Origin of the sequence: Cellulomonas avistercoris (assembly GCF_014836445.1) — a bacterium.
Classification (GTDB): Bacteria; Actinomycetota; Actinomycetes; order Actinomycetales; family Cellulomonadaceae; genus Cellulomonas; species Cellulomonas avistercoris.
Genome location: NZ_JACSQV010000013.1, coordinates 92042 through 149497 on the forward strand (window position 1 = coordinate 92042; position 57456 = coordinate 149497).

At 74.3% G+C, this 57456-nt stretch carries 54 protein-coding genes and 1 tRNA gene (1 of these 55 running past the window's edge); 36 read left to right on the forward strand and 19 right to left on the reverse strand.

Features of this window, described 5'->3' with window-relative positions:
* Both H9657_RS14750 and H9657_RS14755 read right to left on the reverse strand, forming a co-directional pair.
* Positions 1–1292, reverse strand: partial view of a phospho-sugar mutase gene (locus H9657_RS14750; RefSeq protein WP_225215395.1) — the 5' portion only. 430 nt of this gene lie to the left of the window's left edge; the window shows 1292 of its 1722 coding nt (coding positions 1–1292); it begins with the start codon at positions 1290–1292; its stop codon lies off the left edge, out of view.
* 256 nt (positions 1293–1548) lie between these two features.
* Positions 1549–2424 (reverse strand): purine-nucleoside phosphorylase, encoded by an 876-nt coding sequence (locus H9657_RS14755; protein ID WP_191784174.1) that lies wholly within the window; start codon positions 2422–2424, stop codon positions 1549–1551.
* A 42-nt stretch (positions 2425–2466) separates the two neighbouring features.
* Here H9657_RS14755 and H9657_RS14760 point away from each other — a divergent pair, with 42 nt between their 5' ends.
* Complete coding sequence (locus H9657_RS14760) at positions 2467–3993, forward strand: NAD(P)H-quinone dehydrogenase (protein WP_318241528.1); 1527 nt, start codon at positions 2467–2469, stop codon at positions 3991–3993.
* A gap of 132 nt (positions 3994–4125) precedes the next feature.
* Here H9657_RS14760 and H9657_RS14765 read toward each other — a convergent pair whose 3' ends face one another.
* The 3 genes from H9657_RS14765 to H9657_RS14775 all read right to left on the reverse strand — a co-directional run bounded on the left by H9657_RS14765 (position 4126) and on the right by H9657_RS14775 (position 7227).
* Positions 4126–4608 carry an NUDIX hydrolase gene (locus tag H9657_RS14765; protein WP_191784176.1) on the reverse strand — a complete coding sequence of 161 codons (483 nt, stop codon included), beginning with the start codon at positions 4606–4608 and terminating at the stop codon, positions 4126–4128.
* 13 nt (positions 4609–4621) lie between these two features.
* Positions 4622–6424: an ATP-binding protein gene (locus H9657_RS14770; protein ID WP_191784177.1), complete on the reverse strand. Its 1803-nt coding sequence runs from the start codon at positions 6422–6424 to the stop codon at positions 4622–4624.
* Between the two features lie 140 nt (positions 6425–6564).
* On the reverse strand, positions 6565–7227 hold the full coding sequence (locus H9657_RS14775; protein WP_191784178.1) for a Maf family protein: 663 nt from the start codon (positions 7225–7227) through the stop codon (positions 6565–6567).
* A 136-nt stretch (positions 7228–7363) separates the two neighbouring features.
* On the opposite strand from H9657_RS14775, the gene H9657_RS14780 reads away from it, so the two are divergent.
* On the forward strand, positions 7364–8089 hold the full coding sequence (locus H9657_RS14780) for a vitamin K epoxide reductase family protein (RefSeq protein ID WP_318241529.1): 726 nt from the start codon (positions 7364–7366) through the stop codon (positions 8087–8089).
* A 6-nt stretch (positions 8090–8095) separates the two neighbouring features.
* Here H9657_RS14780 and H9657_RS14785 read toward each other — a convergent pair whose 3' ends face one another.
* The 4 genes from H9657_RS14785 to H9657_RS14800 are packed head-to-tail and all read right to left on the reverse strand — an operon-like array spanning position 8096 to position 12276.
* A complete protein-coding gene (locus H9657_RS14785) occupies positions 8096–9799 on the reverse strand; it encodes a DUF885 domain-containing protein (RefSeq protein ID WP_191784180.1) in 1704 nt (567 codons plus the stop codon).
* A gap of 17 nt (positions 9800–9816) precedes the next feature.
* A complete protein-coding gene (locus H9657_RS14790; RefSeq protein WP_191784181.1) occupies positions 9817–10071 on the reverse strand; it encodes an acyl-CoA carboxylase subunit epsilon in 255 nt (84 codons plus the stop codon).
* A complete protein-coding gene (locus H9657_RS14795) occupies positions 10068–10649 on the reverse strand; it encodes a hypothetical protein (RefSeq protein ID WP_191784182.1) in 582 nt (193 codons plus the stop codon). Before H9657_RS14795 ends, H9657_RS14790 begins: the two co-directional genes overlap by 4 nt.
* Positions 10650–10659: 10 nt before the next feature.
* Positions 10660–12276 carry an acyl-CoA carboxylase subunit beta gene (locus H9657_RS14800; protein ID WP_191784183.1) on the reverse strand — a complete coding sequence of 539 codons (1617 nt, stop codon included), beginning with the start codon at positions 12274–12276 and terminating at the stop codon, positions 10660–10662.
* A gap of 142 nt (positions 12277–12418) precedes the next feature.
* Between H9657_RS14800 and H9657_RS14805 the strand changes: the two genes are divergently transcribed.
* The 3 genes from H9657_RS14805 to H9657_RS14815 all read left to right on the forward strand — a co-directional run bounded on the left by H9657_RS14805 (position 12419) and on the right by H9657_RS14815 (position 15531).
* Positions 12419–13288 (forward strand): biotin--[acetyl-CoA-carboxylase] ligase, encoded by an 870-nt coding sequence (locus tag H9657_RS14805; RefSeq protein WP_191784184.1) that lies wholly within the window; start codon positions 12419–12421, stop codon positions 13286–13288.
* 15 nt (positions 13289–13303) lie between these two features.
* Positions 13304–14419, forward strand: coding sequence for an adenylate/guanylate cyclase domain-containing protein (locus tag H9657_RS14810; protein WP_191784185.1), 1116 nt, complete (start codon positions 13304–13306; stop codon positions 14417–14419).
* Between the two features lie 137 nt (positions 14420–14556).
* Positions 14557–15531 (forward strand): type IV toxin-antitoxin system AbiEi family antitoxin domain-containing protein, encoded by a 975-nt coding sequence (locus H9657_RS14815; RefSeq protein WP_225215370.1) that lies wholly within the window; start codon positions 14557–14559, stop codon positions 15529–15531.
* 70 nt (positions 15532–15601) lie between these two features.
* Here the strand turns inward: H9657_RS14815 and H9657_RS14820 are convergent, their stop codons facing one another.
* A complete protein-coding gene (locus H9657_RS14820) occupies positions 15602–16357 on the reverse strand; it encodes an SOS response-associated peptidase (RefSeq protein WP_191784186.1) in 756 nt (251 codons plus the stop codon).
* Between the two features lie 125 nt (positions 16358–16482).
* Here H9657_RS14820 and H9657_RS14825 point away from each other — a divergent pair, with 125 nt between their 5' ends.
* Positions 16483–17829 carry a multidrug effflux MFS transporter gene (locus tag H9657_RS14825; protein ID WP_191784187.1) on the forward strand — a complete coding sequence of 449 codons (1347 nt, stop codon included), beginning with the start codon at positions 16483–16485 and terminating at the stop codon, positions 17827–17829.
* A 15-nt stretch (positions 17830–17844) separates the two neighbouring features.
* Here H9657_RS14825 and H9657_RS14830 read toward each other — a convergent pair whose 3' ends face one another.
* From H9657_RS14830 to H9657_RS14865, 8 genes are all read right to left on the reverse strand, one after another.
* Positions 17845–19053 (reverse strand): pyridoxal phosphate-dependent aminotransferase, encoded by a 1209-nt coding sequence (locus tag H9657_RS14830; protein WP_191784188.1) that lies wholly within the window; start codon positions 19051–19053, stop codon positions 17845–17847.
* A gap of 48 nt (positions 19054–19101) precedes the next feature.
* Complete coding sequence (locus tag H9657_RS14835) at positions 19102–19227, reverse strand: molybdopterin oxidoreductase (protein ID WP_191784189.1); 126 nt, start codon at positions 19225–19227, stop codon at positions 19102–19104.
* A gap of 97 nt (positions 19228–19324) precedes the next feature.
* The gene (locus H9657_RS14840) at positions 19325–19888 is read right to left on the reverse strand and encodes a hypothetical protein (protein ID WP_191784190.1); all 564 of its coding nucleotides are present in this window, start codon (positions 19886–19888) and stop codon (positions 19325–19327) included.
* 206 nt (positions 19889–20094) lie between these two features.
* Complete coding sequence (adhE, locus tag H9657_RS14845; protein WP_191784191.1) at positions 20095–22860, reverse strand: bifunctional acetaldehyde-CoA/alcohol dehydrogenase; 2766 nt, start codon at positions 22858–22860, stop codon at positions 20095–20097.
* A 197-nt stretch (positions 22861–23057) separates the two neighbouring features.
* A complete protein-coding gene (locus H9657_RS14850) occupies positions 23058–24296 on the reverse strand; it encodes an SMI1/KNR4 family protein (RefSeq protein ID WP_191784192.1) in 1239 nt (412 codons plus the stop codon).
* A 152-nt stretch (positions 24297–24448) separates the two neighbouring features.
* Positions 24449–24524, reverse strand: a tRNA-Arg gene (locus H9657_RS14855).
* Positions 24525–24587: 63 nt separating this feature from the next.
* Positions 24588–25241 carry a FadR/GntR family transcriptional regulator gene (locus tag H9657_RS14860; protein WP_191784193.1) on the reverse strand — a complete coding sequence of 218 codons (654 nt, stop codon included), beginning with the start codon at positions 25239–25241 and terminating at the stop codon, positions 24588–24590.
* A 150-nt stretch (positions 25242–25391) separates the two neighbouring features.
* Entirely contained in the window at positions 25392–26009 is a 618-nt protein-coding gene (locus H9657_RS14865) for a 4'-phosphopantetheinyl transferase family protein (RefSeq protein ID WP_191784194.1), read from the reverse strand.
* 71 nt (positions 26010–26080) lie between these two features.
* On the opposite strand from H9657_RS14865, the gene argS reads away from it, so the two are divergent.
* The 7 genes from argS to H9657_RS14900 all read left to right on the forward strand — a co-directional run bounded on the left by argS (position 26081) and on the right by H9657_RS14900 (position 35720).
* Positions 26081–27763 carry an arginine--tRNA ligase gene (argS, locus tag H9657_RS14870; RefSeq protein WP_191784195.1) on the forward strand — a complete coding sequence of 561 codons (1683 nt, stop codon included), beginning with the start codon at positions 26081–26083 and terminating at the stop codon, positions 27761–27763.
* Complete coding sequence (gene lysA, locus H9657_RS14875) at positions 27760–29139, forward strand: diaminopimelate decarboxylase (RefSeq protein WP_191784196.1); 1380 nt, start codon at positions 27760–27762, stop codon at positions 29137–29139. The genes argS and lysA overlap by 4 nt, the downstream gene beginning before the upstream one ends.
* A 162-nt stretch (positions 29140–29301) precedes the next feature.
* On the forward strand, positions 29302–30390 hold the full coding sequence (locus tag H9657_RS14880; RefSeq protein ID WP_318241530.1) for a heme/hemin ABC transporter substrate-binding protein: 1089 nt from the start codon (positions 29302–29304) through the stop codon (positions 30388–30390).
* Entirely contained in the window at positions 30387–31463 is a 1077-nt protein-coding gene (locus tag H9657_RS14885; protein ID WP_191784197.1) for a FecCD family ABC transporter permease, read from the forward strand. The genes H9657_RS14880 and H9657_RS14885 overlap by 4 nt, the downstream gene beginning before the upstream one ends.
* Positions 31460–32287: a heme ABC transporter ATP-binding protein gene (locus tag H9657_RS14890; protein WP_191784198.1), complete on the forward strand. Its 828-nt coding sequence runs from the start codon at positions 31460–31462 to the stop codon at positions 32285–32287. The genes H9657_RS14885 and H9657_RS14890 overlap by 4 nt, the downstream gene beginning before the upstream one ends.
* Entirely contained in the window at positions 32284–33087 is an 804-nt protein-coding gene (locus tag H9657_RS14895; protein WP_191784199.1) for a hypothetical protein, read from the forward strand. Before H9657_RS14890 ends, H9657_RS14895 begins: the two co-directional genes overlap by 4 nt.
* An 80-nt stretch (positions 33088–33167) precedes the next feature.
* Complete coding sequence (locus tag H9657_RS14900) at positions 33168–35720, forward strand: HtaA domain-containing protein (protein WP_191784200.1); 2553 nt, start codon at positions 33168–33170, stop codon at positions 35718–35720.
* Between the two features lie 113 nt (positions 35721–35833).
* On the opposite strand, the gene H9657_RS14905 is transcribed toward H9657_RS14900, so the two are convergent.
* On the reverse strand, positions 35834–36508 hold the full coding sequence (locus tag H9657_RS14905) for a biliverdin-producing heme oxygenase (RefSeq protein ID WP_191784201.1): 675 nt from the start codon (positions 36506–36508) through the stop codon (positions 35834–35836).
* Positions 36509–36767: 259 nt separating this feature from the next.
* On the opposite strand from H9657_RS14905, the gene H9657_RS14910 reads away from it, so the two are divergent.
* From H9657_RS14910 to H9657_RS15020, 23 genes are all read left to right on the forward strand, one after another.
* Positions 36768–38084, forward strand: coding sequence for a homoserine dehydrogenase (locus tag H9657_RS14910; RefSeq protein WP_191784202.1), 1317 nt, complete (start codon positions 36768–36770; stop codon positions 38082–38084).
* A gap of 31 nt (positions 38085–38115) precedes the next feature.
* Complete coding sequence (gene thrC / locus H9657_RS14915; RefSeq protein WP_191784203.1) at positions 38116–39207, forward strand: threonine synthase; 1092 nt, start codon at positions 38116–38118, stop codon at positions 39205–39207.
* Positions 39208–39213: 6 nt separating this feature from the next.
* Entirely contained in the window at positions 39214–40176 is a 963-nt protein-coding gene (gene thrB, locus H9657_RS14920) for a homoserine kinase (RefSeq protein WP_191784204.1), read from the forward strand.
* A gap of 344 nt (positions 40177–40520) precedes the next feature.
* Positions 40521–42539 carry a transcription termination factor Rho gene (rho, locus tag H9657_RS14925; protein WP_191784205.1) on the forward strand — a complete coding sequence of 673 codons (2019 nt, stop codon included), beginning with the start codon at positions 40521–40523 and terminating at the stop codon, positions 42537–42539.
* Positions 42540–42780: 241 nt separating this feature from the next.
* Positions 42781–42996, forward strand: coding sequence for a 50S ribosomal protein L31 (gene rpmE / locus H9657_RS14930; protein WP_191784206.1), 216 nt, complete (start codon positions 42781–42783; stop codon positions 42994–42996).
* A 153-nt stretch (positions 42997–43149) separates the two neighbouring features.
* Entirely contained in the window at positions 43150–44214 is a 1065-nt protein-coding gene (gene prfA / locus H9657_RS14935; protein ID WP_404813169.1) for a peptide chain release factor 1, read from the forward strand.
* Positions 44211–45137 (forward strand): peptide chain release factor N(5)-glutamine methyltransferase, encoded by a 927-nt coding sequence (gene prmC / locus H9657_RS14940; RefSeq protein WP_191784208.1) that lies wholly within the window; start codon positions 44211–44213, stop codon positions 45135–45137. Before prfA ends, prmC begins: the two co-directional genes overlap by 4 nt.
* Entirely contained in the window at positions 45134–45814 is a 681-nt protein-coding gene (locus H9657_RS14945) for an L-threonylcarbamoyladenylate synthase (RefSeq protein ID WP_191784209.1), read from the forward strand. The genes prmC and H9657_RS14945 overlap by 4 nt, the downstream gene beginning before the upstream one ends.
* On the forward strand, positions 45811–46920 hold the full coding sequence (locus tag H9657_RS14950; protein WP_191784210.1) for an MraY family glycosyltransferase: 1110 nt from the start codon (positions 45811–45813) through the stop codon (positions 46918–46920). Before H9657_RS14945 ends, H9657_RS14950 begins: the two co-directional genes overlap by 4 nt.
* A complete protein-coding gene (locus tag H9657_RS14955) occupies positions 46917–47363 on the forward strand; it encodes a hypothetical protein (RefSeq protein WP_191784211.1) in 447 nt (148 codons plus the stop codon). The genes H9657_RS14950 and H9657_RS14955 overlap by 4 nt, the downstream gene beginning before the upstream one ends.
* A 93-nt stretch (positions 47364–47456) precedes the next feature.
* Positions 47457–48311 carry a F0F1 ATP synthase subunit A gene (gene atpB, locus H9657_RS14960; RefSeq protein ID WP_404813167.1) on the forward strand — a complete coding sequence of 285 codons (855 nt, stop codon included), beginning with the start codon at positions 47457–47459 and terminating at the stop codon, positions 48309–48311.
* A 102-nt stretch (positions 48312–48413) separates the two neighbouring features.
* A complete protein-coding gene (gene atpE / locus H9657_RS14965; RefSeq protein WP_089803054.1) occupies positions 48414–48644 on the forward strand; it encodes an ATP synthase F0 subunit C in 231 nt (76 codons plus the stop codon).
* A complete protein-coding gene (locus tag H9657_RS14970) occupies positions 48641–49222 on the forward strand; it encodes a F0F1 ATP synthase subunit B (protein WP_191784212.1) in 582 nt (193 codons plus the stop codon). Before atpE ends, H9657_RS14970 begins: the two co-directional genes overlap by 4 nt.
* On the forward strand, positions 49222–50034 hold the full coding sequence (locus H9657_RS14975) for a F0F1 ATP synthase subunit delta (RefSeq protein ID WP_191784213.1): 813 nt from the start codon (positions 49222–49224) through the stop codon (positions 50032–50034). The genes H9657_RS14970 and H9657_RS14975 overlap by 1 nt, the downstream gene beginning before the upstream one ends.
* A 69-nt stretch (positions 50035–50103) precedes the next feature.
* A complete protein-coding gene (gene atpA / locus H9657_RS14980; protein ID WP_191784214.1) occupies positions 50104–51732 on the forward strand; it encodes a F0F1 ATP synthase subunit alpha in 1629 nt (542 codons plus the stop codon).
* A 2-nt stretch (positions 51733–51734) separates the two neighbouring features.
* Positions 51735–52631 carry a F0F1 ATP synthase subunit gamma gene (locus H9657_RS14985; RefSeq protein ID WP_191784215.1) on the forward strand — a complete coding sequence of 299 codons (897 nt, stop codon included), beginning with the start codon at positions 51735–51737 and terminating at the stop codon, positions 52629–52631.
* 71 nt (positions 52632–52702) lie between these two features.
* Positions 52703–54190: a F0F1 ATP synthase subunit beta gene (gene atpD, locus H9657_RS14990; protein WP_191784216.1), complete on the forward strand. Its 1488-nt coding sequence runs from the start codon at positions 52703–52705 to the stop codon at positions 54188–54190.
* 47 nt (positions 54191–54237) lie between these two features.
* Complete coding sequence (locus H9657_RS14995) at positions 54238–54525, forward strand: F0F1 ATP synthase subunit epsilon (RefSeq protein WP_191784217.1); 288 nt, start codon at positions 54238–54240, stop codon at positions 54523–54525.
* A 30-nt stretch (positions 54526–54555) separates the two neighbouring features.
* Positions 54556–55005, forward strand: coding sequence for a DUF2550 family protein (locus H9657_RS15000; protein WP_191784218.1), 450 nt, complete (start codon positions 54556–54558; stop codon positions 55003–55005).
* Positions 55006–55032: 27 nt separating this feature from the next.
* On the forward strand, positions 55033–55728 hold the full coding sequence (nucS, locus tag H9657_RS15005) for an endonuclease NucS (RefSeq protein WP_191784219.1): 696 nt from the start codon (positions 55033–55035) through the stop codon (positions 55726–55728).
* Positions 55729–55799: 71 nt separating this feature from the next.
* Positions 55800–56330 (forward strand): hypothetical protein, encoded by a 531-nt coding sequence (locus tag H9657_RS15010; RefSeq protein ID WP_191784220.1) that lies wholly within the window; start codon positions 55800–55802, stop codon positions 56328–56330.
* Complete coding sequence (locus H9657_RS15015; protein ID WP_191784221.1) at positions 56327–56989, forward strand: TetR/AcrR family transcriptional regulator; 663 nt, start codon at positions 56327–56329, stop codon at positions 56987–56989. The genes H9657_RS15010 and H9657_RS15015 overlap by 4 nt, the downstream gene beginning before the upstream one ends.
* A complete protein-coding gene (locus H9657_RS15020) occupies positions 56986–57429 on the forward strand; it encodes a hypothetical protein (protein ID WP_191784222.1) in 444 nt (147 codons plus the stop codon). The genes H9657_RS15015 and H9657_RS15020 overlap by 4 nt, the downstream gene beginning before the upstream one ends.
* Positions 57430–57456 lie beyond the last annotated feature (27 nt).

The window sequence follows — 57456 nt, forward strand, 5'->3', positions numbered from 1 at the left end:
CCGTCCGCCGCGAGCCGCGCCGCGAGGTCGCACACCCGCACCGCGGCGGAGATGCCGTCCTTGTCGCGCACGTGGGCCGGGTCGACGCAGTACCCGAGCGCCTCCTCGTACCCGAACACGAGCTCGTCGACGCGGGCGATCCACTTGAAGCCCGTCAGGGTCGACGCGAACCGCAGGCCCGCGTCGGCGGCGACCGCCGCGAGCAGGCGGGACGACACGATCGAGCACGCGAGCGTGGGCGTCGCGCCCGGGGCGGCGCCCTCGGCGCGCACCCGGGCCGCGGCGTCGGACCCGAGCAGCGCCCCGACCTCGTCACCGGTCAGCATGCGCCAGCCGTCGGCCTGGGGCGTCTCCGGGCCGCGTGCCGGGACGTGCGCCCGCGGGTCGAGGACGGCGACGGCGCAGCGGTCCGCGTCGGGGTCGACGGCCACGACGAGGTCGGCGCGCAGCGACGCCGCGAGCGCGATCGCGAGGTCCGTGGCACCCGGCTCCTCGGGGTTCGGGAAGGCGACCGTCGGGAAGTCGGGGTCGGGCTCGGCCTGCTCCGCCACGAGCGTGACGTCGCCGAACCCGGCCTTCGCCAGCACGTCCTTCGTCAGGGCGCCGCCGACGCCGTGCAGCGGGGTCAGGACGACCTTGAGGCGGGCGCGCGCGTCGGCGTCGCCGCCCGGTGCCACGGCCGCGGCGGTGCGGGCGTACTCCTCGACGACGTCCTCGCCGAGCGTCGTCCACCCCGACGGCGCGCGCGGCACGGACGCGACCGAGGGCACGCGGGCGATCTCGGCGGCGATGGCCGTGTCCGCGGGCGGCACGATCTGCGCGCCCTGCCCGGCGTCGGTGACGATCCGCCCGCCGAGGTAGACCTTGTAGCCGTTGTCACGGGGAGGGTTGTGCGAGGCGGTCACCATGACGCCCGCGTCGGCGTCGAACCGCAGGACCGCGGACGCGAGGACCGGGGTCGGCAGCGGGCGCGGCAGCAGCAGCACCTCGATGCCGACGGCGGTCATGACCGCCGCGGTGTCGAGCGCGAAGCGGTGCGAGTTGTGCCGCGCGTCGTAGCCCACGACGACCCGGGGTGCGGGCGTCGCACCCTCGAGCTCGCCCAGCAGGTAGTCCGCGAGCCCCGACGCGGCGCGGATGACGACCGCCCGGTTCATGCGGTGCGGCCCGCCGCCCAGCGCGCCGCGCAGCCCCGCGGTGCCGAACTGCAGGAGCCCGGAGAACCGGTCCTCGAGGTCCGCACGCGCGGCGTCCGCGTCCCGGCGCAGGAGGTCCGCGGCGGGCTCCGTCATGCCCGGCTCGGGGGTGTCGCGCGCCGTCCGCAGCAGCGTCGACAGCTCGTCCGCCGTGGTCGGGTCCGGGTCGTCCGCGATCCAGGCCTCGACCTGCGCGACCAGGTGCGCCCAGCCGTCGTGGTCGGTGCCGGGGTGCTCGGGCGTCACGTCCGCCGACGGGGCGTCCCCGCGGAGCACGTCGTCGTGGTCGCTGGTGGTCACGGACCCAACCTAGCGGCGGGCACCCCACCGGGCACGGTCACGTGTGTGCGCCTCACAACCGGCGGACGACCTCCGCGAGCAGCGCGCTGATGCGGGGGCCTGCAGCGCGCCCGGCCTCCAGGACCTCGGCGTGGTCCAGGGGCTCGGTGCCGATGCCGGCCGCGAGGTTGGTGACCAGCGAGATGCCCAGCACCTCCAGCCCCGCGTGCCGCGCGGCGATCGCCTCGAGCGTCGTCGACATGCCGACCAGGTCGCCGCCGAGGCGTCCCGCCATCGCCACCTCGGCGGGAGTCTCGTAGTGCGGCCCGGGGAACTGCACGTACACGCCCTCGTCGAGCGACGCGTCGACCTCGCGGGCCAGCGCGCGCAGGCGCGACGAGTACAGGTCGGTGAGGTCGACGAACGTCGCTCCCTCGAGGGGCGACGTCGCCGTCAGGTTGAGGTGGTCGCGGATGAGGACCGGCGTGCCCGGCCCCCAGGTCGGGTTGAGCCCGCCGCAGCCGTTGGTCAGCACGACCGTCGACGCGCCCGCGGCGGCCGCCGTCCGGACGCCGTGCACGACGCGCCGCACGCCGCGGGCCTCGTACAGGTGGGTGCGCGAGCCGAGGACGAGCGCGTAGCGGTCCGGCCGGTCGCCGTCGCCCGCGATCCGCACCGAGCGCAGCGTGCCGACGTGCCCCGCGACGGCCGGGCGCGAGAAGCCGGGCACGTCGTGGCTGTCGACCTCCGCGACCGTCTCGCCCAGCAGGTCGGCGGCGCCGCTCCACCCCGAGCCGAGGACGAGCGCGACGTCGTGCTTCTCGACCCCCGTGCGGCGGGCGATCACCTCCGCCGCGATGCGCGCGACCTCGAACGGGTCGGTCGTCGGGTGGTCGAGGCTGGGCACGGAGCCGCCGGTCAGGTCACGGGCGGGGGAGACGTCGCTCATGGCAACAGGCTAACCATGCCCGAGCCGGGGCAGGATGGGACCGTGAGCAGCCAGCAGACCGCAGCGACCGCTGACCAGAACCACGTGGCGGCATCGACCGCCGCCTCCACCGTCCGTGAGGCGCCCGACCACCCCGCCGGCGGGCGCGTCGTCGTCGTCGGCGGCGGACCGGGCGGGTACGAGGCGGCGCTCGTCGCACGCCGGCTCGGTGCGCACGTCACGGTGGTCGAGCGCTCCGGCCTGGGCGGTTCGGCCGTCCTCACGGACGTGGTGCCGTCCAAGACCCTCATCGCGACGGCGGAGTGGATGACCATCGCCGACCGGGCCCCCGAGCTGGGCATCCGGCTCGACGCGCTCGCGGACGGCGACGCCGTCGCCGGGGACGCGCCCGCCGCGGCGGTGCTGCGCCACCGCATCGACGTGCCGGCGGTGAACGCGCGCGTCAAGGCGCTCGTGTCGGCGCAGTCCGCGGACATCCGGGGCCGGCTCGAGCGCGAGGGTGTCGACGTCGTCACCGGCACGGGGCGCCTCGTCGACGCCGAGCACGTGGCGGTCACGGAGGCCGACGGCCGCGAGCGCGTCCTGGACGCCGACGTCGTCCTGGTCGCGACCGGTGCGACGCCGCGCGTGCTGCCCGACGCGCGCCCCGACGGCGAGCGCATCCTCACGTGGACCCAGATGTACAACCTCACCGAGCTGCCGCAGCGCCTGATCGTCGTCGGGTCGGGTGTCACCGGTGCCGAGTTCGCGGGCGCGTACACGTCGCTCGGCGCGGACGTCGTGCTGGTCTCCAGCCGGGACCGCGTGCTGCCCGGCGAGGACGCGGACGCGGCCGAGCTCATCGAGCGGATCTTCCGGCAGCGCGGCATGACGGTCATGTCGCGCTCGCGCGCGTCCGCCGCGCGGCGCACCGCCGACGGCGTGGTCGTGACCCTGGAGGACGGCCGCACGGTCGAGGGGTCCCACGTGCTGTTCGCGGTCGGGTCCGTGCCGACCACGCGCGACCTGGGCCTCGAGGAGGCGGGCGTGCGGCTGACGCCGTCCGGGCACGTCGAGGTGGACAAGGTCTCGCGCACCAACGTGCGCGGCGTGTACGCCGCGGGGGACTGCACGGGGGTGCTGCCGCTCGCGTCGGTGGCCGCGACGCAGGGCCGCATCGCCATGTCCCACGCGCTCGGCGACGCCGTGCGGCCGCTGTCGCTGCGTGGCATCTCGGCGAACATCTTCACGGCGCCCGAGATCGCGACCGTCGGCCTGTCCGAGACGCGGCTGCAGCAGATGGACGCGCACTACCGCACGAGCATGCTGCCGCTGTCGCGCAACCCGCGCGCCAAGATGCTCGGCGTCCGGGACGGGTTCATCAAGATCTTCGCGCACTCCGGCACGGGCACCGTGCTGGGGGCGGTCGTCGTGGGCCCGCGGGCCAGCGAGTCGATCTTCCCGCTCACGCTCGCGGTCACGCACCGGCTCACGGCCGACGAGGTCGCCGAGGCGTCGACGGTGTACCCGTCGATGTCCGGGACGATCGGCGAGGTCGCGCGCATGCTCCACCAGCGCAGCGAGGACTGACGCTCCCTCTGCCAACGGCCGTGACCCGTGCCCCGTGCCCCGTGACCCGTGACCCGTGACCCGATGCTCGCGGGCGGGGTTCGGGACGTCAGGTGACCCGGACCCCGCCCACCAGCCGTCCGGGTGGGCGGGTCACGTGTCCAGGCGCGCGCGCAGGGCGGGCCACGCGTCGGCGAACGCCGGGAGCAGGGGCAGCTGCGGGACCTCGTCGAGCGCGACCCAGGCCACCTCGATGCTCTCGGCGTCGGTCGCGGCGGGTGCGAACGGCACCACGGCGTCCGCGAGGACGGTCGTGTACGACCAGTCGGGGTGGGTCAGCACGTGCTCGCCGCGCACGGCGAGGGCCGCGGCGTCGACGCCCGCCTCCTCGTGAGCCTCCCGCAACGCGGCCTGCACCGCGGTCTCGTCGGGCTCGCGCGCCCCGCCCGGCAGGCCCCACGTGCCGCCGTGGTCGCTCCACGTCGCGCGGTGCTGCAGCACGACGTCCGTCGCGCGGCCGGCGGCGTCGCGACGCACGAGCAGCAGCCCGGCGGCCCCGTGCAGCCCCCAGTGCCGCTGACCGCAGGCGCACGGGACCCAGCCGTCCCCGGGACGGCGCTGCGCTCCGCTGGTCACGGCCGGCCCGCGGTCAGCCGACGATGTCGCAGATCGCGCCGCCCGCGGTGACGCTCGACCCGACGGCCGCCGTGAGCGACTGCACGGTGCCGGCGCGGTGCGCGACGAGCGGCTGCTCCATCTTCATGGCCTCCAGCACGACCACCAGGTCGCCCTCGGCGACGACGGCGCCCTCGGCGACCGCGACCTTGACGATCGTGCCCTGCATGGGCGACGACAGGACCGTGCCGTTCGAGCCGCCCGTGCGTGCGGCGCGGGCGCGCGGTGCACGACGGGGTGCCGCACCCTGACGTCCGCCCCCGAGGCGCCCCGCTCCCGCCGACCCGCGCCCCAGTCCGAGCGCGGCGGGCAGCACGACCTCGAGGCGCTTGCCGCCCACCTCGACGACGACCCGCTCGAGCGCGCCGTCGGGCAGCTGCTCCTCGTCGTGCGACGGTCCCGGCGTGCCGCCGAGGCCCGCGACGGTCTCGGCGAACTCGGTCTCGATCCACCGGGTGTGGACCGTGAACGGCTGCGCGTCGTCGGCCGGGACGAACGCCTCGGCGTCGAGCACCGCACGGTGGAACGGCACGACGGTCGGGATGCCCACGACCTCGAGCTCGGCCAGCGCGCGGCGTGCGCGCTCGACGGCCTGCCGGCGCGTCGCGCCCGTGACGATGACCTTCGCGATCATCGAGTCGAACATGCCGGACACCGTGTCGCCCTCGACGACGCCCGAGTCGACGCGGACGCCCGGCCCGGACGGGAAGCGCAGGCGGCTGATGCGGCCCGGCGCGGGCAGGAAGCCCGCGGCCGGGTCCTCGCCGTTGATGCGGAACTCGATCGAGTGCCCGCGCGTGGCGACCTCGGTGTATCCCAGGGGCTCGCCCGCGGCGATGCGCAGCTGCTCGCGCACGAGGTCGATGCCGCTGATCTCCTCGGAGACCGGGTGCTCGACCTGCAGGCGCGTGTTGACCTCGAGGAACGAGACCGTGCCGTCCTGCCCGACGAGGAACTCGCAGGTCCCGGCGCCGACGTAGCCGGCCTCCCGCAGGATCGCCTGCGACGCGGTGACCAGGGCGGCGTTCTGCTCGTCGCTCAGGTACGGCGCGGGCGCCTCCTCGACGAGCTTCTGGTGACGGCGCTGCAGCGAGCAGTCGCGGGTCGAGACGACGACGACCGTGCCGTGCGCGTCGGCCAGGCACTGCGTCTCGACGTGGCGCGGACGGTCGAGGTACCGCTCGACGAAGCACTCGCCGCGCCCGAACGCCGCGACGGCCTCGCGGACGGCGGACTCGTACATCTCGTCGATCTCGTCGGCCTCGCGGGCGACCTTCAGCCCACGGCCGCCACCGCCGAACGCGGCCTTGATGGCGATGGGGAGCCCGTGCTCGGCGGCGAAGGCGTGGATCTCGGCCACGTCGGTGACGGGGTCCGGGGTGCCGGCGACCAGCGGGGCGCCGGCACGCTGCGCGATGTGCCGCGCGCTGACCTTGTCGCCCAGCGCCTCGATCGCCGCGGGCGGCGGCCCGACCCACACGAGGCCCGCGTCGATGACGGCCTGCGCGAACTGCGCGTTCTCGGCGAGAAAGCCGTAGCCCGGGTGCACCGCGTCGGCTCCCGAGCGGCGCGCGACGTCGAGGAGCTTGGGGATGTCGAGGTACGTCTCGGCGGCACGGGCGCCGTCGAGCGCGTACGCCTCGTCCGCGACGTGCACGTGCAGGGCGTCCCGGTCGGTGTCCGAGTACACGGCGACGGACGCGACTCCGGCGTCGCGGCAGGCACGGGCGATGCGGACGGCGATCTCACCGCGGTTCGCGACAAGGACCTTGGTCATGGGAGGCACGGCTCACCGTAGCGCGCGAGCGTCGCGCGCCCGCGCTGCGACCCTGGCGTCGCCGCAAGACTGAGGCATTCCTCAACCGGCCGCCGTCGCCTCTTGTAGGAATCCACCAGAGCGGGCGTGCGCCCCACGCGTCAGCGACGCCAGAGGTCCGGGACCGTCAGGTCGATGTCCGCCAGCAGGTGGCGCAGCAGCGGCAGGCTGACGCCGACGACGTTGTGGTGGTCGCCCTCGATGCGCTCGACGAACGGGCCGCCCAGCCCGTCGATCGTGAACGCGCCCGCCACCGCGAGCGGCTCGCGCGTGGCGACGTACGCGGCGACCTCGTCGTCGGACAGGTCCGCGAAGTGCACGACCGTCGACGCGGTCGCACCGAGCGTCGCGCGCGTCCCGCCGTCGGACGGGTCCCGCTCGTCGACCAGCCAGTGGCCGGTGTGCAGGACGCCTGAGCGTCCCCGCATGGCGCGCCACCGGGCCAGCGCGTCGTCGGCGTCGCTCGGCTTGCCGAGCACCTCGCCGTCGAGCTCGAGCATCGAGTCGCAGCCGAGGACCACGACGTCGTCGTCGTCCCAGCCCTCGACCTCGACGTCGTCGAGGCGGCGAGCGACGTCCTCCGCCTTGGCCTGTGCCAGCACGAGGACCGCGTCGGCCGGCTCGAGGGCGCCGAAGCGCTCGCGCGCGGCCGCGAGGACGGCGTCCTCGTCGACGGCCGAGACGGCCACGAGGGGCGCGAGCCCGGCGGCGGTGAGCGTCGCGCGGCGGGCGGGGGAGGCGGAGGCGAGCAGGAGCCGGGTCACGCGCCGACCCTAGTCGTCCTGCGCGCCCGGGTCGTGACCAGGGGCGGGCCGCGGGTCACGGGACGTCGGACCTGCCGCACTCACAGCGGGACAGGGCACAATGGCGCGTCCGAGGAGCAGGGGCGAGGAGGCCGCGGTGAACGAGACCACCCAGGACGTGGGCGACGGCGAGCTGGTCGGCGTCGCCGACGAGCACGACGACGCGCTCGTCGCACTGCCGGGCGACCTCGACGACGACCCCGACCTGCTGGGGCCGGCGCCGCTGCCGTGGCGCCGGCGGACCGCGATCGAGATGGTCGTCTCGGGTCTCATCGGGCTGTACACGTCGTTCGTGCTGTCGATCGAGGCGATCCACGTCGCGGTGGCGAACGCCACCAACACGACCGCGTCGGCGAGCTGCGACCTCAACGCGTTCATCTCCTGCAGCGCCGTCGCGGACACCTGGCAGGCGCAGCTGCTGGGGTTCCCCAACGCCTTCCTCGGCATCGCGGCGGAGGCCATCGTCATCACGGTCGCGATCGCGATGCTCGGCGGCGTGGTCTTCCCTCGCTGGTTCATGCTCAGCGCCCAGGCGGTCTACACCGCGGGCCTGGTGTTCGCCTGGTGGCTGTTCCAGCAGTCGTTCTTCGAGATCGGCGCGCTGTGCCCGTGGTGCCTGCTCATCACGGTGACGACGACGCTCGTCTGGGCGGGTCTGACCCGCATCAACGTGCGCGACGGGCACCTGCGGCTGCCCGGGCGCTGGGGGCCGTGGGCGCGGCGGTTCGTCGCGTCCGGCAACGACTGGTTCGTCACCGTCGCGGTGCTCGTGCTCTTCGCGGCGGTCGTCTTCGCCAAGTACGGCTGGACGCTGCTGGTCTGACGGCGCTCAGCCGGCGAGCGCGTCCGGCAGCACCGCGAGCGGGACGGAACCGAGCGCGAGCGCGCGGGCGTGGAAGTCGCGCAGGTCGAAGAGCTGGCCGCGGTCCGCCGCGGCGGTGCGCGCCGCGTCCCGCGCCTGCTCCCAGAGGCGCTGCCCGACCTTGTACGACGGCGCCTGCCCCGGCCAGCCGAGGTAGCGCGTGAACTCGAAGCGCACGAACGCGTCCGACATGTTGACGTTGGCCCGCAGGAAGTCCCACCCGGACTCGGGCGTCCACGCCCCGCCGACCTCGGCCGGGGCGGGCAGGCCCAGGTGCATGCCCAGGTCGAACACCACGCGCGCGGCGCGCAGCCGCTGCCCGTCGAGCATGCCGAGGCGGTCGCCCGGGTCGTCGAGGAAGCCCAGGTCGGCCATGAGCCGCTCGGCGTACAGCGCCCAGCCCTCGCCGTGGCCCGACGTCCACGCCGCGAGGCGACGCCACGAGTTGAGCGTCGCGCGCTCGAACACCGCCTGGGCGATCTGCAGGTGGTGACCGGGGACGCCCTCGTGGTAGACGGTCGTGCGCTCGCGCCACGTCGAGAAGGACGTGACGCCCTCGGGCACCGACCACCACATCCGGCCCGGGCGGCTGAAGTCGTCGCTCGGGCCCGTGTAGTAGATCGCGCCCGTGTGGGACGGTGCGATGCGGCACTCGAGGGTCCGTACCGGTGCCGGGATGTCGAAGTGCGTGCCGTCGAGCGCCTCGATCGCGGCGTCCGACGTCGCCTGCATCCACGCCCGCAGCGACTCGGTGTCGGGCAGCTGCCGTGCCGGGTCGTCGTCGAGCAGCGCGACCGCCTGCTCGACGGTCGCACCCGGCCCGGCCACCTGCGCCGCGACCTGCGCCTGCTCCGCCTGCACGCGGGCCAGCTCCTCGAGGCCCCACGCGTACGTCTCGTCGAGGTCCAGGACCGCGCCGACGTGGTGCCTGGACCACAGCGCGTAGCGCTCGCGCCCGACCGCGTCGGCCTGCGGCGCCTGCGGCGCGAGCTCGTCGGCCAGGACGCGTGCCAGGTCCGCGTAGGCCTCGCGCGCCACACCCGCGGCGCGCTCGAGGTCGACACGCAGCGGGTGGTCGTCGCCCAGCACGCGGCGCGCGTCGGCGCCCTGGACGAGGCGCGTGAACGCGGACCGCTGCGGGTCGGCGACCTCCCGGGCCTGCTCGACCACGGCGGCCACCTGCCGGACGGCGGCGACGTCACCGCGCGCGGCGGCCGACCGGAGCGACGCGACGTACGACGACATGGCGGCGGGCACGGCCGCGAGCCGCGCGGCGATGTCGTCCCACGCCTGCTCGGTGTCGGTGGCCATGAGGTCGAACGTCTCGACGACCTGCTGCGAGGGCGAGGAGATGTTGTTGAGCAGGCGCGCGGTCTCGCCGGCGTCGTGCAGGTCGATCTCGGTCCCGAGCGCGTACCGCATCGACGCGGCCGTCACCTCGTCGACCGCGTCCGCCGGCGCGAGCCCCTCGATCGCGAGCAGCGCGGAGCGTGCGGCCGCAGCCCGCTCCGCCGCCGCGTCGGGGGAGAAGTCCGTCATCTCGCGCTCGTGGCCGACGACGCCCAGGTAGGTCGCACCCACGGGGTGCAGCCGGGCGAGCGTGGTCACGTACGCGTCCGCGACGGCGTCGACGGGGCTGACGGGACGGGGGGATGCCGAGGAGGACGTCACCCCCCGCACCCTATGCGTCAGACGCGCAGGCTCCACCGCCACGCGTCGGGTCCGTGCGCCGGCACGGCCGCGCCGCGCAGGCGCCCGGGTGCCATCCACCGGGCCCGCGCGGCCCGCGCGGGCACGTCGGCGTCCTCGTCCTGCGGGTCGTGGCCCGCCGCGGTCGCGACGAGCCCGGCGACCAGCGCGGCGAGCTCGTCGTCGTCCGGGGCCCCCCGCACGACGTGGACGTGGGCCTCGGCCCGTGCGACGTCCTGCGGCTCGGCGGTCACAGGTCCTCCTCGTCGCCCTCGTCGTCCTCGTCGTCGAGCAGCACCGGGGCACCGCGGCCCGCGCCCCACTCGCCGACGACGTACCCGCGCTCCGTGAGCGTGTGCGCGATCTGCGCGCCGCCGTCGTCGACGAGGTCGATGACCGCGTCGAGGGTGAGGTCGCTGACCGTGGGGGGCAGCTCGACGACGAACCCGAGGTGGAACGTGTCGTGGTCGCCCGGCTCGACGGGGACGTCGACGTCCGTGTCGCCGTCGTCCCACGTCATGCCCGTGAGGTCCGCGTGCAGACCGAGGCGCGCGTGCAGCAGGTCGTACAGCTGCGCGTTCAGCGTGCCGACCCGCCCCTCGAGCGCCAGCACCCGCGGGTCCTCGTCGGCCTCGCGCGCGCCGAACTCCGCACGCACGCCCACCGCCGTCTCGACGTACGCGTGCAGCGCCGCCGCCAGCTCGTCGACCGTGCGGTGCAGCTCGCCCGCGTCGACGCCGCTGAGCGGCTCGCGCCCGTGCGACGCGGGGTCGTGCTCGTCGGGGTGGCCGTGACCGTGGCCCTCGTGCTCGTCGTGGCCGCCGTCGTTCATGACTGACTCCTCACAGCGGGATGTTCCCGTGCTTCTTGGGTGGCAGGCTCGCACGCTTGCTGCGCAGCAGGCGCAGCGCGCGGACGATCTGCGCGCGGGTCTCGGACGGCTCGATGACGTCGTCGACGTAGCCGCGCTCGGCAGCGTCCCACGGGTTGACGATCGCGTCCTCGTACTCGGACGTCAGGCGGCGGCGCTCGGACTCGACGTCGCCACCCGCGTCGGCGACCGTCCGCAGCGCGCCGCGCTGCAGGATGTTGACGGCGCCACCGGCACCCATCACGGCGATCTGCGCGGTCGGCCAGGCGAGGTTGACGTCGGCACCGAGCTGCTTGGAGCCCATGACGATGTACGCGCCCCCGTAGGCCTTGCGCGTGATGACCGTGACGAGCGGGACCGTGGCCTCCGCGTAGGCGTAGATGAGCTTGGCGCCGCGCCGGATGATGCCGTTCCACTCCTGGTCCGTGCCGGGCAGGAAGCCGGGCACGTCGACGAACGTCAGCACCGGGATGCCGAACGCGTCGCACGTGCGCACGAACCGCGCGGCCTTCTCCGCGGCGTTGATGTCCAGCGTCCCCGCCATCTGCATCGGCTGGTTGGCGACGATGCCGACCGGGTGCCCCTCGACGTGCCCGAAGCCGATCACGACGTTCTGGGCGTACAGCGACTGCACCTCGAGGAAGCTGCCGTCGTCCAGGACGGTCTCGAGCACCGTGTGCATGTCGTACGGCTGGTTGTCGGAGTCGGGCACGAGCGTGTCGAGCACGCGGTCGTCGTCCGTCACCTCGAGGTCCGCCTCGTGCCCGTACGCGGGCGGGTCGGCGAGGTTGTTGGTCGGCAGGTACGCCAGCAGCGTGCGGACCCAGTCGATCGCGTCGTCCTCGTCGGACGCCATGTAGTGCGCGACGCCCGAGCGCGTCGAGTGCGTCGTCGCGCCGCCCAGCTCCTCGAAGCCGACGTCCTCGCCCGTCACCGCGCGGATCACGTCGGGGCCCGTGATGAACATGTTGGACGTGCCGTCGGCCATGACGATGAAGTCCGTCAGGGCGGGGGAGTAGACCGCACCGCCCGCCGACGGGCCCAGGATGAGGCTGATCTGCGGGATCACGCCCGAGGCGGCGACGTTGCGCCGGAAGATCTCCGCGAACTGCGTGAGGCCCGCGACCCCCTCCTGGATGCGCGCGCCGCCGCCGTCGCTGATGCCGACCAGCGGCACCCCGGTGCGCAGCGCGAGGTCCATCACCTTGGTGATCTTCTGGCCGTGCACCTCGCCCAGCGACCCGCCGAAGACGGTGAAGTCCTGCGAGTACACGCACACCGGGCGGCCGTCGACCGTGCCGTGCCCGACGACCACGCCGTCGCCCGCGATGCGCTTCTTCTCGAGGCCGAAGTTGGTCGAGCGGTGCCGCACGAACGCGTCGAGCTCGACGAACGAGCCCGGGTCGAGCAGCGCCTCGATGCGCTCACGGGCCGTCTTCTTGCCGCGCGCGTGCTGCTTGACGAGGGCGTTCTCCTCCGCGACGTCGACGGCCGCGGCTCGCCGCGCCCGCAGGTCCTCGAGGAGCCCGGCGGTCGTGCGGGCGGGTGCGGTCGGGACGCTGAGCGCGCCGGGGTCGTCCTGGGTCACCCGACGAAGGCTAGTTGTGCCCGTCCACCCGCAGCGTGCACCCCGCCGACCGTGTTGCCCGGGAGCGGCTGTGGAGACCCGACAAGAACGGTCCGGGGCGTTGGTGCCGCACCGCCGACCGGTGCTGCGCGATGATGGCCCGATGACCGTGCGCCCGCCCCTCGAGGTCGACACGCTGCGCGAGCTGCTGCTCGCACCCGCGGGACCGCTCGCACGGCTCGACGTGGTCGAGGAGACCGCGTCGACCAACGACGTCGTCCTCGCCGGCCTGCGGGTCGCGCCTGACACGTGGCCCCACGCCAGCCTCCTCGTCGCCGAGCACCAGACCGCGGGGCACGGTCGCGCGGGACGCACGTGGACCACGCCGTCCCGGTCGTCGCTGACGTGCACCTTCGTCGCCCGCCCGCGGTCGGGGCCGGCGACGTACGCGTGGCTCCCGCTGCTGGCCGGGCTGGGCGCCGTGCGCGCCCTGCGCGCCACCGCGGGCGTCCCGGCCGTCCTCAAGTGGCCCAACGACGTGCTCGTCGACCTGGGCGACGAGGTCGAGCACCTCGACGGGTGGGGGACCGCCCGCAAGGTCGCGGGCATCCTCGCCCAGGTGGTGCCGGAGGTGCCGGCCGTCGCGGTCGGCATCGGCGTCAACGTCGACCAGCGGCCCGACGAGCTGCCGGTGCCGTGGGCGACGTCGCTCGCGATCGCCGGTGCCCGGGCGGCGGACCGTGCGAACGTCCTCGTCGCGCTGGTCCGGGCGCTCGACGAGGTCGCGCAGCGCTGGACCGAGCACCAGGGCGACGCGGTCGCTGCAGGGCTGCTCGACGAGGTGGCGTCGGTGTGCGCGACCCTCGGGAAGCGGGTGAGCGTCGAGCTGCCGGGCGGCGCCGCGCTGGTCGGGACCGCGACGGAGCTGGGAGCCGACGGCGCGCTCGTCGTGCGGTCCGACGACGGCGCGACGCACCGCGTGCTGGCCGGCGACGTCACGCACGTGCGGGTGACCGGCGGCACAGCCTCGTGAACTAGGCTGATTCCCGTGCCGGAAGGTCGGGGACAGGACACGGGGACGGCGGGCGCCGACCCCGTCCCGGCGCCCCCGGAGGCACCGGCCGGCGGCTCCACGGACGCCCTCGACGAGCTGCTGCTCGGCGGCCCCCGGACGCTCAGCGCGCGGGACCTGGCGGACCGTACGGGGTTGGACCTCGACACCGTGCGCGACTTCTGGCGGACCCTCGGCCTGCCGAGCCTCGGCGACGACGAGGTCATGTTCACCGAGCGTGACGCGCGCGCCCTGGCGATGGCGCAGGAGCTCGTCGTCGTGCACGGCCTGGCGCTGAGCACGGTCGTCACGGTGATCCGCGCGCTCGGGCACACGTCGGACCGGCTCGCGCTGTGGCAGGTCGAGGCCCTCGTCGAGGACATGGCGACGCGGTACGAGCTCGACGACACCTCCGCGCGGCTGCTGGTCCTCGACCGTCTGCGTGACCTCGCGCCCCTGCTCGAGCAGCAGCTCCTGCACTCCTACCGGCGCCAGCTCGCGGCCGTCGCCGACCGCTACGCCGCCGAGTTCGGCCACCTGCGCGACGTCGCGGTGGACGGCAGCATGCTGCCGCTCGCGCGTGCCGTCGGGTTCGCCGACATGGTGTCGTTCACGCGTCGCACGGCCGGCCTGGGGTCGACGGACCTGTCGCTGTTCGTCCAGCGGTTCGAGACCGCGGCACGGGACGTGGTCGTCAACGCGGGTGGACGCGTCGTCAAGACCATCGGCGACGCGGTGCTGTTCATCGCGGACTCCCCGGGCGCGGGCGCGGCCATCGCGATCGGGCTCGCCGACGCGTTCGGGACGTCGCTCGACGTCGAGGCGGCGCGCGGCGCCGGAGGGCTCGCCGAGGGCGCCCGCGGCGTGACACCCGTGCGGGTCGGACTCGTCTGGGGTCGCGTGCTGTCCCGGTTCGGCGACGTCTTCGGCCCGAGCGTCAACCTGGCCGCGCGCCTCACCGACGTCGCGGACCCCAGCACGGTCCTGGTCGACGCGGTCACCGCCCAGGTGCTGTCCGGCGACCCCCGCTTCCGGCTGACCGCGCAGCCGCCGCGCGACCTGGCCGGCGTCGGCGAGGTCCTGCCGTACCGCCTGGAGTCGGCCGCCCGCTGACCGTCACCGCGCTCGCGGGCGGGCACGGGGTCGCCCGGTGTCCCCGACCCCGCCCGCGAGCGGGTTCCGGACAAGGGTTCTCCACAGGTCGGGCGGGGCCGGCCCGGTGGGTGCGAGTGCGTGGCACGCTCGCCGGCATGGTCCGACCGCCCGCGCCGCGCCCGGTGCTGCTCGCCGACGTCGTCGCGCTGCCCGAGCCTGTGCGCTCCGTGGTGCTGCGGCAGGAGGGCGTCGCGAGCGTCGCGCAGCTGCAGAGCGCGGGGACGCCGCGGCGGACGGTGGCACGCCGCGTGGCGGACGGGCGCTGGCAGCGGGCGTACCGAGGGGTCGTCGTGCTGCAGTCCGGCACGGTCGCGTGGCGCCAGCAGGCGCACGCCGCGGTCCTCGCGGCGGGTCGCGGCGCCGCGCTGTCGCACGCGTCGGCGGGCTACCTGCACGGGCTGCTCCGCGACCCCGGGCCTGACCTCGTCGTGAGCGTGCCGCGGCCGCGCACGGTCGACCCGCAGACCGGTCTCGTCGTGCACCGACGTCGGACCATGCCGCACGCCGCCGGCCGGCTGCGTACGGTCGACATGGCCGAGACGGTGCTCGACCTGCTCGGCGAGGCCGCGGACGACGACGCCGCGGTCGCCGTGGTCACGGAGGCGGTGCGTGCGGGTGCGAGCTCGGCGAGGGTCCTCCTGCGGGCGGCCGAGCGCCGTGCCCTGCCTCACCGCGAGCTGCTGCGCGCGGTGCTCGCGGACCCGACGCTCGGCATCGAGTCACCGCTCGAGCACCGCTACGTGCGTGACGTCGAGCGCGCGCACCGGCTGCCGCGCACGGTCGGTCAGGTCCGGCAGCGCGTGGCGGGCGGGTGGATCCGCGCCGACCGCGTGCACCCGGGGATGCGTGTGCGCGTCGAGCTCGACGGGCGGCTCGCGCACCCCGGGGGGACGACCGACCGGGACGTGTGGCGGGACAACGCGGTGCTGCTCGAGCACGACGACCTCACGCTGCGCTACCGCTGGTCCCACGTGGCCGGTGGTCCGTGCCATGTCGCGGTCCAGGTCGCGCAGGCCCTGACGCGTGCCGGCCACCCCACCACCGCGGACCGCTGCCCGCGCTGCGCGTGACCGCCGCCACGGAAGGCGTGGCGGGCGGGGTCCGGGTCGCCCTGCGTCCCCGACCCCACCCGCGACGGGCTCACGTCGTGAGGTCGGGGCCTGTCGGGGTGATGAGGGACGGGCCGTTGTTGGCCACCGCGTTGACGCCGGTCGACACCGGTGTCGCCCGCAGGGGCGGGGGAGGCACGTCGAGGAGCTCGCGGGCGCCGTCGACCCCGACCGCCGGGTCCAGCCAGGCGGACCACGCGTCGGGCGGCAGGACGAGCGGCTGCCGGTCGTGGATCGCGGCCATCGCCTCGGTGGCCGGGCGCGTCACGATCGTCACCGAGACCAGCCACCGGTCGGGGTCGTCGTCGGCCCTCGTCGGGTCGCGCCAGAACTCGTACAGGCCGGCGAGAGCGGCGACCGAGCCGTCCTGCGGGTGGATCCAGAACGGCTGCTTGGGCGCCTTGCGGCCGCGCGGCGAGCCGGCGGGCGGCTCGGGACCGGCCTGCCACTCGTAGTAGCCGTCCGCCGGGAGGAGCGCGCGGCGCGCCGCCAGCGGCTTGGCGAACGCCGGCTTGTCGGCCAGCGTCTCGACGCGGGCGTTGATCATGCGGCTGCCGATCGACGGGTCCTTGGCCCACGAGGGCACCAGGCCCCACCGGGCGACGCGCAGCTGGCGCGTGATCTCGCCCGTCGCACGGTCCGCGCGCTCGACGACCATCCGGACGCCGTCCGTCGGCGCGACGTTCCACGACGGCGGCAGCAGCCGCACGTCGTCCGCGACGGTCGCCACCGCGAACTCGTCGGCGATCGCCTGGTCCTCCCGGAAGGACGCGTACCTGCCGCACATGCTGGTCAGCCTGCCACCGGGCACCGACACGCGCACCGCGGGCCCGCGGTGCCCCCGGACCCACGGCCGCCCGCGTCGTCGAATCGATTCGTGCACCGTGGCCCACGGTGCGACCATGGAGAGCGATGCACTCGTCCCGCCCTCGCGCCACCGCCCCCGGCTCCTCGCCGGCCACCGCCGCCGGCCCCTCGTCCGCTGCGCCGGGCTCTCCCGGCTCCCCGGTCACCGGCCCCCCGGGGTCCGGTGCCGCACCGCCGGACGACGCGACCCCCCACCGCCCCGACGCGCGGTACGTGCTCCTGCTCGGCACGATGTGCGCGCTGCCCGCGGTGTCGACGGACATCTACCTGCCCTCGCTGCCGGACGTCGCGCGCGACCTCGGCACGTCGGCCGCGGCCGCGCAGCTGACGATGACCGGCATGCTCGTCGGTGGCGCGGTCGGGCAGCTCGTCATCGGGCCGCTGTCCGACCGGTTCGGGCGCCGTGCCCCGGTGCTCGTCGGCGTCGCGATGCACGTCGTGGTGTCGCTGCTCTGCGCGATCGCCCCCGCGATCGTGCCGCTGGTCGCGCTGCGCGTGGCGCAGGGCTTCTTCAACGCGTCGGCGACGGTCGTCGCGATGGCGCTGATCCGCGACCGCTTCACGGGTTCCGACGCGTCGCGGATGATGTCGCGGCTCATGCTCGTGATCGGTGTCGCGCCGCTGTTCGCACCCTCCATCGGCGGGCTCATCGCGGGGCAGTGGGGCTGGCGAGCCGTGTTCGTGGTCCTCGCGCTCTTCGGCGTGGCGCTGTGGGTCGTCGTCCTGCTGCGCATGCCCGAGACGCTGCCGCCCGAGCGGCGGCGGACCGGGGGCGTGCGCACCGCGCTGTCCGGGTACGCGCGGCTGCTGCGGGACCGCCACTTCGTCGCGCTCGCGGTGCTGCCGGGACTGACCATGGCCGTGCTCATGACCTACGTCGTGGCCTCGCCGTTCGTGCTGCAGGTCGGGTACGGCCTGACGGGCCACCAGTTCGCGCTGCTGTTCGCCGTCAACGGCGCGGGCCTCGTCCTCGGTGCGCAGATCAACGCGGCGATCGTGCGTCGCGTCGCACCCATCCGGATCCTGCGGGTGGCCATGGTGCTCACGGTCGTGCTCACCGGGGTCCTGCTCGTGCTCGCGCTGACCGGCGCGGGGGGCCTGTGGGCCCTGCTCGTGGTCCTGTGGCTGGTGCTCGCGCTCGTCAACTTCGCGCCGCCGAACGCGTCGGCCATCGCCCTGGGACGCCACGGCGCGATGGCCGGCACCGCGGCGGCGGTCATCGGTGCGCTGCAGGCCGGGACCGGCGGCGTCGTGGCGAACCTGTCCGGCGTCCTGGGCGGCGGCGCGGTCGCGATGGCCGCGGTCATGCTCGGGGCGGCCGTCGTGGGCCTGGCCGTGCTCGCGCTGGCCACACCGGCGTTCCGGCGCGGCGGTGCGTGGCAGCTGGCCTGACGCCCGGCGGGTGCGTCAGCCGAACGCGGCGCGCAGCCGGGCGACCGCCTCCTCCAGCACGTCCCGGCGCTTGACGAACGTGAAGCGCACCCACGTGCGCAGCGCTTCGTGGGTGGGGGAGCCCTCCCGCGTGAACGCGCTCACGGGGACGCCGACGACGCCCGCGCGCTGCGGGAGGTCGCGGCAGAACGCCATGCCGTCCACGGCCCCGAGCGGTGCGGCGTCGGCGAGCACGAAGTACGTCCCGTCGGGCCGGACGACGTCGAAGCCGGCGTCGCGCAGGCCGTCGCAGAGCAGGTCGCGCCGCTCGGCGAGCGACGTCACGAGCCCGTCGACCCACGCCAGCGCCTCCGGGTCCGTCAGCGCGTGCGCGACCGCCGGCTGGAACGGTGCGCCCGAGACGTACGTGAGGAACTGCTTGACCGTCCGCACGGCCGCGACCAGCTCCGCGGGCCCGGTGACCCAGCCGATCTTCCAGCCGGTGAACGAGAACGTCTTGCCGCTCGACGAGACCGTCAGCGTCCGGCCGGCCATGCCCGGCAGCGTCGCGACGGGCACGTGCTCGACGCCGAAGACCAGGTGCTCGTAGACCTCGTCGGTCACCACGAGCAGGTCGTGCGCACGGGCGACGCGCGCAACGGCCTCGAGCTCCGCGCGCCGCAGCACGGCACCCGTCGGGTTGTGGGGCGAGTTGAGGAGCAGCAGGCGCGTGCGCGGGGTCACGGCGCGTTCGAGCGCCTCGACGTCCAGGAGGAAGCCGTCGGGCGTCGGGCGCAGCGGTGCGGTCGTGTGCGTGGCGCCCGCCATCGCGATCACCGCCGCGTACGAGTCGTAGTACGGCTCGAGCGTGAGGACCTCGTCACCGGGGCCCGTCAGGGCGAGCACGGCCGCGGCCAGCGCCTCGGTCGCGCCCGTCGTGACGAGCACCTCGGTGTCCGGGTCGACCTCGAAGCCGTAGCGGGTGCGCTGGTGGGCGGCGACCGCCGCACGCAGCGCCGGCGTGCCCGGCCCCGGCGGGTACTGGTTGACGCCGGCGAGGATCGCGTCGGACGCGGCACGCGCGACCGTCTGCGGCCCGTCGACGTCGGGGAACCCCTGCCCGAGGTTGACCGCGCCCGTGCGGGTCGCGAGCGCGGACATCTCGGCGAAGATCGTCGCGCGCGCGGAGCCGTCCGCCTCCAGCAGCCCCGCCGCTGCCGCCACCTGCTGCCACCTGCTGGTCACGCGGCGAGCATAGGGTCCGGCGGCGCGGCCGGTCCCGGGGTGGTGCGCTCAGAGCAGGCCGGCGGCGGCGAGCAGGCCGCTGACCACCAGGAGCGCGAGCGACGCCCATGCGGCGACGACCCACCACTCCGTGCGGTGGCGGCGCACCTCGCGGGTCTGCGTGCGAACGGTCATACCCTCAAGATCGGCAGGTGGAGGCCCTCGGACAACGTCCGTGCGGGCAAGTCGCGGATTTCACCCGACCCGCCCGCCGGACGCCTGCTGCCCGACGTCACTGCGTCGCGGCCTTGAGGTCCTCGCCCAGGGCCGCGAGCTGGCTGCCCAGGTCCTGCAGCGCACCGCCGGCCTCGGCGCCCGCGCCCGCGGTGACGGCGTCGAGCTCCGCGCGGGCCGCGTCGACCTTCGCCTGCGCGTCGGCCAGCGCCTGGGACGACGCCTCGGCACCGTCGGCCTTCGCCTCCTCGACGGCCAGCTCCGCCTGGTCCACGGCCGCCTGCGCCGAGGTCACCGCGGAGTCGGCCTGTGCGCGTGCGTCGTCACCGAGCCCGGCCACCTCGGACCGCGCGGCGTCGACACCGGCACGTGCCTCGTCGGCGTGGGTCTGGGCGTCGGCGAGCGCCTGCTGGATCTTGTCCCCGGCGGCGGTGATCTCGTCGGCCGCGCCCTGCGCGGCGTTCGACAGGCCGTCCGCGGCCTCCTGCACGTCGCCGTCGGTGCACGCGGTCAGGCCCAGCGCGAGGGCACCTGCTGCGAGCGCGTGGACGACGCGGAGCCCGTGGTGGGGCGTCACGGTGCGGGGCCGGGGACGACGGGTGGGGGAGCCGAGCGTGGCCACGGGGACCCTCCTTCGGTTCGGGAGCCCGGCCGGGGGGTGGCCGGGGGCGCCCAGTTTGCCCCGACCCGGCCTGCCGCGCGCGGTGGACGGCCGGGTACGAGCCCGGGCACGGCGACGCCCCCGCCCGGCAGTGCCGGTCGGGGGCGTCGGAGCGGTGACGGGGGGCCGCTGCCACGAGGTGGCGCGGCGGACCGTCGGGGAGTCGGTCAGGCCCCCGCCCGCTCGCGGCGGTTCCGGACGTCCTCCAGCGACGTGCCGTAGTAGGCCGCGGTCATGAGGTCCTTCATGTCGTCGATCATCGGCATGCGCGGGTTCGCCGGGGCGCACTGGTCCTCGTAGGAGCCCATCGCGACCTCGTCGAGCCGGCTCATGAACTCCTGCTCGTCGACGCCCTGCGCCTGGAAGGACGACGGGATGCCGACCTTGGCGCGCAGCGCCTCGACCGCCAGGGCGTAGGACTCGACGCCCTGCTCGGGGGTCGACGCCGGCAGGCCGAGCATCGCGGCGATCTGCTGGAACCGCTCGGGCGCGACGTACGACTCGTACTTCGGCCAGCTCGTGAGCTTGGTCGGGACGGTCCCGTTGTAGCGGATCACGTGCGGCAGCAGCGTGGCGTTCGTCCGGCCGTGCACCAGGTGGTACGTGGAGCCGATCGTGTGCGCCATCGCGTGCACGATGCCGAGGAACGCGTTGCCGAACGCCATGCCCGCGATCGTCCCCGCGTTGTGCATCTTCTCCCGCGCGTCCTGCGTGACCGGGTCGGTCGGGTCGCCGTTCACCGACTGCGCGAGGTTGTCGAAGATGAGCCGGATGGCCTGCAGCGCCATGCCGTCGGTGAAGTCGTTGGCGTACACGGCGACGAACGCCTCGGTCGCGTGCGTCAGGGCGTCGAAGCCGGAGTCCGCCGCCAGCGACCGCGGCATCTTGTGCGTGAGCACCGGGTCGATGATCGCGACGGTCGGCGTCAGCGCGTAGTCCGCGAGCGGGTACTTCTTGCCCGACTCGGGGTCGCTGATGACGGCGAAGGGGGTGACCTCCGCGCCGGTGCCCGACGTGGTGGGGATGCAGACGAGCTTGGCGAGGTCGCCCAGCACGGGGAACTTGAACGCGCGCTTGCGCACGTCGAAGAACTTCTGCTTGAGGTCGGAGAACACGATCTCGGGGTGCTCGTAGAGCAGCCACATGACCTTCGCGGCGTCCATGGGCGAGCCGCCGCCCAGCGCGATGATCGTGTCGGGCCGGAAGTGCCGCATGTTCGCGGCGCCCTTCTGGACCGTGCGCACGGACGGCTCGGGCTCGACCTCGTCGATGATCTGCACGGCGACGTTGTTGGAGCGCCGGCGCAGGACGTCGAGGACCTTGTCGACGAACCCGAGGTTCGTCATGGTGGTGTCCGTGACGATGGTGACGCGCTCGACGTCCGGCATGTCCGCCAGGTAGCGGATCGCGTTGGGCTCGAAGTACGTCTTGGCGGGGACCTTGAACCACTGCAAGTTGTTGTTCCTCCGGCCCACGCGCTTGACGTTGATCAGGTTCACGGCCGACACGTTGTTCGACACCGAGTTGTGGCCGTAGGAGCCGCAGCCGAGCGTGAGCGACGGGATGAACGCGTTGTAGATGTCACCGATGCCGCCGAGCGACGAGGGTGCGTTGCAGATGACCCGGATCGCCTTGACGCGCTTGCCGAACTCGACCGTGAGCGCCTCGTCCTGCGTGTGGATCGCGGCGGAGTGGCCCAGGCCGTCGAACTCGACCATCTGCTCCGCGAGGGAGATGCCCTCCTCGGTGGACGACGCGCGCAGCACCGCCAGCACAGGGCACAGCTTCTCGCGGGTCAGCGGTTCGGCGGGGCCGACCTCGGAGACCTCGGCGAGGATGATCGAGGTGTCGCGCGGAACGGTGAAGCCGGCCTGCTCGGCGATCCACACCGGGGACTTGCCGACGACGGCGGCGTTGAGCTTCGCGCCGCCGCAGTTCTCGCCACCGGCCTCGACACCGAAGATGAACTGCTCGAGCTTGGCCTTCTCCGCCGGGCTCACGCGGTAGGCGTGCAGCCGGGCGAACTCGGCCATCGCGGCGTCGTAGATCTCGTCGTCGAGGATCGCGGCCTGCTCGGAGGCGCAGATCACGCCGTTGTCGAAGGCCTTGCTCAGCACGATGTCGTTGATCGCCCGGGCGAGCTTGGCGCTCTTCTCGACGTACGCCGGGACGTTGCCGGCCCCGACGCCGAGGGCGGGCTTGCCGCACGAGTAGGCGGCCTTGACCATGGCGTTGCCACCGGTCGCCAGGATGGTCGCGACGCCCGGGTGGTTCATGAGCGCACCGGTCGCGGCGAGCGAAGGGGCCTCGACCCACTGGATGCAGTGCTCGGGGGCGCCCGCGGCGACGGCCGCGTCCCGCACGATCCGGGCTGCGGCGACCGAGGACCGCTGCGCGTTCGGGTGGAACGCGAAGATGATCGGGTTGCGGGTCTTGAGCGAGATCAGCGACTTGAAGATCGCGGTCGAGGTCGGGTTCGTCACCGGGGTGATGCCCGCGATGACGCCGACGGGCTCGGCGATCTCCGTGATGCCGTTGAGCTCGTCGACGTTGATGACGCCGACGGTCTTGAGGTTCGCCATCGAGTTGGTGACGTGCTCGCACGCGAAGATGTTCTTGACGGCCTTGTCCTCGAACACGCCGCGCCCGGTCTCCTCGACCGCGAGCTTGGCGAGCTGGCCGTGCTGGTCGAGCGCCGCGACGGCGCCCTTCTTGACGAAGCGGTCGACGTCCTCCTGGGTCATCGACGCGAACTCGGCGAGCGCCTTGGTGGCGTTCGCGACGAGCTCGTCGATGGCCTGCGCAACCGCGTCGACCTCGGTGACGCCGAGGGCCGAGCCGGCGGGCTGCGCTGCGGCGGTGGCCGAGGGTGCCTCGGCCGGCGCGGCGGCGGGAGCCTTCGCGCGGGTGCTCTTCTTGGTGGTCTCGGACACCTTCGACTCCCGGTGAGTGGTGAGAGGGGGACGGACGCCGGAGGGCTCGTCGCTGGTACCGACGTTAGGTCGGGGGGGTCCCAGAAAGGTGGGATGAAAGTCCCCGCGGTGTGAGCCGGGTCTCGCTGCGGCGCTCGGTGCACGGGTGCGACGGGACCTGGGTCCCGCCGGGTGCACCCGGTCGCGACCGGTGGGGTCTAGGCCAGCTCCGTCCCGGCGGCCGCGTCGCGCTGCGCGAGGATCTGCACCCACGCCTCGGCGGACGCGTGCATCGGCCCGTCCCCCGCCGCGATCTGCTCGAGGCGGCGGCGCCCTGCCTCGGCACCCAGGACCGCGAGCGCGTGGGCCGCGAGAAACTCGGTCAGGGGCTCGCCGTCGAGGTGCGGCCGGAGCACGTCGACGTGCCCGGCGTCGCCGTGGACCGCGAGCACCTGGATCGCGGCGTTCAGCTCGTCGCGTGTCGCGGTCGGTGCGCCGGGACGCAGCCGCTCGACCGCGAGCGTCGTGCCGCGCGGGTCGCCCAGCGCCGCGAGCTGCGTGACGCAGCCCCAGCCCGCCAGCACGTCGCGGGCACGGTCGCTGCCCGCGAGCAGGAGGGCCTGCGGGGCGCCCTGCGGCCGTACCCGGGCGAGCGCGTCGACGGCCTCGTCGGTCCCGATGCGACCGAGCGCGTGCACGGCGTGGCCGGCCCAGCTCGTCCGGTCGGCGAGCAGGCCGGCCAGGACGTCCACGGCGTCGGGGGCCGTGACGCGCGCGAGCCGTCGCACCGCCCGGTAGTCACGCCGCTCGGCGCGCTCGATCACCGCGAAGGTCTCGGCGAGGGTCGTGACCGGCTCGCGGACCTCCACCTCGTGCGCGAGGAACGACCGGAACGACACGAACACCTGCGACGTCTCCTTGGCGATGTGCCAGACCTGCCACTCCTGCTCGCCGTCGACCGGCACGAGGCACGTCGTGCCCGGCCGGTGGTCGACGGAGATGACCAGACCCGACGCGAACGGGGTCCACGGCCACGCCTCCTCGCCGTCGACGACCACGGGGTCCGGCTCGTCGTCGTCCTGCGCGCACAGCGACGCCATGAACGGGTCGACGTCCCGCAGCCACCTCAGGTCGCCGACGGGCAGGAGCACGACACCCACCACGTCGGACTCGGTGGGCGGCCGCTCGGGCCCGCCGTGCGGGTAGACGAGACGGACGCCGTTCATGTCGGCGTACGCGCCGTCGCTGAGCAGCAGGAACTCGCGGTACGACGGCGGGAGCCGCCGCCCGATCCTGCGCTCGGTGGCCGCGACCTGGTCCTCGGTCGCCGGCGGCCGCAGCACCGAGCCGGTGTCGCGCACCGCACGCGTCGGCCTGTCGCCCGGTCCGACGTCGGCCAGCAGGAGCTCGCTCCAGCGGGCGGCGAGATCGGCCATGGGCAGGTCGGACGTCGTCACGCGAGCATCGTGGCAGCGGGGCGTCCGGCTACGGCAGGGGGTCACCCGTCCGGACGCGGCTCCGCGCCGTCGGGCCTTCGCGACGCAGGTCGACATGCCGCCCGGGACGCCGCGAGCCGCCCTGCTCGGGAGAGCGGGACGGCTCGTGGTGGTGGTGCGCCCGAAAGGATTCGAACCTTCGACCTTCTGCTCCGGAGGCAGACGCTCTATCCGCTGAGCTACGGGCGCGCGGCGATCCCCGAGACTACCAGCCCTCCCGGGGCCTCTCCGCCCGCTTTCCGGTGCTGCGGCTCATGCGTCGTCGAGCAGGCCCGACAGGTAGTCGCTCGTCTCGGACGCGGCGCGGTCGGGGTCGCCCGCGACGATGGCCTCGATGAGCGAGTCGTGCGAGTCGTGCGCGTGCGCGTCGGTGACGAAGTTGAAGCGGATGTTGTCCCCGATGGCCTCGATGAGGTTGTCGTAGAGGGATCGCAGCACGGGGTTCGCCGAGGTACGGACGATCGCCCGGTGCAGCTCGAGGTCCGTCGAGACCATCTCGTCGAGGTCGCCGCCCGCGTAGGCGCGGGCTCGGGCGTCACGCTTGGCGAGCAGGTCGGAGGCGTCGGTCGCGGTGCGACGGCGCGCTGCCAGCCGGGCAGCCTCCATCTCCAGCGCCCGGCGCACGGACACGACGTCGCGCTGCCGTGCGTCGGCGATCTGCCGGCTCATGGTGACGGCGAGCTCGGAGGACGACAGGACGTAGGTGCCCGACCCCTGGCGCCGGACCAGCAGCCCCGCGTGCACGAGCGACTGCACCGCCTCGCGCACGGTGTTGCGCCCGACCCCCAGCAGCTCGACGAGCGACGGCTCGGGCGGGATGCGCGACCCCACGGGCCACTCCCCGGAGCTGATGCGGGACCGCAGCGACTCGACGGCGGTGTCGATCAGTCCGGTGCGTCGCACCATGGGCGGTGGCCTCCTCGTGGTCGGCGGCGCGGGACGCGGCCGAGACGGACGGCCGCGGTGCCACCGTCCCCGAGTCAACACGTCCGACGACCCGACGACCAGTCTGACGCCTGCAGCGCCCCCGGCGTGTCGCGCGCGAGCGTCCGCAGGTCAGCGCGGCAGCGCGAGCGCGGTGACGACCAGACCGCGCCCCGCCGCCCAGCGGCCGTGCAGCACGTCGACCCCCAGACCGGGGCGGTCCACGTGCGCGGTGAAGACGCCGTCACCGACCCCGATCCTCACGTCCTCGAAGCCGAGCCACGTGCCGACGGCCGGGGACCACACCTTGTAGACGGACTCCTTGGCGGAGAAGACGAGCCGCTCGGGCCACGTCCCGGCGGCGTGCGCGGCCCGCTCGTCGTGCGACATCACGAGGTCAGCCACGCCCGCGGGCAGGGCTGCGAGCGGCTCGGCGTCGATCCCGACGCCCACCCACGCGTCGGCGCGCGCGACCGCGGCCGCGCGGTAGCCGTCGCAGTGCGTCAGGGCGCCGACGACGCCCGCGGGCCACACCGGCGACCGGTCCGGGGCGCTCGGCACGGCCGGCCGGCCGGCCCCGAGCAGCTCCAGAGCGTCGCGCGCGCACGCCCGCACGGCGGCGTACTCGGCGCGTCGCGCGGGCACGGCCCGTGCGACCGCGGCGGCCTCGTCACCGAGCAGCGGGGCCGCGGCGGACGCCCCGAACGCCTCGACCCCGACGACGCCGGGCGGCAGGAGGTCGGCGAGCACGCCCCCAGTGTGTCGGCTCGACGGGCGAATCCTGTCGCAGGCGGCCCGCGCCGGTCGCCTACCCTGGGACCGTGACTCCCGACCAGCTCGCCGACGCACTGCGCGGCGCTCTCGTGCACGCCGTCGACGACGGCACGTTCGCCCTCGACCCGGCCGCGATCCCGGCCCGTGTGCACATCGAGCGACCCCGTCAGCGCGAGCACGGCGACTGGTCCACGAACGTCGCGCTGCAGCTCGCCAAGAAGGCCGGCGTGAACCCGCGCGCGTTCGCCGAGGAGCTCGCCCGCCGCCTGGGCGGCGTGCCGGGCATCGCCGCGGTCGAGATCGCGGGCCCGGGGTTCCTCAACATCCGCCTCGACGCGGCGGCGGCCGGCGAGCTCGCGCGCGGCATCGTCGAGCAGGGTGCGGCGTACGGCACCAACGACACCTTCGCGGGGCTCAAGGTCAACCTCGAGTTCGTCTCGGCCAACCCGACGGGGCCGCTGCACATCGGCGGCGTGCGCTGGGCCGCGGTCGGGGACGCGCTCGCGCGCGTGCTGACCGCGTCGGGCGCCGACGTGACGCGCGAGTACTACTTCAACGACCACGGCGCGCAGATCGACCGGTTCGCGCGGTCGCTGGTCGCCCGCGCGCGCGGCCAGGAGGCGCCGGAGGACGGGTACGGCGGGCAGTACATCGCCGAGATCGCCGACCGCGTCATCGCCGACGCGCTCGCGGCCGGTGAGCCCGACCCGCGCACGCTGCCCGACGACGAGGCGCGCGAGGCGTTCCGTGCACGTGGGGTCGAGCTGATGTTCGGCGAGATCAAGCAGTCGCTGCACGACTTCGGCGTGGACTTCGACGTCTACTTCCACGAGGACTCGCTGCACGAGTCGGGGGCCGTCGACCGGGCCGTCGCGCGCCTGCGCGAGAGCGGCCACATGTTCGAGGCGGACGGCGCGCTGTGGCTGCGCACCACCGACTTCGGCGACGACAAGGACCGCGTCGTCATCAAGTCGGACGGCGAGGCCGCCTACATCGCGGGTGACATCGCGTACTACCTCGACAAGCGCGAGCGCGGGTTCGACCGTGTCGTCATCATGCTGGGCTCGGACCACCACGGCTACGTCGGCCGCATGATGGCCGTCTGCGCGGCCTTCGGCGACACCCCGCACGTGCACCTCGAGCTGCTCATCGGCCAGCTCGTCAACCTCATGCGGAACGGCGAGCCCGTCCGGATGTCGAAGCGCGCCGGGACCGTCGTCACGATCGACGACCTCGTCGAGGCCGTCGGCGTGGACGCCGCGCGCTACGCGCTGTCGCGCTCGTCGTCCGACCAGCAGATCGACCTCGACCTCGACCTGCTGACCAAGGCGACCAACGAGAACCCCGTGTTCTACGTCCAGTACGCGCACGCCCGCACGGCGGCCGTCGCACGCAACGCCGCCGACGCGGGCGTGCGCCGCGAGGACGGGTTCGACGCCTCGCTGCTCGACCACGAGTCCGAGGCCAAGCTGCTCGGGCTGCTCGCGGACTTCCCCCGGGTCGTCGCGCAGGCGGCGGACCTGCGCGAGCCGCACCGCGTGGCCCGTTACGCCGAGGCCGTCGCCGGGGCGTACCACAAGTGGTACGACCAGAAGCTGCGCGTCGTGCCTTTCGGGGACGAGGCCGTCACCGACGCGCACCGCACGCGGCTGTGGCTCAACGACGCGACGCGCCAGGTGCTTGCGAACGCGCTGGGCCTGCTGGGGGTCGGCGCCCCGGAGCGGATGTGAGCGAGCCGCTCGGCCTGCCCTGGTCGACGGGCGTCGTGCGGGGTGCCGACGGTGCCGTGCGCGTCGCGGGCGTCGACGTGCGCGACCTGGCGGCCACGCACGCCACGCCCGCCTACGTGCTCGACGAGGCGGACCTGCGGGCCCGCGCCCGCGGCTACCGCGAGGCGTTCGAGGCCGCGTGCGCCGAGCTCGGCACGGGGGTCGACGTGTACTACGCGGGCAAGGCGCTGCTGACGCGCGCCGTCGCGCGCTGGGTGCACGACGAGGGCCTGCGCGTCGACACCGCGAGCGGCGGGGAGCTGGCGGTCGCGCTGGCGGCCGGAGTCCCGGGCGCGCACGTCGGCCTGCACGGCAACAACAAGTCGGACGACGAGCTGCGTGCCGCCCTCGACGCCGGGGTCGGGCGCATCATCGTCGACTCGCTGGTCGAGGTGGACCGCCTGGCCGCGCTCGTGCGCACGCACCGCGGTCCGGGCGGTGCGCCGGCCCCCGTCATGGTCCGCGTGACGACCGGCGTGCACGCCGGGGGGCACGAGTTCATCTCGACGGCGCACGAGGACCAGAAGTTCGGGCTCTCGCTCGCGTCCGGCCCCGACGGCGGCGACAGCCCGGCGCTCACCGGGCTGCTCCGCGTCCTGGACCACCCCGAGCTGCACCTGCTCGGGATCCACTCGCACATCGGCTCGCAGATCCTCGACGCCTCCGGGTTCGCGGTGGCCGCGCAGCGCGTGCTCGCGCTGCGCGCGGAGCTGCACGACCGCACGGGCGTCCTGGTCGACGAGGTCGACCTCGGCGGCGGGTACGGCATCGCCTACCTGCCCGGCGAGGTCCCGCTCGACCCGGACCGCATCGCCAAGGAGGTCGTGCAGGCCGTCGCCGACGCTGCGCGCGAGCTCGGCACACCGCTGCCGCGGCTGTCGATCGAGCCGGGGCGCGCGATCGTCGGGCCCGCGGGCCTGACCCTGTACACGGTCGGCACCGTCAAGCCCGTGCGGCTCGACGACGGTCGCGTCCGCACGTACGTGTCGGTCGACGGCGGCATGAGCGACAACATCCGTCCCGCGCTGTACGGCGCGCAGTACCACGCCGAGATCGTGTCGCGGCTGTCGGACGTCGAGCCGGTGCTCGCGCGGGTCGTCGGCAAGCACTGCGAGAGCGGCGACGTCGTCGTCCACGAGGTGCAGCTGCCGGGCGACGTCCGCGCGGGGGACCTGCTCGCCGTGGCCGCCACGGGCGCGTACGGGCGCTCCATGGCCTCGAACTACAACCTGCTGACGCGACCGCCCGTCGTCGCGGTGACGGCGGGGGAGGCGCGGGTGCTGGTGCGTCGCGAGACGGTGGACGACCTCCTGGCGCTCGACGTCTCCGCGACCTGAGCGGTCCGATCCGCACCGGTTCGCCCTGGTCACGGCCCCGTCGCCAGCAGGACGTGTGTCCTACTCCACTCCGTCCGCGCCTTGGTAGGTGAGCCTTACCTAGGTTAGGTTCGCCTGGCGGCGCCCTCGCGCCGCGTCCCCCGGACGAAGGCGGTGAACGGCGTGCGCGCGCGTGCGACCCTGCTCGCGACCATGGCGACGCTGCTCGTCGTGCTGACGACGGCCTGCTCCGGCCCCGGCGACGCCGTCGCCGCCGAGGCGGACGGCGGCCGACGCCTCGCCGACGTCACGCCGGTGGACGACCCGAGGGTCGCGACCGGCCCCGCCACCGCGGTCGTGGCCGACGCCTCCGTCCGGCCCGTCACCGACGACCCCGACCCGCGGCTGCCCGTGACCGTGACCGACGCGCAGGGCACCGAGGTCACCGTCGACGACGTCTCGCGCATCCTCGCGCTCGACGTCTACGGCACCCTCGCCCGCACCGTCTTCGAGCTCGGGCTCGGCGACCGCGTCGTCGGTCGCGACCTGTCGTCCGGCTTCGCGGAGGTCGCCGACCGACCGCTCGTCACGGCGGGTGGCCACGACCTGTCCGCCGAGGCGATCCTCGACCTCGCGCCGACCGTCATCGTCACCGACACCACGCTCGGCCCCTGGGACGTCGTGCTGCAGGTGCGCGAGGCCGGGATCCCGGTGGTCGTCGTCGACTCGCACCGCGACGTGAACGGTGCGCCCGACCTCGTGCGGCAGGTCGCCGCCGGCCTCGGCGTCGGCGCCGCGGGCGAGGAGCTCGCGCAGCGCACGCAGGCCGAGATCGAGGCGAAGGTCGCGCAGATCGCGCAGGTCGCGCCCGCCGACCCGGCCGACCGGTTGCGGATCGTCTTCCTCTACGTGCGCGGCCAGGCGGGGATCTACTACATGTTCGGCGAGGGGTCGGGCTCCGGTGCGCTCATCGAGGCGCTCGGTGGCGTCGACGTCGCGCACGAGATCGGCTGGCGCGGCATGCGCCCCGTCAACGACGAGGGGCTGGTCGCGGCGTCTCCCGACGTCATCCTCATGATGACGGACGGCCTGACCTCCGTCGGTGGCGTCGACGGCCTGCTCGACCGCCTGCCCGCGATCGCCAGCACGCCCGCGGGCGAGCGCCGGCGGATCGTCGACATGGAGGGTTCGCAGGTCCTCAGCTTCGGTCCGACCACGGCCGACGTGCTCGACGCCCTCGCGGTCGCGCTGTACGCGCCGGGGCAGCCGTGAGCGCGCCCGCCGGCGCCGTCGCTGCGCCGCAGCGGGGCACGGCCTGGCGCCGCAGCGCGCTGTTCGTCGGGCTGGCCGTGGCGCTCGTGGTCCTCGCGGTCGTCGCCGCGGGGACGGGCCAGCTGCGCGTGCCACCGGCCGAGGTGCTCGGCTCGGTGCTGCACCGCCTCGGCCTGGACGTCGGGCCCCTGCCCGCGCACCAGCACGGCGAGCAGGCGCTGTGGACGATCCGCTTCCCGCGCGTCGTCATGGCGATGCTGGTGGGCGCGGCGCTGGCCACCGGCGGTGCCGTGCTGCAGGGCGTCTTCGGCAACCCGCTCGCCGACCCGGGCATCGTCGGGGTGTCCTCCGGTGCCGCCGTCGGCGCGTGCCTCGTCATCGTGACCGGCTGGACGTTCGCCGGGCCGTGGACGGTCGCGCTGCTCGCGTTCGTCGGCGGGCTGGCGGCCACGCTGCTGGTGTACCTGACCGCACGCGGCGGAGGGCGTACCGAGGTCGTGACGCTCGTGCTCACGGGTGTCGCCGTCAACGCCGTCGGCGGTGCCGCGGTCGCGTTCCTGACCTTCCTGGGTGACACGCAGGCGCGCGAGCAGATCGTCTTCTGGCAGCTCGGGAGCCTCAACGGCACGCGCTGGGTGTACGTCGCCGTCGTCGCGCCCCTCGTCCTCGTCGGGCTGGTCGCCGCCGTCCTCATGAGCCACCGCCTCGACCTGCTCGCGCTCGGCGAGCGGCCGGCGCGGCACCTCGGCGTCGACGTCGAGCGGCTGCGCGTCGGGGCCGTCGTCGTGGTCGCGGTCCTCACGGCCGCCGCGGTGGCGTTCTGCGGCGTCATCGGGTTCGTCGGGCTCGTCGTCCCGCACCTCGTCCGCATGCTGGTGGGGCCGTCGCACGCCGTGCTCGTGCCGGCCTCGGCCCTCGGGGGAGCGGTGCTGCTCGTCGGCGCGGACCTCGTGGCGCGCACCGCCGTCCCCTACGCCGACCTGCCCATCGGGATGCTGACGGCGCTCGTCGGCGGGCCGTTCTTCTTCTGGCTGATCCGCCGCACCCGCCGCTCGGCCGGAGGGTGGGCATGAGCGTCCTGCGGGCCGAGGGCGTCCGCGTCGCGTACGGCGCCCACACGGTCCTCGACGGCGTCGACCTCGAGGTCGCCGCCGGTGAGGTCGTCGCGCTCGTCGGGCCGAACGGGGCCGGCAAGTCGACGCTGCTGTCGGTGCTCGGCGGCGACCCGCGTCCCGACGCGGGGCGCGTCCTGCTCGACGGCGTCGAGCTGCAGGCGCAGGACCTGCGGCGGCTGGCCCGGCGGCGGGCGGTCATGCTGCAGGAGACGCGGCTGTCCTTCCCGTTCCGGGTCGAGGAGGTCGTGCACATGGGGCGGCACCCGTGGCGCGGCACGCCGCAGGAGGACGGTGACGACGCCGTGGTCGCGGCGGCCATGTCGGACGCGGACGTCGTCCACCTGGCGGCCCGCACGTTCCCCACGCTGTCCGGCGGCGAGAAGGCCCGCACGTCGTTCGCCCGCACCCTCGCCCAGCAGGCGCCCGTGCTGCTGCTCGACGAGCCCACGGCCGCGCTGGACGTGCGTCACCAGGAGGCGCTGCTCGCGCGCGTGCGGCAGGCCGCGCGGGAGGGCGCCGCCGTCGTCGTCGTGCTGCACGACCTCACGCTCGCCGCGGCGTGGGCCGACCGCGTCGTCGTGCTCGCCGACGGGCGCGTCCGGGCCGACGGCGCACCGGCCGACGTCCTGACGTCGGACCTGCTCTCGGCGGTCTACCAGCACCCGGTCGACGTGTGGCACCGGCCGTCGGGCGTGCCCGGCGCGCCCGCCGAGATCGTCGTCCTGCCCGTGCGCGCGCCCCGCGACGCCGCGCCCCCCGCCCCCACCCAGGAGACCCCATGACCCCCGTCCTGCGTCGGCCGGCCCTGACCGCCGCCGTCCTCGCGTCCGCCGCTCTCGTCGCGACGGTCCCGCCCGCGTCGGCCGCGCCCTCGACGGCGTCCGTGACCGTCGACCGCGTCGACGGCCTGCCTGCGGGCGAGCCGACGTCCCTGCAGGTCACCGGGTCCGGGTTCCAGGTCGTGACCGGAGGCTTCGGCGGCCTGTACGTGCTGTTCGGGTGGGTCGACGACCCCGCGGGCGGCACGTGGCGGCCCAGCCAGGGCGGTGCGACGGGTACGGACCTGCGCTACGCCGTGGACGAGGCGGCGCGCGACAACGCGGGCTACCAGGTCTTCGTCGCGTTCCCCGGGTCGCAGACGGCGGTCGAGGCGAACGGCGGCACCTTCGGCGAGGACGGGTCGTTCAGCGCCACCGTCACCGTGCCAGGTGCCCGGTTCGCGGCACTGGACGCCGCGGGCGGCACGAGCGAGATCGACTGCCTGCAGGTCACGTGCGGCGTCCTGACGATCGGCGCGCACGGCGTCGAGAACGCCACCAACGAGACGTTCACCCCCGTGACCTTCGCGTCCGACGACGCGCCCGCGACGCCGACGACCGAGCCGTCCGCGACCGAGCCGTCCGACCCCGCGCCGAGCCCGACCGCCGAACCGACGGTCGCGGCCGCGGTGGGGGACGCGGTGGACGACGCGGACGCGGGCGGCTCCGCCCTCCTGCCGGCACTCGCCGGCGGCGCCGCGGTGCTCGCCGCGGCCGCCGGTGCCGTGTGGTGGCGTGCGCGACGTCGCGGCTCCGCCGCGTGACCCCCCCGACCTCCCTGACGCCGGCCCGGCCACGCGCCACCGGCACCCGCTCGCACGTCCGTCCCCGAGAGAGGAACACGATGTACCCACGAAGGACGGTCCGCGCCGCGCGCGCGGTCACCGGGGCGCTCACCGCGCTCGTCCTGGGCGCCGGAGGCCTCGCGGCCGCCGCGCCCGCGTCGGCCGAGCCGGCGCCCGCCCCGGCGCCTGCGGTGCAGGTGTCGCGCACGGAGCTGCCGGTCGGGGGCGTGACGGCGGTGACGGTCGAGGGCACGGGCTTCCTGCCGTCGCTGGCGACCGGTGCGCGTCCGCCGCTGGCGGGTCGTGCGGCCGGTGCGTACGTGGTGTTCGGTGCGTTCCCCGAGGTGTGGCAGCCGTCGGTGGGTGCGTCGTCGAGCGCGCGGAAGGCCGCGGCGACGAGCTGGGCGGTCCCGGCGGACTCGATGGCGACGATCGGTGGTGCGTCCGCGGGTGCGATCGAGCTGCGGGAGGACGGGTCGTTCACCGCGACGTTGCAGGTCGACAAGGCGGAGCTGGACGCGAAGTCGCCGGTGGCCGGTGCGCGGTACGGGATCTACACGTACGCGGGTTCGGGTGCGGCGGTGGCGGCGTACGAGACGTTCACGCCGCTGACGTTCGTCGAGCCGACGCCCGAGCCCACGCCGACGCCCACTCCGACGCCGACCTCCGAGCCGACGCCGACCCCGGCGCCCGCCCCGGCGCCTGCGGTGCAGGTGTCGCGCACGGAGCTGCCGGTCGGGGGCGTGACGGCGGTGACGGTCGAGGGCACGGGCTTCCTGCCGTCGCTGGCGACCGGTGCGCGTCCGCCGCTGGCGGGTCGTGCGGCCGGTGCGTACGTGGTGTTCGGTGCGTTCCCCGAGGTGTGGCAGCCGTCGGTGGGTGCGTCGTCGAGCGCGCGGAAGGCCGCGGCGACGAGCTGGGCGGTCCCGGCGGACTCGATGGCGACGATCGGTGGTGCGTCCGCGGGTGCGATCGAGCTGCGGGAGGACGGGTCGTTCACCGCGACGTTGCAGGTCGACAAGGCGGAGCTGGACGCGAAGTCGCCGGTGGCCGGTGCGCGGTACGGGATCTACACGTACGCGGGTTCGGGTGCGGCGGTGGCGGCGTACGAGACGTTCACGCCGCTGACGTTCGTCGAGCCGACGCCCGAGCCCACGCCGACGCCGACGCCGACGCCGGAGCCCACGCCGACGCCGACGCCGGAGCCCACGCCGACGCCGACCCCCACCCCGACCCCGGAGCAGCCGGTCGGCCCGGCCGTGACGGTCGACCGCGTCCTGCGGACCGACGGCTCGCTCGACCTGACCGTGCGCGGCACGGGCTTCGGCGCGGGCGTCGCGGCGAACGGCCTGTACGTCGCGGTCGGCCCCCGGCTGGGTGACGCGTGGTACCTCGACGCCTCGACGTTCCAGGCCGCGACGTGGGTGAACCCGCGCGTGACGACCGCCGTGGGCGACATGGCACCGCTCGCCGCGGACGGCACCTTCACGGTCCGGTTCACGGGCGTCCGCCCGACCTACGTCAGCAACGGCGTCACGTACGACCACGCCACCACGCCGTTCCACGTCGTCACGATGGCGGCGCACGGGTCGAGCGACCGGTCGCTGGACACGAGCACGCCGCTGTCGTTCGACGGCGTGCCGCAGCTGCCCGCCACGCCGCCGGCACCCGCACCGGCTCCGGCCGCGCCCGCGCCGCTGGTCGTGGAGGGCCTGACGTCCGGTGCCGTCGTCGCGGGAGGTGAGCTGAGCCTCACGGCCGGTGGCTTCCGCCCGGGCGAGAAGGGCATCCGGCTGGAGCTGCACTCCACGCCCGTCGTGCTCGCGCGCGGGCTGACCGCGGACGCCTCCGGCGTCGTGACCGCGCAGTTCACCGTTCCCGCGTCGACCCCCGCCGGGCGGCACACGCTCGTGCTCGTCGGCGCGGACCAGACGCTGCGGCAGGCGATCACGGTCACGGCCGCGCAGCCCCGGTGCGTCGCGCGCTCGGTCAGCGGTGCCAGCCTGACGTGGGGCGTGCGGGACAGCTTCCGCACGTACGTCGCCGGCCCGGTGGCGCGCGGCACGATCACGCCGTCCGGCGTGTCCGGGACGGGGCCGTGGACGTGGTCCGGCGGCAGCGGTCGCTTCAACCCCGACGGCCCGGCGGGCGCTGCCGCGTGGTCCGGACGCGTCGCGTTCTCGGGTCACAACGGCACGCTGGCCCTGACGATCGCCGACCCGCGGGTGCAGGTCACCAGTGCCACGTCGGCCGTGCTCACCGCCACCGTCACGAACGCCGACGGCACGTCGCGCGTGACCCTCGCGACGCTCGCGCTGTCCGCGGGGCAGCGGACCGTGGGCGACGGCCGGGTGGCGTACAGCGGCGTCCCGGCGACGCTCACGGCCGCCGGTGCGACGGGCTTCGCGGGCTTCTACACGGCCGGCGAGGCGCTCGACCCGGTGTCGTTCACGCTGCCGCTCGGCGGGCAGGTGGAGTGCGACGCGAGCACGGGGCTCGCGACGACCGGTGCCGACGCGCTGTCGGGCGTCGGCGCGTCGGTGGCGTTCGTGCTGCTCGGGGCTCTCATGGTCGGCGTCGCACGCCGGCGCCGGGGGACCACGACCGCCTGACGTCAGGACGACGGACGGGGGTGGCGCCGCTCGGTGCCGCCCCCGTCCGTCGTTCCCCGCAGACGCGAGGACCCCGGCGCGTCGAGCGCGCCGGGGTCCTGCGGGCATCGGGGTCAGGCGACGTGCACGGCCGCGAGGTCCACGAACAGGGCACGGTTGAGCCGGAAGGCGACGCGGGCCTCCTCGACCACCTCGTCGCGCTGCGCGGGCGTCAGGTCGAGCGCGTCGAGCCGGTCGCGGTACACGTCCTTGAACGGCTTGAGCTTGTGGATCTGCGGGAAGTCGTAGAAGGACACTCCCGCGCCGCTCAGCCCGTGGTGGCGCTCGATCATGCGCTTGAGGATCTGCCCGCCGGACAGGTCGCCGAGGTACCGGGTGTAGGCGTGGGCGGCGTAGCGGGGCAGGTCGTCGCCGACGGCCTCGAGGCGCGCGACGTAGTCGGTCGTCGCGGGCAGCGGGCGCACCTGCGTGCGCCAGTCGTCACCGAGCAGGTGGGTGAGGTCCGCCTCGATGGCCGGCACGCGCACGAGCTCGGGGAACACCAGGCCGGCGTCGGCGCCGGCGGCGACCAGTCGGTCGCCGGCCGCCTCGAGCGCGCTGTACACGGCGTGCTGCTGGGCCGCGAGGTCGACGTACCCCGCGAGCGGCAGGGTGCCGCCGACGAGGTGCTCGACGAACGCCGAGCGCTCGGCGTCCTCGTGGTCCTGCCGGGTCCCGGCGCGCAGCGCGGCCGAGAGCGTCGCGTCCGGCGCGGGCTCGAGGACCTGGTCGGGGGTCGTGGCGGTCATGAGGGTGGCTCCCGTGGGTGCTGCGCGCGGCGGCGACATGTGTTGCTGACAGTTCGTCAGGACACCACCGTAGATCAGGTGAGCCTCGCCTAACAAGACCGTGCGTCCAGGACGACTCCGCCCGTAGCCCGGACGGCCGCGACGTCCGGCTCCCCGTCCGCCCTATCCTGGGCGGCGACCCAGGCGCCGCCCCGCGGCACCCGGCCCGACGACCCACCCCCGGCGGCACCGTCGACCGCCCTGCTCGGAAGGCACCTGCGTGGCCCTCAGCCCCGGCACCCACCCGCCCCTGCGTGTCGCCGTCCTCGGCTGCGGCGTCGTCGGCACGGAGGTCGTGCGCCGGCTGGTCACCGAGGGCGACGAGCTCGCCGCACGCGCCGGCGCCCGCCTCGAGCTGGTCGGCGTCGCCGTCCGCTCGCTCGACGCCGAGCGCGACCCGGTCGTCGACCGCTCCCTGCTCACGACGGACGCCGAGTCGCTCGTCGAGAAGGCCGACGTCGTCGTCGAGCTCATGGGCGGCATCGAGCCCGCGCGCACGCTCGTGCTGCGCGCCGTCGAGCACGGCGCGTCCGTCGTCACCGCCAACAAGGCGCTCCTCGCCCAGGACGGCCCCGCCCTGTACGACGCGGCCGACGCGGCCGGCGTCGACCTGTACTTCGAGGCGGCCGTCGCGGGCGCCATCCCGATCGTGCGTCCGGTGCGCGAGTCGCTGGCCGGCGACACCGTCCTGCGCGTGGTCGGCATCGTCAACGGCACGACCAACTACGTGCTCGACTCGATGAGCACCGCGGGCCTCGGGCTCGAGCAGGCCGTCAAGGAGGCCCAGGCCCTGGGCTACGCCGAGGCGGACCCGACCGCCGACGTCGAGGGCTACGACGCCGCCGCCAAGGCGGCGATCCTCGCGTCGCTCGCGTTCCACACGCGCGTCGCGCTCGGGGACGTCGACCGCGTCGGCATCACCGCGCTCACGGCCGACGACGTCACGTGGGCCGAGCGCACCGGCCACGTGCTCAAGCTGCTCGCGGTCGCGGAGCGGGCACGCACCGCGGAGGGCCGCGACGGCGTGCTCGTGCGCGTGCAGCCCACGCTCGTGCCGTCCGACCACCCGCTCGCCGGCGTGCGCCAGGCGTTCAACGCCGTGTTCGTCGAGGCCGAGGCCGCGGGCGAGCTCATGTTCTACGGCCGCGGCGCCGGCGGCGCCCCCACGGCGTCGGCGGTCCTCGGCGACCTCGTCTCCGTGGTCCGGCACCGCGTGCTCGGCGGCAAGGGCCCGGTGGAGTCGTCGCACGCGGACCTGCCGGTGCTCGACGGCGGCGAGGCGCGCTCGCGCTACCAGGTGCGCCTCGAGGTCGACGACCGGCCGGGCGTGCTCGCGCGCGTCGCGTCCGAGCTCGCGGCGCAGGACGTGTCGATCGAGTCGGTGCGCCAGACGCTGCAGACCTCGGGCGACGACGCCTCCGCGACCCTCGTCATCACCACGCACACGGCCCCGGACCGTGCGCTGCGCGCGACGGTCGAGGCGGTCTCCGTGCTCGACGTCGTGCGACGCGTCGTGTCCGTGCTGCCGGTGCTCTGAAGCCCACCCCCAGAGCGAGGAGCTCCACCCCATGGCCCACCAGTGGCGCGGCGTCATCACCGAGTACGCCGACCGTCTGCCCGCCCACGTCCAGGAGCGCGTCGTCACGCTGGGGGAGGGCGGCACGCCGCTCGTCCACGCCCCCGCGCTCTCGCAGCTCACGGGCGCCGACGTGCACGTCAAGGTCGAGGGCATGAACCCGACGGCCTCGTTCAAGGACCGCGGCATGACGACGGCCATCTCGGCCGCCGCGGCGCGCGGCGCGCAGGCCGTGGTGTGCGCGTCGACGGGCAACACGTCCGCGTCGGCCGCCGCCTACGCGACGCGCGCGGGCATGGTGTGCGCGGTGCTCGTGCCCGACGGCAAGATCGCGATGGGCAAGCTCAGCCAGGCGATCGCGCACGGCGCCCGCCTGCTGCAGGTCGACGGCAACTTCGACGACTGCCTCATCGCGGCACGCAAGCTCGCGGAGGCGTACCCCGTCGAGCTGGTCAACTCGGTGAACCCCGACCGCATCGAGGGGCAGAAGACCGCCGCGTTCGAGATCGTCGACGCGCTGGGCGACGCCCCCGACATCCACTGCCTGCCCGTGGGCAACGCCGGCAACATCACCGCGTACTGGCGGGGCTACCGCGAGTACGCGGGCCTCGACGCGGGCGCGGGCCTGGCGGCGGTCGCCACGCGCACCCCCGCGATGTGGGGCTTCCAGGCGGCCGGCGCCGCGCCGCTCGTCCTGGGCTACCCGGTGGACGCGCCCGAGACCATCGCCACCGCGATCCGCATCGGCAACCCCGCGTCCTGGCAGCAGGCCGAGGAGGCGCGCGACGTGTCGGGCGGCGTGATCGAGTCCGTGACCGACGAGCAGATCCTCGCGGCCCACCGCGTGCTGTCCGCCGAGGTGGGCGTCTTCGTCGAGCCCGCGTCGGCGGCCGGTGTCGCGGGTCTGCTGGCCCGCGCCGAGCGGGGCCTGGTCCCGGCGGGCGCGCGCATCGTCGTCACCGTCACGGGCCACGGCCTGAAGGACCCGCAGTGGGCCTTGCGCACGGCGGACGGCAGCGAGGTGCAGCCGCAGCGGCTGTCCACCGACGTCGTCTCCATCGCCGACGCGCTCGGCCTGGGCTGAGCGGCGGTGCGTCTGCGCGCTGCGCGCGTGCGGGTCCGCGTCCCCGCCACGTCCGCCAACCTCGGTCCGGGTTTCGACGCGCTGGGCATCGCCCTGGGCCTGCACGACGAGCTCGACGTGCGGGCGCTCGGCACGGACGACGTGCGGGTCGAGGTGCAGGGCGAGGGTGCGGGGACGGTCCCCTGCGACGAGACGCACCTGGTGGTCCGCGCGCTGCGCCTCGCCCTCGACCACGTCGGGGCGCCGCAGACCGGGCTGCACCTGGTGTGCCGCAACCGCGTGCCCCACGGGCGCGGGCTCGGCTCGTCGGCCGCCGCCGTCGTCGCGGGGATCCTGGCCGCCCGCGGGCTGGTCTCCGAGCCGGACGCGCTGGACGACGACGTCGCCCTCGCGCTCGCGACGCAGCTCGAGGGGCACCCCGACAACGCCGCCCCTGCGCTGCTGGGCGGGCTGACCGTCGCGTGGACGGACGAGCCGGCCGCCGGGTCGGCCGCGGCCGTGCGCGCGGCCCGGCTCGCCGTGCACCCCGACCTCGCGCCCGTCGCGATCATCCCGCCGGGCCAGCTCTCGACGCACGCCGCACGTGGCGTCCTGCCGGCGCAGGTGCCCCACGCCGACGCCGCGTGGCAGGCCGGCCGGGCCGCGCTGCTCGTCGAGGCACTCGGGCGGCGACCGGACCTGCTCCTGGCCGCGACCGGTGACCGGCTGCACCAGGGCTACCGGCGCCAGGTGATGCCCGCGTCGCTCGCGCTGGTCGACGCCCTGCGCGCGCGCGGCGTGGCCGCCACCGTGTCCGGCGCCGGGCCGACCGTCCTCGCCCTGGCCCGCAGGCGTCCGGAGGGTGCCGGCCGCGGGACCGACGCGGACGGCGCGATCACCGAGGTGTTCGGCGGCGTCATGGCGGGGTGGCGCGTGCTGCCGCTGGATGTGGACGTCGAGGGCGGCTCGGTCACGACCATGCTCGACTGAGTCGTCCGCGCCGGGCACGCCCGTCCGTGGGGGTGAACCGGCACGGACCGCGCCGGTCGCGGACCCCGCGGTGCTAGGATTTGCGCGTTCCCCGGACCTCGTCCTCCGGCCCCCTGTGGATCCGAACGTGATCCGCCGGTGGACCCGCCACAGTCCCCGGCTCTCGACCACCTCCTGGATCCCGCCGGACGGTCGCGAGTCGACGACGAGGGGAACATCCCGCCCGCGCCAGCAGACGTCGTCGTACGCGACGCGCGTGGCACCACTCCGTCTGGTCACGTCGACCGGGCGCAGGCCCCCTCCCGGGCGGACCGGGCGGGCCCCGCCGAGGGGAAGGATCCTTCGTGACAGACACCATCGACGCCGCCACGGCCACCACGGGCGGCTCAGGTTCCGGCAGCATCTCCGCGATGCGGCTTCCGGAGCTCCAGGCCCTCGCGTCCCAGCTCGGCGTGAAGGGCACGAGCAAGATGCGCAAGGGCGACCTGGTGCAGGCGATCTCCGCCGCGCGCTCCGGCGAGCGGCCGCAGGCCGCCGAGGCGCGCGCGACGGCGCGTCGGTCCCGGGTCGTGGTCGAGGAGAGCGCCCCGACGACCGCACCGGTCGAGGACGCCCCGGCGGAGCGCACGCCGCGCACCCGGGAGCGCTCGGGCGGCGGCCGCGACGCGCTCGCCGGTCTGGAGGCCGCGCTGGACGCGCGCCTCGCGCCGGCCGAGCAGCGCGACGACCGAGCCGTGCGTGCCGCCGACGCGGCCGCGTCCGTGACGGGCGAGCGCCGCTCGCGCCGTGCGGGTCGTGGCGCGGGTGCGCCGCCGGCGCCGGAGGGTGCGCCGCAGCAGGACGAGCAGGCGGATCGGCCGCAGGGTGCCCGCCAGAACGGCGAGCGTCAGCAGGGCGAGCGTCAGCAGGGCGACCGTCAGGCCGGCGAGCGTCCGCAGGGCGAGCGTCCGCAGGGCGAGCACCAGCAGGGCGAGCGTCGGGCGGCCGGCCAGAACGGCGCCCCGGCCCCGCAGGCGGGCCAGGCGGCCAACGACCGGCTGGACGACGACGAGCGCGGCGGTCGCCGTCGGCGCTCGCGGGACCGCTTCCGCGACCGGGACCGCGACCGCAAGCGCGGCCGCACCCGGACGGGCCAGGGCGACCTGGCGGGCCTCGACGAGGTCGAGGTGACCGAGGACGACGTGCTGCTGCCCGTGGCCGGCATCCTCGACGTGCTGGACTCCTACGCGTTCGTGCGCACCACGGGCTACCTCCCGGGGCCGAACGACGTGTACGTCTCGCTCAACCAGGTCAAGAAGAACGGCCTGCGCCGGGGTGACGCGATCACCGGTGCCGTGCGCCAGCCCCGTGAGGGCGAGCAGACGCCCGCGGCGGGCAACCGCCCGAACAAGTTCAACGCGCTGGTCCGGCTCGACAGCGTCAACGGCACGCACCCCGACGAGGCGCGCACTCGCCCCGAGTTCAGCAAGCTGACGCCGCTGTACCCGCAGGAGCGGCTGCGCCTGGAGACCGAGCCGGGTCGTCTGACGCCGCGGGTCATCGACATCGTGGCGCCCATCGGCAAGGGCCAGCGCGGCCTCATCGTCGCGCCGCCCAAGGCGGGCAAGACGATCATCATGCAGCAGATCGCCAACGCGATCACGACCAACAACCCCGAGGTCCACCTCATGGTCGTGCTCGTCGACGAGCGCCCCGAAGAGGTCACCGACATGGAGCGGACCGTGAAGGGCGAGGTCATCGCCTCGACCTTCGACCGTCCCGCGTCCGACCACACGATCGTGGCGGAGCTCGCGATCGAGCGGGCCAAGCGTCTGGTCGAGCTCGGTCAGGACGTCGTCGTGCTGCTCGACTCGCTGACGCGCCTGTCGCGCGCCTACAACCTCGCGGCGCCCGCCTCGGGCCGCATCCTGTCCGGCGGCGTCGACGCCTCGGCGCTCTACCCGCCCAAGCGGTTCTTCGGCGCGGCGCGCAACATCGAGAACGGCGGCTCGCTGACGATCCTCGCCTCGGCCCTGGTCGAGACGGGCTCGAAGATGGACGAGGTCATCTTCGAGGAGTTCAAGGGCACCGGGAACATGGAGCTGCGGCTCTCGCGCTCGCTCGCCGACAAGCGCATCTTCCCGGCGGTGGACGTCAACGCGTCCGGCACCCGCCGCGAGGAGGTCCTCATGAGCAACGACGAGCTGAAGATCGTCTACAAGCTGCGTCGCGTGCTCGGCGGCCTCGACCAGCAGCAGGCCATCGAGCTGCTGCTCGGCAAGCTCCGCGAGACCAAGTCCAACGTCGAGTTCCTGCTGCAGGTGCAGAAGACCACGCCGGGCCACGGCCCCGCCCTCGAGGAGGGTGTCGGCAAGGTCGTCTGACCTCCTACGCCGGCACGCGACGGCCCCGCACCCCACCCGGTGCGGGGCCGTCGGCGTCCCGCCCGGTCGGGTGCGACCGTCCCGGTCGGCCACGTGGTGGGGACGGACGGCTCGTCCTGACTCCGCGGGGCGGGAAGTTTTCGCGGCCGCCCGCCGTTCTGGCACAATGGTCCGTCGGTCTGCGGTTCACCGGCGCGGTACGCGCGTCCGGACCCGGAGACGAAACCCAAGGAGAACCCCCGTGAAGTCTGGTATCCACCCGGAGTACGTCCTCACCGAGGTCACGTGCACCTGCGGCAGCACGTTCGTCACGCGCTCGACGGTGACGAGCGGCAAGATCCACGCCGACGTCTGCAGCGCCTGCCACCCGTTCTACACGGGCAAGCAGAAGATCCTCGACACCGGTGGCCGTGTGGCCCGGTTCGAGGCCCGCTACGGCAAGAAGACGGCGAACTAGCTCCTCCGCAGCGCCGGTGCGACCGGCGGACGACGGCCCTCCATGGCCGTGTCCGCCCGCGCACCGGCGCTGTCGCTGTGTGCGGCCGTCGGCCGCGCGGGTCGTCGGCCAGTGGGAGGACAGGACGTGGAGCAGCTCGACGCCGTCGAGGCGATGCTCGTGGAGCACGCGGAGATCGAGCGCGACCTCTCGGACCCGTCCGTGCACGCCGACGCGGCGCGCGCACGCCGGCTCGGCCGGCGCTACGCCGAGCTGGGCCGTGTCGTGCAGGCGTACCGGCAGTGGCGCGCCGCGGCCGAGGACGCCGAGGCGGCCGCGGAGCTCGCGGCCGAGGACGAGGCCTTCGCGGTCGAGGTCCCCGCGCTGCAGGCCGCCGCGGCCCAGGCGGCCGACCGGCTGCACCGCGTGCTCGTGCCGCGCGACCCGGACGACGCGCGCGACGTCATCCTCGAGGTCAAGGCGGGGGAGGGCGGCGAGGAGTCCGCGCTGTTCGCGGGCGACCTGCTGCGCATGTACACGCGCTACGCCGAGCGCCAGGGCTGGAGCGTGCAGGTGCTCGACGCGACCCCGTCGGACCTGGGCGGCGTCAAGGACGCGCAGGTCGCGGTGAAGGCCCGCACCGCTGGAGCCCCCGAGGACGGCGTCTGGGCGCACCTGAAGTACGAGGGCGGCGTGCACCGCGTGCAGCGCGTGCCGGTCACCGAGTCCCAGGGGCGCATCCACACGTCGGCCGCCGGGGTCATGGTCTTCCCCGAGGCCGACGACGAGGGTGACGTCGACGTCGACGTCAACGACCTGCGGATCGACGTGTACCGCTCGTCCGGACCCGGTGGCCAGTCGGTCAACACCACGGACTCGGCGGTGCGGATCACGCACCTGCCCACGGGGATCGTCGTGTCGATGCAGAACGAGAAGTCCCAGCTGCAGAACCGCGAGCAGGCGATGCGCGTGCTCCGGGCGCGGCTGCTCGCGGCCCGGCAGGAGGAGGCGGCGGCCGCGGCGAGCGAGGCGCGCCGCTCGCAGGTCCGCACGGTGGACCGCTCGGAGCGCATCCGGACGTACAACTTCCCGGAGAACCGCATCGTCGACCACCGCACGGGCTACAAGGCGTACAACCTCGACCAGGTGCTCGACGGCGACCTCGGACCCGTCATCGCGTCGGCGGTCGAGGCGGACGACGCCGCGCGCCTGGCCGCCGCGGGCGGTGGTGGCGCGTGAGCGGCACGGCCACGGCGCACGGCACCGGCCCGGGCCTGCGGGCGTACGTCGAGGGCGCGACCGCGGTGCTCGCCGAGGCCGGCGTGCCCTCCGCGCGGCACGACGCGATCGCGCTGGCGGCGTGCGCCCTGGGTCTGCCGCGCGTGGAGCTCGTGCTGCCCCCGCCGCTGCCGGAGGGTTTCGCGCGGCGGTACGCGGAGCTCGTCGAGCGCCGCCGCGCGCGCGAGCCGCTGCAGCACATCGTCGGGCACACCGTCTTCCGCTACGTCACGCTGCGCGTCGAGCCGGGGGTGTTCGTGCCGCGGCCGGAGACGGAGACGGTCGCGCAGCTCGCGATCGACGAGGCCGCGGCCGTCGCCGCGCGCGGCGGGCGTCCGCTCGTCGTCGACCTGTGCACCGGCACGGGTGCGATCGCGGTGTCGGTCGACACCGAGGTGCCCGCGAGCCGCGTCGTCGCGGTCGACCTGTCCGACGAGGCTGTCGGGCTGGCGCGGGCCAACGCGACCGCGGTCGCGGGCCCCGACCTGCGGGTCGTGCAGGGGGACGTGCGCGACCCCGCGCTCCTCGCCGAGCTCGACGGCACGGTCGACGTCGTGGTGTCCAACCCGCCCTACATCCCGCCGCACGCGGTGCCCCTCGACCCGGAGGTCCGCGACCACGACCCGGACCTGGCGCTGTACGGCGGAGGGGCCGACGGTCTCGACGTGCCGCGCGGCGTCGTCGCCGCGGCGGCCCGCCTGCTCGCGCCCGGCGGGCTGCTGGTGATGGAGCACGCCGAGGTGCAGGACGTCGCGGCGCGCGCCGCCGCCGACGCGACGGGCGCGTTCACCGACGTGCGCACCGTGCCGGACCTCACGGGCCGCCCGCGCACGCTCGTCGCTCGGCGGGTCGCACACGTGATCGTGGGAGACTCGCCCGCGTGAGCATCCGTATCAAGGACGCGACCGACCCGGCGACCTGGGGCCCCGCGATCGACGAGGCGGTCAACGCCGTCGGCCGTGGCGCGCTCGTGGTCCTGCCCACCGACACCGTCTACGGCATCGGGGCCGACGCGTTCGACCCGCGTGCCGTGCAGGCGCTGCTGGACGCCAAGGGACGCGGCCGGCAGATGCCGCCGCCGGTGCTCATCCCGGACGTGCGGACGCTCGACGGCCTCGCGACCGACGTCCCCGACGCCGTCCGCGCGCTGGCGGAGGCGTTCTGGCCCGGTGGCCTGACGGTCATCCTGCGGGCCCAGCCGTCGCTCGCGTGGGACCTGGGCGAGACGCACGGCACCGTCGCGCTGCGCATGCCGGACCACCCGGCCGCGCTGGCGCTGCTGCGCCGCACGGGTCCGCTCGCCGTCTCGAGCGCGAACCTCACCGGACGTCCCGCCGCGACCACGGCGCAGGAGGCCGACGAGCAGCTCGGGGACGCGGTCGCCGTGGTCCTCGACGGCGGGCCGGCCCCCGGCGGGGTGGCGTCGACGATCCTCGACGCCACGGGCGACGTCCTGCGCGTCGTGCGGCTCGGCGCGGTGGACCTCGCGGCGCTCGCCGCGGTGGCGCCCGTCATGGCACCGCCGCCGGCGCCGGAGACCCGCGGGACGCCCGCGTCGTGAGGACCTACGTTCTCGTCGCCGTCATCGCCGCGGTCGTCACCTACCTGACGACGCCGCTGGCACGGTGGTGCGCGCTGCGCTGGGGTGCCATCACGGCGGTGCGCGACCGTGACGTGCACGCGATCCCGACACCGCGGCTCGGGGGGATGGCGATGTTCGCCGGCCTCCTGGTGGCGCTGCTCATGGGGTCGCGGCTGCCCTTCCTCGAGCCCGTGTACGCGAACCCACGGCCCATCTTCGGCATCGTCGGCGGCGCGGCGCTGGTGTGCGCGCTCGGCGTGGCCGACGACATCTGGGACCTCGACTGGCTCACCAAGCTCATGGGGCAGGTCCTCGCGGCGGGCTTCCTGGCGTGGCAGGGCGTGCTGCTCTACCAGCTCCCGATCGGTGGTGTGCTGAGCGGCTCGTCGCGCACCGCGGTCTTCGTCACCGTGGTGTCGGTGGTGGTCGCGATGAACGCCGTGAACTTCGTCGACGGGCTCGACGGGCTCGCCGCGGGGGTCCTCGCGATCGGCGGCACCGCGTTCTTCGTGTACGCCTACCTGCTGACGGTCAGCACCCGGGACGACTACTCGAACCTGGCGACGCTCGTGGTGGGGGTGATGGTGGGCGTGTGCGTGGGCTTCCTGCCGTACAACCTGTACCCCGCCCGCATCTTCATGGGGGACTCCGGCTCGATGCTGCTCGGCTTCGTCATGGCCGCGGCGGCCATCGTCGTCACGGGCCAGATCGACTACCTCGCGGTCGTCGAGCGCGTGCGGTTCCCGGCGTTCGTGCCGATCCTGCTGCCGATCGCGGTCCTCGTCCTGCCGCTGCTGGACATGGGCCTGGCGATCGTCCGGCGGCTGCTGCGCGGCAAGAGCCCGTTCCACCCCGACCGGCTGCACCTGCACCACCGGCTGCTGGCGCTCGGCCACAGCCACCGCCGTGCCGTCGCCATCATGTACGTCTGGACGGCCGTGCTGGCGTTCGGCGTCGCGGCGCTGGCCGTCCTGTCGACCACGACCGTCCTCGTCGCCACCGGCGTCGGCGTCGTCGTGGCCACGGTCCTGACCCTCGGCCCGCTGCGCGGGCGCACCCCGACCTCCGTGGAGGCCCTGCCATGACCACCGACCCCGCTCCCGCACCCGCGCCGGACCCCACCGAGGGCGTGTTCCGTCGTGCGCTGCGCGACACGGGCGTCCTGCTCGGCGCGCTGACCGTGCTCGGCGTCGGCGTCGGCGCGCTCGTCGCCGGCCTGCCGGGCGTCTGGGGAGCGCTCATCGGCGTGGGCCTGGCGCTGGTCTTCTCGGGGACGACCGTGGTCGCGATGCTGCGCACGCTGCACTCGCCGCCGCACACGATGGCGGCCGTCGTCATGGGGACCTGGCTCGCCAAGGTCCTGGTCGTGGTGGTCGTCCTGGCGCTGCTGCGCGACCACGACTTCTACTCCCGGGGCGTGCTCGCGGCGGTGCTCGCGCTGGGGGTCGTCGCGTCGGCCGTCCTCGACTTCCGGGCCGTGAACAACGGCCGCGTGCCGTACGTCGAGCCCGGTGCCGGCGGACGGTGATCCGCATCACCACACGAGCCCACGAGGAGGGCCGGACCTAGGTCACCCATGGGTTAGGCTTTCCCCCATCCACGACGGCCAGGTGCTGCTGGTGTGCCCGCGACGAGGCGGCATCGGCCATCACGACCACAGGAGACCGCACTGTCCAGCATCGCGACGATCCTGCCGCTCGCCGCGGACGAGAGCGGCTTCCACACCCCGACGATCGCCGACTTCTTCCCGGCGCCGTTCCTCTTCGAGGGCACCATCTTCGAGTTCAACCGGATGCAGCTCGTCCGTGTGATCGCGACCGTGGCGCTCGTGGTGGTCATGGTGATCGCCGCCCGCAAGGCGAAGCTGGTCCCGAGCCGTGGTCAGAACGTCGTCGAGCTCCTGCTGGACTTCGTGCGCGTGAACGTCGCCGAGGACATCATCGGCAAGGAGAAGGCGCACAAGTACGTCGCGCTGCTCACGACGATCTTCTTCGCGATCCTCGCGTTCAACATCACGGGCATCATCCCGGGCCTCAACATCGCCGGCTCGGCGCTGATCGGCCTGCCGGTCATGCTCGCGCTGTGGGTCTACGTCATGTACCTCGGCGCGGGCGTCCGGGCGCACGGCCTGGGGGGCTTCCTCAAGGCCAGCCTCTTCCCGCCGGGAGTGCCGCCGTTCCTCTACGTGCTGCTGACGCCGGTCGAGTTCCTCACCGTGTTCATCCTGCGGCCCGTGACCCTGGCCGTCCGACTCATGGCCAACATGGTGGCCGGCCACCTCATGCTCGTGCTCTGCTTCGCCGCGACGGACTTCTTCGTCCGCTCGATGTCGGGCATGAGCGTGTTCGCGGTGCCGAGCCTCCTGGGCGGGTTCGCGATCACGCTGTTCGAGGTGTTCGTCGCGGCTCTGCAGGCCTACATCTTCGTCGTCCTGGCGGCTGTCTACATCAGCCAGTCGATCTCCGACGAGCACTGACCTCACCCCCCGCGGGGCCTCGGTCCCGCACCTGAGCACGAGCCCTCGGCCGACCGGCCGGGGACCCAACGGAAGGAACGAGCCATCGTGGCAGACACCAGCATGATCCTCGCCGCCGCCGACGCCGTCTCCGGGAACATCGCGACGGTCGGCTACGGCCTCGCGGTGCTCGGCCCGGGTATCGGTCTGGGCATCCTCATCGGCAAGACCGTCGAGGGCATCGCACGCCAGCCCGAGGTCGCCGGCCAGCTCCGCACCACCATGTTCATCGGTATCGGGTTCGTCGAGGTCCTCGGCCTCCTCGGCCTCATCACCGGGTTCCTCTTCACGTGAGCGGCGCCGCGGTCTCCGCGGCCGTCGTGACGGCTGCGGGCGAAGAGGTCGAGGGCATCCAGCTGCTCCTCCCGGCCAGCTACGACCTGCTGTGGTCGTCGATCGTGCTCGTGGTCATCGCGGTGGCGTTCTACAAGTACGTGCTGCCGAAGTTCCAGGCGGTGCTCGACGAGCGCACGTCGAAGATCGAGGGTGGCCTCGCGCTGGCCGAGACGGCCCAGGCCGAGGCGGCGGCGCAGCTGGCCGAGTACCAGCAGCTGCTCGCCGACGCCCGCTCCGAGGCCGCGCGCATCCGTGAGGACGCGCGCGCCGAGGGTGGTCAGATCCTCGCCGAGTCGCGGGCACGTGCCCAGGAGGAGGCGGCCCGCATCGCCGAGACCGCTCAGCGGCAGATCGACGCGGAGCGCCAGCAGGCCGCTGTGTCGCTGCGCGCCGACGTCGGCACGCTCGCGACGCAGCTCGCGTCGAAGATCGTGGGCGAGTCGCTCGAGGACGAGGCACGACGCTCGCGCGTCGTCGACCGCTTCCTCGACGACCTCGAGGCCAGCACCACCACGAGCGCAGGCAAGGGGAACTGATGCGCGGGACCAGTCGCGCCTCGCTGCAGGCGGTGGAGAACCGGTTCGCACCGGTCGTCCGCGCCGCCGGCGGCCCGGCACGCACGATCGGCGAGGAGCTGTTCGCCCTCGTCGACGCGCTCGACGCGTCGGGGTCGCTGCGCCGCACGCTCGCGGACCCCTCGCTCGAGGCGGACGCCAAGAGCGGGCTGGTCGCACGGCTGCTCGACGGTGCGGACCCCCGCACCGTGGAGATCGCGCAGGCGCTCGTGCGCTCGCGCTGGTCGGCGGACGCCGACCTCGCGCACGCGGCCGAGCGGCTCGGGTTCGTGGCGCTGCTGTCGTCGGCGCAGAGCGCCGGGACGCTCGAGCGGGTGGAGAGCGAGCTGTTCGCGATCACCCGTGCGCTGGCCGGCCAGCGCGAGGTGCGGCGGTACCTGCTGGACGACGCCTATCCGGCGCAGGCGCGGGGCGAGCTGGTCGAGCGTCTGCTCGGCGACCAGCGTGACCCGATCACCCTGGCGGTGGCGCGCCGCGCAGCGGTCGCCCCCCGTGGGCGTCGGTACGTCACGACCCTGAACCATGTCGGTGACGTGATCGCCGAGCTGCGCAGCCTGGAGGTCGCCACCGTCGTGGCGGCCTCGCCGCTCACCCCGACGCAGACGGCTCGTCTGGCGGACCTGCTCGGACGCGCCCTCGGGCGCGCCGTCCAGGTCAACGTCGTGGTGGACCCCGACGTCGTGGGAGGCCTGCGCGTGCAGTCCGGTCCCGACGTCATCGACTCGACCGTCCTCTCCCGACTCGCCGACGCACGCCGGCAGCTGGCCGGCTGACAAACGCCGGAGCACCGGCCCACGACACACCGCACGCGCACGGCGCGTGCGTCAGATGAGGAGAACGCCATGGCTGAGCTGACGATCCGGCCGGAGGACATCCGCTCCGCGCTGGACAGCTTCGTGAAGTCCTACGAGCCCAAGGGCCCGGCGACCGAGGAGGTCGGACGGGTCGCGGTGGCCGGTGACGGCATCGCGCAGGTCGAGGGCCTGCCCGGTGCGATGGCCAACGAGCTGCTGAAGTTCGAGGACGGCACGCTGGGCCTGGCGCTCAACCTCGACGTCCGCGAGATCGGTGTGGTCGTCCTGGGCGAGTTCACCGGCATCGAGGAGGGCCAGGAGGTCCGCCGGACCGGTGAGGTGCTCTCGGTCCCCGTCGGCGACGGGTACCTCGGTCGCGTCGTCGACCCGCTGGGCCAGCCGATCGACGGCCTCGGCGAGGTCGCGACCGACGGGCGTCGCGCGCTCGAGCTCCAGGCGCCGGGCGTCATGGCCCGCAAGTCGGTCCACGAGCCGCTGCAGACCGGCCTCAAGGCCATCGACTCGATGATCCCGATCGGCCGCGGCCAGCGCCAGCTCATCATCGGCGACCGCCAGACCGGCAAGACGGCCATCGCGATCGACACGATCATCAACCAGAAGGCCAACTGGGAGACGGGCGACCCGAGCAAGCAGGTCCGCTGCATCTACGTCGCCATCGGTCAGAAGGGCTCGACGATCGCCGCGGTGCGCAGCGCTCTCGAGGAGGCCGGCGCGCTCGAGTACACGACGATCGTGGCCTCGCCCGCGTCGGACCCGGCCGGCTTCAAGTACCTCGCGCCGTACACCGGCTCGGCCATCGGCCAGCACTGGATGTACCAGGGCAAGCACGTCCTCATCGTGTTCGACGACCTGTCGAAGCAGGCCGAGGCGTACCGCGCCGTGTCGCTGCTGCTGCGCCGCCCGCCGGGCCGCGAGGCCTACCCGGGTGACGTCTTCTACCTGCACTCCCGTCTGCTCGAGCGCTGCGCCAAGCTCTCCGACGAGCTGGGCGCGGGCTCGATGACCGGTCTGCCGATGATCGAGACCAAGGCCAACGACGTCTCGGCGTACATCCCGACCAACGTCATCTCGATCACCGACGGCCAGATCTTCCTGCAGTCGGACCTGTTCAACGCCGACCAGCGCCCCGCCGTCGACGTCGGCATCTCGGTGTCCCGCGTCGGTGGTGCCGCGCAGGTCAAGGCGATGAAGCAGGTCTCCGGCACGCTCAAGCTCGACCTGGCGCAGTACCGCTCGCTCGAGGCGTTCGCGATGTTCGCGTCCGACCTCGACGCGGCGTCGCGCGCCCAGTTGACGCGTGGTGCGCGCCTGATGGAGCTGCTCAAGCAGGGCCAGTACTCGCCGTTCCCGGTCGAGAACCAGGTCGCGTCCATCTGGGCCGGCACCAAGGGCAAGCTCGACGACGTCCCGATCCAGGACGTCCGCCGCTTCGAGTCCGAGCTGCTGGACCACCTGCGCCGCAACACCGACGTGCTGTCGACCATCGCCGACACGGGCAGGCTCGAGGACGCGACGGAGAAGGCCCTGGGCGACGCGATCGACGACTTCCGGCTGGGCTTCCTCACGTTCGACGGCAGCCCCCTCGTGGGCGGCCAGGACGAGGACGCCGACGTCGAGGTCGAGCAGGAGCAGATCGTCCGCCAGAAGCGGGCCTGAGCATGGCGGGTCAGCAGCGCGTCTACAAGGCGCGGATCAAGAGCACCCAGTCGCTCAAGAAGATGTTCCGCGCGCAGGAGCTCATCGCGGCGTCACGCATCGGCAAGGCGCGCGACCGCGTCGCGATGGCGACCCCCTACTCGCGGGCGATCACGCGTGCCGTCTCGGCGGTCGCGACCCACTCCGACACGTCCCACCCGTTCCTGGTGGAGCGCGAGGACACGCGGCGGGTCGCGGTCCTGCTCATCGCGTCGGACCGCGGCATGGCGGGCGCCTACTCGGCGAGCGTCATCCGCGAGACCGAGCGTCTCGTGCAGCGGCTCGAGGCTGAGGGCAAGCAGGTCGCCCTCTACGTCGCGGGCCGTCGCGCGGTGGCCTACTACACGTTCCGCCAGCGCGAGCTGGCGGGGCGGTGGACCGGGTTCTCCGACGCCCCCACGCCGGAGATCGCGGACGAGATCGCCGACGCCCTGCTGGACGCGTTCCGCGCCCCGGCGGAGGACGGCGGCGTCGCCGAGGTGCACGTCGTGTTCACGCAGTTCGTGAACATGGTGACCCAGCGGCCGCGCGTCATCCGCATGGTGCCGCTCGAGGTCGTCGAGGGTGTCGCACCGGTGGAGGAGAACGACGCGCTGCCCCTCTACGAGTTCGAGCCCAGCCCGGAGGAGGTGCTGGACGCGCTGCTGCCGCGCTACGTGCGCACGCGCATCTACGCCAACCTGCTCCAGGCGGCGGCCTCCGAGCTCGCGGCACGGCAGCGGGCCATGCACACCGCCACGGAGAACGCCGAGGACCTCATCCGCACCTACACGCGTCTGGCCAACCAGGCGCGTCAGGGCGAGATCACGCAGGAGATCAGCGAGATCGTGTCGGGCGCAGACGCGCTCGCGTCCTCCTGACCACGAACGCAGCACGACACAGACCCCTGCCGGGGCGCCTGAGCGGCCCGGACGAGCGAAGCGAGGCAGACATGACCGCCACCACCGTCGACGCGACGGCCGCGAACGCCGGCACGCCCGGCGTCGGCCGGGTCGCGCGGGTCATCGGGCCCGTCGTGGACATCGAGTTCCCGCCGGACCAGATCCCCGAGATCTACAACGCGCTCGAGGTCGACATCGACCTCTCGACGCAGGGCGAGGGCGAGGCCTCCGGCGGCTTCACCATGACGCTCGAGGTCGAGCAGCACCTGGGCGACTCCCTGGTGCGCGCGATCGCGCTCAAGCCGACCGACGGCCTCGTCCGCGGCGCGCAGGTGCGCGACACGGGCCTGCCGATCTCGGTGCCGGTCGGCGACGTGACCAAGGGCCACGTCTTCAACGTCACCGGCGAGGTGCTGAACCTCGCCGAGGGTGAGACCCTCGAGATCACGGAGCGGTGGCCGATCCACCGCAAGCCCCCGGCCTTCGACCAGCTCGAGTCGAAGACGACGATGTTCGAGACCGGGATCAAGGTCATCGACCTGCTGACCCCGTACGTCCAGGGCGGCAAGATCGGCCTGTTCGGTGGTGCCGGCGTCGGCAAGACCGTCCTCATCCAGGAGATGATCCAGCGCGTCGCGCAGGACCACGGCGGTGTCTCGGTGTTCGCCGGTGTCGGTGAGCGCACGCGTGAGGGCAACGACCTCATCGTCGAGATGGAGGAGGCGGGCGTGTTCGACAAGACCGCCCTCGTCTTCGGCCAGATGGACGAGCCGCCGGGCACGCGTCTGCGCGTCGCCCTGTCCGCGCTGACGATGGCGGAGTACTTCCGCGACGTGCAGAAGCAGGACGTGCTGCTCTTCATCGACAACATCTTCCGGTTCACGCAGGCCGGCTCCGAGGTCTCGACGCTGCTCGGCCGCATGCCGTCCGCCGTCGGCTACCAGCCGAACCTCGCGGACGAGATGGGTCAGCTGCAGGAGCGCATCACCTCGACGCGTGGTCACTCGATCACCTCGCTGCAGGCGATCTACGTGCCCGCCGACGACTACACCGACCCGGCGCCGGCGACGACGTTCGCCCACCTCGACGCGACGACCGAGCTCAGCCGTGAGATCGCGTCGCGCGGTCTGTACCCGGCCGTGGACCCGCTGGCGTCGACCAGCCGGATCCTCGACCCGCGGTACGTGGGCCAGGAGCACTACGACGTGGCGACGCGGGTGAAGTCGATCCTGCAGCGCAACAAGGAGCTCCAGGACATCATCGCGATCCTCGGTGTCGACGAGCTCTCCGAGGAGGACAAGACGATCGTCGCGCGTGCGCGCCGCATCCAGCAGTTCCTCTCGCAGAACACCTACATGGCCGAGAAGTTCACCGGTGTCGTCGGCTCGACCGTGCCCGTGAGCGAGACGGTCGAGGCGTTCAAGAAGATCGCCGACGGCGAGTTCGACCACATCTCGGAGCAGGCGTTCTTCAACATCGGTGGCCTCGAGGACCTCGAGCGCAACTGGGCCCGCATCCAGAAGGAGTACGGCGTCTGAGCCCTCGGGCCCAGACGACGTACCGCACCGACTCAGGAGGCAGCACGGTGGCACAGCTCGAGGTCGACGTCGTCGCAGCGGACGGCAAGGTGTGGTCCGGCACCGCGCGTCAGGTGTCGGCTCCCGCAGCCGACGGTGACATCGGCATCCTCGCGGGGCACACACCGATCCTGTCGGTGCTGCGCCCGGGCGCGGTCCGCGTGGTCCCGGCAGGAGGCGGTGCGCCGCTGTCCTGGCAGGTCGACGGAGGGTTCCTCTCCGTCGACTCCGACCTGGTGACGGTGGTGGTCGACTCCGCCTCGACGACGGCGGGCGCCGCCCCGACCGGGCACTGACGCGGCGGACGTCGGCGAGGAGGTCACGGCGTGAACGGTGCGGCGTGGTTGGTCGTCGTCCTGGCCTCGCTGGTGGCCCTCGCCGGCGTCGTCGCAGGTCTGTGGTTGTCCCGCACCCGCACGCTCGCGCGCCGGGTGGGCTCGTTCTCCTGCCTGCTCGTCGAGGTGGGGCGCGAGGGCCCGTCGTCGCCAGCGCGCGGCGTCGGGCAGTACGGCGCCGTGACGCTCTACTGGTGGCGACGCCTGTCGATCGTGCCCAGGCCCGCGCGCACGTGGTCGCGGGGCAGCATCGAGGTGCTGGAGCGCACGGTCCTGCCGTCGGTGCCCGGCCGGCCGCAGGCGGTCGTGGCACGCTGCCGGGTGGTGCCGTCGTCGGGCGGCGCGCCCCGTGAGATCCGCCTGCAGATGTCGGCGGACGCGTACGCAGGCTTCACCTCGTGGCTCGAGGCCACCCCGTCCCGGGTCGGCAAGGTCATCTGACCCCGCAGCAACTGGAGGAGAGCGCGCATGCGCCTGGTCGTGGCGGAGTGTGCCGCGCGGTACACGGGCAGGCTGGCGGCGCACCTGCCGCGTGCGCGCCGGCTCGTCGTCGTCAAGGCCGACGGGTCGGTGCTGCTGCACTCCGACGGCGGCTCCTACAAGCCGCTGAACTGGATGAGCCCGCCGTGCTCGCTGGTGGTGGGGGAGCCCGACGCCGAGCAGCGCGCGGCGGGCGTGACGCAGGTGTGGACGGTCCAGAACGCGAAGTCGGACGACCGGCTCGTCATCGACCTGTACGACGTGCACCACGACTCCGCCCACGACCTCGGGGTCGACCCGGGCCTCGTGAAGGACGGCGTCGAGGCGCACCTGCAGGAGCTGCTGGCGGCGCAGATCGCGCTGCTGGGCTCGGGCCACACCCTGGTGCGTCGCGAGTACCCGACGGCCATCGGCCCGGTCGACATCCTGGCGAAGGCGCCCGACGGCGGGACCGTCGCGGTCGAGATCAAGCGCCGCGGCGATATCGACGGCGTCGAGCAGCTCACGCGGTACCTGGAGCTGCTGAACCGCGACCCCCTGCTGACGCCGGTGCGGGGCGTGTTCGCGGCACAGGAGATCAAGCCGCAGGCGCGCGTCCTGGCGGTGGACCGGGGCATCTCGTGCCTGGTCCTCGACTACGACGCGATGCGCGGCGTCGACGACGTCGACTCGCGGCTGTTCTGATGTCCCTCGCGACGCCGAAGGAGCGCACCGAAACTCTTGAACATGTTCACATGAACGTGTTCAATGGATCCATGAGCAGCTCCCAGGTCCCCGCCGCGACCGCGGACACGCGGTCCCACGCCCCCGCACGCCAGGCCGCCGAGCAGCTCGACGTCCTCGGGGTCCTCGAGCTGACCGTCTGGTGCGGTCTCCTGCTCGTCACGGTCAACTCCGGCATCGGTCTCCTCACGCTCGCGCTCTCGGGGGTCTGGCCGGGCGCAGTGGCGTTCGGCGTCATGCTGGCGGTCGCGTCGTTCGGGGCGCTCGTGCCCGTCCTCGTCGTGGGGTGGCCCGCCGGCGTCCTCACGGCCTGGCTCCTGCGGCGCGAGCCGCGCGAGAGTCGTCACGTCGTGGTGTTCGCCGTCGTCGGCGCGGTGGCGGCCGTGCTGCTGGGGCTCGTCGGCCGCGACCTCACGCCCGATCCGGCGATCTCCCTGCTGCTGGCCGCCGAGGGCGCTCTGGGTGCCGGTGGCGGCCGGCTGCTCGTGGGGCGCTCGCGACGTGCCCTCGTGCGGCGCCGCGCTGCGCAGCGGGCGCACGCTGCCGCGACGGCGGAGCCGTGACCGCTCGCCGTACCGCGGACGAGACCCGCGAGCTCATCCGCACGACCGCGCTGCGCCTCTTCCGGGAGCGGGGGTACGACGCGACGACCATGCGCGTCGTGGCACAGGAGGCCGGTGTCGCGGTGGGCAACGCCTACCACCACTTCGGGTCCAAGGACGACCTCGTGCAGGAGCTCTACCTCGAGGTGAACCGCGAGCAGGTCGCGCACGCGCGTGCGCAGCTCGCCTCGGGCGGGGACCTCGCCTCGCGCGTGCGCGTCGCGTGGCAGGCGGGGATCGACGCCTTCGGGCCGTACCGGCAGTTCGGCGCCGAGTCCATCGGCACGGCGATCCGTCCCGGCTCGCCCGCGAGCCCGTTCTCGGAGTCCTCCGCGTCGACCGCCGAGCTCAGCTGCTCGCTGTTCCGCGAGGTCGTCGACGGAGCGCGGCCGGCCGTGCCGTCCGCGCTGCGCGAAGACCTGCCCGAGCTGCTGTGGCTCGCGCAGCTCGGGATCACGGTCTTCTGGGTGCACGACTCCTCGCCCGACGCGCGGCGCACGCGGGTGCTCATCGACGGCCTCGCACCGCTCGTGGGGCGCCTCGTCGCGCTCTCCCGGCTACCGGTCGTCTCGGGCGCCGCGCAGGAGGTGCTGCGGCTGGTGGCGGCGGTGCGCCCGTGACCCGCCTCTGGACGTTCCCCGCCGTCGTGGGCGTCGCGGCGGCGGTGCTCACGGTGTGGCTCGTGCGTGCGGTCGGCATCCTGGTGGCGCAGGGTCCGAGCGCCTCGGTCGCCACCGTGCCGTCGCTCGGACTGCTGTACGCCGCGGGCCCGGCCGTGCTCTGCGCGGTGCCGATCGTGGTGCTGGCACGCGCCCTGCTCGCCCGCCTCGGACGCTCGCTCGCGGTGTACGCGGTGGTCGGGCTGGCGGGCGGTGCGCTGGTCGGGGTCGTGCAGACGTGGGTGCTGCTCTCGTCCTGGCCGTGGGACCTGTCGTCCGGCCTGCTGGGGGAGATGGTCGGGCTGCCGACGCTCGGCGGGACCGTGGGCGGGCTCGTCGCCGGTCTCGTCGCTCGCCGGCGCGACGCCCGCGAGGTGCCGGAGCGCACACCCGTCCGCTGAGCCGAGCCGCAGCCCGACGCGCCCCCG

What these genes read in the sequence shown, in the direction of transcription:
- H9657_RS14755 (WP_191784174.1), bottom strand. Translation starts at nt 2,424, where the DNA reads ATGAGCGACGTCTCCCCCGCCCGTGACCTGACCGGCGGCTCCGTGCCC.
- H9657_RS14770 (WP_191784177.1), bottom strand. Translation starts at nt 6,424, where the DNA reads ATGACCAAGGTCCTTGTCGCGAACCGCGGTGAGATCGCCGTCCGCATC.
- H9657_RS14795 (WP_191784182.1), bottom strand. Translation starts at nt 10,649, where the DNA reads ATGAACGACGGCGGCCACGACGAGCACGAGGGCCACGGTCACGGCCAC.
- H9657_RS14805 (WP_191784184.1), top strand. Translation starts at nt 12,419, where the DNA reads ATGACCGTGCGCCCGCCCCTCGAGGTCGACACGCTGCGCGAGCTGCTG.
- H9657_RS14815 (WP_225215370.1), top strand. Translation starts at nt 14,557, where the DNA reads ATGGTCCGACCGCCCGCGCCGCGCCCGGTGCTGCTCGCCGACGTCGTC.
- H9657_RS14820 (WP_191784186.1), bottom strand. Translation starts at nt 16,357, where the DNA reads ATGTGCGGCAGGTACGCGTCCTTCCGGGAGGACCAGGCGATCGCCGAC.
- H9657_RS14825 (WP_191784187.1), top strand. Translation starts at nt 16,483, where the DNA reads ATGCACTCGTCCCGCCCTCGCGCCACCGCCCCCGGCTCCTCGCCGGCC.
- H9657_RS14835 (WP_191784189.1), bottom strand. Translation starts at nt 19,227, where the DNA reads ATGACCGTTCGCACGCAGACCCGCGAGGTGCGCCGCCACCGCACGGAG.
- H9657_RS14860 (WP_191784193.1), bottom strand. Translation starts at nt 25,241, where the DNA reads ATGGTGCGACGCACCGGACTGATCGACACCGCCGTCGAGTCGCTGCGG.
- H9657_RS14890 (WP_191784198.1), top strand. Translation starts at nt 31,460, where the DNA reads ATGAGCGTCCTGCGGGCCGAGGGCGTCCGCGTCGCGTACGGCGCCCAC.
- H9657_RS14895 (WP_191784199.1), top strand. Translation starts at nt 32,284, where the DNA reads ATGACCCCCGTCCTGCGTCGGCCGGCCCTGACCGCCGCCGTCCTCGCG.
- H9657_RS14900 (WP_191784200.1), top strand. Translation starts at nt 33,168, where the DNA reads ATGTACCCACGAAGGACGGTCCGCGCCGCGCGCGCGGTCACCGGGGCG.
- H9657_RS14905 (WP_191784201.1), bottom strand. Translation starts at nt 36,508, where the DNA reads ATGACCGCCACGACCCCCGACCAGGTCCTCGAGCCCGCGCCGGACGCG.
- thrC (WP_191784203.1), top strand. Translation starts at nt 38,116, where the DNA reads ATGGCCCACCAGTGGCGCGGCGTCATCACCGAGTACGCCGACCGTCTG.
- prfA (WP_404813169.1), top strand. Translation starts at nt 43,150, where the DNA reads ATGCTCGTGGAGCACGCGGAGATCGAGCGCGACCTCTCGGACCCGTCC.
- H9657_RS14955 (WP_191784211.1), top strand. Translation starts at nt 46,917, where the DNA reads ATGACCACCGACCCCGCTCCCGCACCCGCGCCGGACCCCACCGAGGGC.
- atpE (WP_089803054.1), top strand. Translation starts at nt 48,414, where the DNA reads ATGATCCTCGCCGCCGCCGACGCCGTCTCCGGGAACATCGCGACGGTC.
- H9657_RS14975 (WP_191784213.1), top strand. Translation starts at nt 49,222, where the DNA reads ATGCGCGGGACCAGTCGCGCCTCGCTGCAGGCGGTGGAGAACCGGTTC.
- atpA (WP_191784214.1), top strand. Translation starts at nt 50,104, where the DNA reads ATGGCTGAGCTGACGATCCGGCCGGAGGACATCCGCTCCGCGCTGGAC.
- H9657_RS14985 (WP_191784215.1), top strand. Translation starts at nt 51,735, where the DNA reads ATGGCGGGTCAGCAGCGCGTCTACAAGGCGCGGATCAAGAGCACCCAG.
- atpD (WP_191784216.1), top strand. Translation starts at nt 52,703, where the DNA reads ATGACCGCCACCACCGTCGACGCGACGGCCGCGAACGCCGGCACGCCC.
- nucS (WP_191784219.1), top strand. Translation starts at nt 55,033, where the DNA reads ATGCGCCTGGTCGTGGCGGAGTGTGCCGCGCGGTACACGGGCAGGCTG.
- H9657_RS15010 (WP_191784220.1), top strand. Translation starts at nt 55,800, where the DNA reads ATGAGCAGCTCCCAGGTCCCCGCCGCGACCGCGGACACGCGGTCCCAC.